Below are 57,671 nucleotides of genomic sequence, written 5' to 3' on the forward strand. Positions count from 1 at the left end.
CTGCCTATCTTTTTTTACCACAAGTTGGCTCAATCCTTACTAGCTATGGGTTTTGGGTGGGTTGTCACCCCCCCAGCAGTAACAGGCAAGATGGCTGTTCCACAAAGAGTAAACCGGGATTTATTATAAATATCAGAATAACCAGCAATCAAAATAACCAGCGGGCGGCGAATCGTCATGCAAAATTTGAGCTTTGTCTAAATTAGGTATAGCTTCCGCCAATTCTCTACCTAATTTTACTTCCTGTGATCTGTCTGTTAATGGAAATGAAAATTGATAGCTATCTTGCAAATATTTTGCCTTAGCAAAAATCTCATCTTTCTCCAAAATCTGGCTGTTGCTACCAATCAAAATGCTATTACTTTCCTGGCAAACACACACGTACACCTGAGAAAACACACTTTGAAAAGTCGTGATTTTTTCGGCATAAAACTGATCTCTGTGCAGCAGATTGGCTAGCAAAACTCCCTCGCTTGACAAGTGTTTTTCGCAGATTTGATAAAATTCTTTGGTGGAGAGGCGGTGCGGAAAGTAGCCGTTGCCAAAAGCTACATCGATCATGATGATATCGTACTGAGTATCTGATTTTTGCCGCTCTAAATACTCTCTGCCGTCTTGAATTGTTACAGTTAGCCGATCGTCAAACTGCACTCCAAAACATTTTGTAGCTGCTTCGATCGCGATCGGATCGACATCCGTACATTCTATAACAGTTTCTGGCAAATAGTGGTGCAAAACTAAGGGAATTCTGCCGCCGCCAAATCCCGCTATGTAGATTCTTTGAGGTTGGCTTTGCCACACTAAACCCAACATCATCGCCTGAGTATATTCAGACACTAGATGTAAAGGATTGTTGAGATCGAAAATAGATTGCAGTAAATCTGTTTGCCGATTTACTTTTTCTACTAAAGATAGCTTAATGTGCGATCGCTCTTTTGTGACTCCCACATAGTGAACACCAGACTCTTTGCAAAAAATAACTTTGTCTGGCTGTTGCTGAAGCCAAGCCAGTCGCTGTCGAATAGCGGATAAATTAATAGATTGCCAAGTTTTGTGTTGCTCAATCATCTGATTTTAAATTTTATTTAAATTCGATATTCTCTAATAATATAGCCTCATCAACCCGGTTTCTACCAAAATGGCTGAGTCGCTCGATATCTGCGAAGAAACCGGGTTTATAGTGAAGGCTGAGGCAAGTCAATCGATTTTATATTTTAGATTTTAGAGGCGACCCCACGGATAAATGCGTGGGGTTGAGGATTTTCGATTTTGGGTTGATTCCACAGATAAATCACGTGGCAGGTACCATCAATAAATTCTTGGTCATGTTCTCATTTTCTAGCATGGCGAAGAACGAGAAGACAACAGAAATTCACCCGATTACACCCGCTTGTACGCCACCAACTCCAAACCCGAAATCGAAAGTTCCACTTTTTCCCAACTTTGCTTGTCGCCTTCCAACTTTTCAAAAGCTGCTGAGGTGAGCAAAATCTCTCCCCGTTCCGCCAAATCCTCTCCCAGCTTGGATGCCAGATTAAATTCCGATCCGTACATATCCTCTCCTTCCAGCATCAAAACATCGCCACAGCCAATACCAATGCAGAGGTAAATATCCATCTCCGGTGGCAGTGTCGTGTTGACAGCGGCCGTTTGTTTCAAAGAGTCGATCGCAGCTTCCACCGCCGATTTTACATCAGTAAAAACTGCAAAAATATTGTCTGCTTCCTCCTTAACTACAGTGCCGCCGTATTCTGAAATTATCGGTTTGACAATGCCGTGCATCCGGTGAATCATTGCCAAAAAATGAATAATTCCGTAGCGGACTGTCGTGCGAGAAAATCCCGACATATCCATTACTAAAATTGCGTAATTTTTGCGGAAAGTGGCATTAATTTTTTCATCAATTTCCGCCATTCTTTCGGGATGTTCGTTTCTTTCTTGCAGCAACTTTTCCAAGTTAGCGCGGTTATTTGTTTTCATTTTAGTTTAATTAAATTCCCAATCGCGACACTGTTCTTGAGGGCGGCCAGCAGGATGCACTGCACAATTGATGCCATCCTTACCGTAATAATAATCGCAGACTTTGCAAGGTTTAGTTTGCTCTAATTTTTTCATCAAAATTCCCCGAATTGTCTGGACTCGGTTGCGGTACTTGTTTGCATTCGAGTGACTCGGTTCAATTGCCAAAGCTTGCTCGAAAGCTGCTAAGCTGGAATCGTACAATTTAATAATTTGGGAGCTGTATTTTGTCCAAGCATCGGCATGGCTTTGATACAGTTCGACTGTACTTAAGTTTAAAATTCCGTATTCTGTCCAAGCGTCGGCTGAAGCTCGATCGAACTTAATATTGGCATTGAGCAAAACTTTTTTGATCGTTGCCAAAAGTTCCCTCGGCTGCCAAGGTTTGCTAACATAAGCCTCGGCGCGATCGCCCTGGAACCTCGCAAATAAAGCTAACTGCTGTCCCCTGCCTGTTAAAAATACCACCGGTATGTTCCGAGTTTCGGGATTAGCTTTAATTAAACGACAAACCCCGTAGCCGTCCAGACGGGGCATTATGACATCTAATAATACTAAATCAGGACAATTTTTCTCAATTTTATCCAGCGCTTCTACACCGTCAGATGCCTGAATTACATTTAATCCGCTGCACCTCAACTGATGTGAAATGCACTCCCGCTGGCTGCGGGAATCTTCCACCACTAAAACTGTACTCATCACTCCCCACCTGGTTTCTGAGGTAAACTTGTTCGCTGCTTCGAGTAACCCTTGCTGAAATCAGTTTACCCGCCTTGGATGAATTTGTTATCACTGGCGACCTAAATTTACTCAAATTGCAACAAATCTTAAACTGGGGAGCGAACGTGATACTTATCAGAAAATGCTGGTTGCTAATACCCGGACAATTGTTGAAAGTTTAAACGGTAAATATTCGGCTTTTAAACCTTAATAACGGCAAATCGTACTGATAGCGAACGAACACCTTGTTGAATTGCAACAGATAATCGGCTAATGTATACATTAAAGTTCTTAAGCACGACAAATGAATCGATTGCTCCTCACTTTACTTGTAAGTCCGACGCTGTTTGGATCTCTGATGTCTTTGAGCGCGATCGCAAATCCCGCTCAAATTGGCGAAACACCAGCCCAATCGGCTGATTCGCCCCAATGCGTGCGATCGCCCCACACTCAGCGCCTGACTTGCGTGCGGCTTTCTGGCAAATCTGCTGCTGCTAATTCTAAAGTAAGAATCAGTTGGCAGCGGCCTGCTGACGAACAAGTGGCGATGCTGGATTTTTCGGAAGAAGAAAGCGATGCCGCGGTGGCGCTGTTTGGCTGCGACTGTCAGATGTGTATCAACTCGCTGCGACAGTTGCGCGGTTTGCCACCTCTGGATTTAGCTTCTTGAGGGCGAGCCGACAGCATTGGGAGTCAGGCTCAAAAACCCGGTTTCCGATCGCTGTGCGCTTGGCAATGCCTTTAGCTTTCTCACTTTTAGAGAAATTGTAGTCAATTTGTTGCAGGATTTCTAGAGATTTTGTATCTCTCAAAATCGGGTCTCTACTTTTTAGCTAGAACTTGTTTAAGTTGAGCAGTTGCTTGCTCAATTTTTTCGATACTACCTGGGTTGACCAATCCATAATAGTCAAAAACGTAAACTCGATTATTTTTGGTGGCTGTTAGTTGATTCCAAAATGAATCAGATTTAAATTGGTCTAAAATTCCTTCTCCCCAATCGACAATAATGATTACTTCGGGATTAGCCTCTCAAACCTTTTCCGCTGAAAGCGTCACGTCGCCTTGTACGGGGCTATCTCCTTGCAATTGGGCTGCGACATTTTTCACGTTAAACTTACCCAGCAAATCTCCAGCCCCTTTGATTGGGTGATAAAATCGGTTGTCTGCTTACCAAAACTAAAGTAGCGGGGCTTTAAGTTGGGATGTCTGCTAAAAATGTTTAATAGCGTTTTAACAGAGGTTCAAGATTGGTATTGAGAGATTTAGCTAAAGTTGTTGTTAACTCTTCTAAAGATTTCCAGCTATCAAATTGAGTGAGTAAAGTTTTAATTCCTAGCTGCTGCAATTTTTGCATTGTTTCGTCATGAAACCCCGACGCACCTACCAAATCCGGTTTCAATGCGATGATTTTTTCCAAATTGGGAGGGGTGCGTTCGGCAGTGACTGCGGTAATCCCTACGTTCGACAGAAATTCCCGTTTTAGTTTGTCCCAAAAAGTAGACCAGTATCGAAGTTAAAATAGCACCTATCTAAGCCGCCAAAGGCACCCCAGTTTGAAATATTCCCAAAGTCAGCACGGTAATCGCAACTAACCCCGCACCCGCCGAAATTCCTAATACAAAAGGAGCGGCTAAACCGTTGCGGAGCAGCCCTTGCAGCCAAGCTGCCGACATTCCTAACGCCGCACCAACTGTCAGCGCTGCCGCCACTTTGTGCAAACGCACTTCCCAGAAAATAGTTTGATTTACAGCATCACCTCGGTGCAGAAATGCTTGCCACAATTGAGCTGAACTCATCGGCACCGCACCAAAAGAAAGTGAAAGGGCGATGGTTAACAGCAAACCCAATCCTAAGAATACAACTGCCTGAAAAACTCGATATTTTAGCCAGATTTTTTTCACAATATATTATACCGCTTTGCTTTTAGATAAATAACATTTTTGCAGAGTTATTCCTGCGCGATCGCCCAAACTCCTAAGAGACAATCCGGCTAGTTACTTACCATATATTCTCCTGTTTGTGGATAGATCGCGCTCGTTAACTACAGTAACCTATTCAGATTAACGCTCGATCGGAGATATGGCACCGATCTGTAATTGTAAAGCTTGCGCGGCAACCGCATTTTCAGGTATTATGAGAATGATTATCATACTTAGTACGCGATCGGCTCGCTCGCCCGTATCTTAGCAGCAGAGGCGATCGCACCGGGCTGTCAGCAATGAGGTGCGATCGGCTTGGGAAATTAACAGCAATGCCTTTACAATTAACCAATGAATAACAATGACTAATCTCACCGTATAAACCCCAGATTTAATTGCCGATCTTCCCAAAAAAGGGATGCCAGTAACTATAATTACCGGATTTCTCGGCAGCGGCAAAACCACTTTGCTCAATCAAATACTCAAAAATCGCCAAGATTTAAAACTAGCAGTTTTAGTTAACGAATTTGGCGATATCAACATCGATTCGCAGCTTCTTGTTTCTACATAAGATGACATGGTAGAACTTAGCAACGGTTGCATCTGTTGCACTATTAACGAAGGCTTAGTCGATGCAGTATACCGAGTTTTAGAACGAGAAGAACGCATCGACTGCATGGTAATTGAAACCACCGGAGTGGCCGACCCGCTGCCGATTATCCTGACATTTGTCGGCACCGAATTGCGGGATTTAACCAATCTAGATTCTGTACTTACCGTAGTCGATAGCGAAACATTCACTCCCGATCATTTTGACAGCGAAGCAGCTTTTAAACAAGTGGCATTTGCAGATATTGTGCTGCCGAACAAAACCGATCTAGCTCCTCAAGAAAAAGTAGAAGAGTTATAATCTTACATTCGCACAGTTAAGGAAGGAGCGAGAATTTTACACTCTCGATACGGTGAAGTTCCTCTACCCTTAATTTTGGGTGTAGGTTTAACGCAAGCAGATATTTTCAACAGTCTTGAAATTGAGGAAAAACACGAACACGATCACGAACACGAACACCATCACGAACACCACAATCACGGACATCAATCTCATCACTTAGATAACGACGGATTTATTTCACTATCATTTGAGAGCGATCGACCTTTTGATGTTCACAAATTCCAAGAATTTATCACCGAAAAAATGCCCTTTGATGTATTTCGGGCAAAAGGAATTCTCTGGTTTAACGACAGTCCGATGAGACACATCTTTCAACTCAGTGGCCCCAGATACGAATTAGGTGCTTCCGAATGGTTTACCGCACCTAACAATCAACTCGTAGTCATCGGCCGCAACTTAGATACCGCTCAAATTCGAGAACACCTGAACAGTTGCTTAGTTTAAGATCGTGTCTGAAAAACCCATGAGGACACGGCAATGCCGTGTCCCTACTATCTCATGCATAAATCCTAATCTCAAATCTCAAATCTCAAATCTCAAATCTCAAATCGATCGCCCTTACCTGCTACAATTGAAGGTATAATATTAACGCAGTAAACCGCTACGAGTGAATCATGTCCACAAACACCGCACTACCCGCAGCCCTAGCTAAAATCGTCCAGCGCTTTCAGCGACACTCCGATCCGAAACAGCGCTACGAACAACTGCTGTGGTATGCCAAGCGACTCCCAGCATTTTCCGAAAGCGACAAACTGCCGGAAAACAAAGTTTCTGGCTGCGTGTCGCAAGTTTATATTACTGCAAATTTGGCAGACGGAAAAGTTCTGTATCAAGGCGATTCAGACGCTCAGTTAGTCAAAGGATTAGTTGGCTTGCTGGTGGAAGGTTTGAGCGGATTAACACCTGCTGAAATTGTCACCATTACCCCAGATTTTATTCAAGACACGGGATTGAATGTGAGTCTGACACCTTCCCGCGCGAACGGCTTTTACAACATTTTTCAAATGATGAAAAATAAGGCGCTTGCTTGTGAATTGAGCAAGCAAGCCGAAGCAAATTAAAAGAATAAAAAGTTATGACTCAAACTACCAATTTAACAAAATCAGGTTCGGGCAACTATCCCGCTGCCGTTCAAGAATATATCTGGAATTGGCAAGAAACGCAAATCAAAGTTATTTACGAAACCAGAGGACAGGGAAATCCTGTATTGCTGCTGCCTGCTTTCAGTACAGTTTCGACGCGAGAAGAAATGCGTCCTTTAGCAGAATTGTTAGCTTCTGAATTTCAAGTTGTGAGCTTAGATTGGCCGGGTTTTGGCGCATCGGATCGACCGCGAACTGACTATCAACCGCAACTATACCATCAATTTATCAAGGATTTTGTTGAGGCAATTTTTAATAGTCCGGTTGCTGTAGTTGCGGCAGGTCATGCTGCGGGTTATGTTATGCAGTTAGCGCAATCAAAGCCCAATGTATGGTCAAAGATTGTGTTAGCTGCGCCGACTTGGCGCGGGCCTTTGCCGACGATGAGCAAACAGCAAAGCGGATGGCATGGAATTGTGAGAGAATTAGTACGATCGCCCTTACTGGGACAATTCCTATACAAACTCAACACTGCGCCGTCATTCCTCAGCTTGATGTACCGCCGCCACGTCTATGTTGATGCAGCTAAAGTCACGCCCGATTTCATCCAAAGTAAATGGCAAGTGACGCAAAAACCCGGTGCTAGATACGGTTCCGCTGCCTTTGTGACTGGTGGTTTAGATCCGGCAAAAGTGCGATCGGAATTTACAGATAATTTTCAACAATTAGCAGTGCCAGTGATGGTTGTAATTGCTGAGAATGCGCCGCCCAAATCAAAGGCTGAAATGGAAGCATTAACGGAATTACCGGGTGTTGAGTCGCGAGTTATTCCTGGTTCCTTGGGAATGCACGAAGAGAATGCAGCAGCTTTAGCAAATGCGGTTAAATCTTTTATTTGAGAGAATTAAGAGGGAATGAACCGTAGAGAACGCAGAGAACGCAGAGGCGAGAAGAGAAGAGGGGATGAATGCAAGCTGTTTTTTTTACGTTAGTTTGGATGGTTTGCTATTGGTTTTGTCTGCCAGTTTATGCTGTCGGAGATTCGCCGATGGTCCATTTGCCAAAGAGTACGATCGAAGGTGCGATCGACTTTCACATTCATTCTTCTCCTGATGTGATTCCTCGCAGATTAGACGATTTTGAAGTAGCGCAATTAGCTGCTAGGGCGAAGATGAAAGCTGTGGTATTGAAAAATCATTATGCCAGCACAGCAGCGCGGGCAGTTCTGGTTAATAAAATAGTACCAGAAATCCAAGTTTTCGGAGGAGTTGTTCTGAATTATGCTGTCGGCGGCATTAATCCCCAAGCTGTCGAAGCAATGCACCGCATCGGCGGCAAATACGGTAAAGTAGTGTGGCTGCCAACGGTTGATGCTGAGCATCACTTGCAGGTTTTTCAAAAGTCGGGAAGGGGGATTAAAGTTGCGGAAAAGGGCAAAGTTTTACCGCAAACAGCAGCGGTGTTGAAGATGGTAGCTAAAGAGAATTTGGTATTGGAAACTGGTCATATTTCCTCAGAAGAAGTGATGGCAGTTGTAGCTGAAGCCAACCTGCTCAGCATTAAAAACATCCTGATTACCCACGCAATGGCGGATGTACCCGGTTTATCCCTAGAAAATATGCAAACAGCCGCCCAGATGGGAGCTTTTCTAGAACTCGCATTTGTCAACGATTTGATGGGAGAAAATGCCGCTGATGAGGGACACAAAAACTGGCATCAAGTTCCTATTAGTAAGATGGCAGCAGCGATTAAACTAATAGGAGCAGAGCATTTTGTTATGAGTACAGATTTGGGAAGAAAACCCGATCCTTTACCTGCAGAAGGTTACAAATTATTTGTGAAAAAATTGATAAATCAAGGAATTTCTCCGCACGAAATTGATTTAATGATGAAACACAATCCAGCTCGATTGTTAGGCATTTAGAATTGGTAATTGGGTATTGGCAATCGCGGATTGGGAATTCTCTTCCCTCTTTTCTCTTCCTTCTTCCCTCTTCCCTCTTCCTTCTTCCTTCTGCCTTCTTCCTGACATCCGTTACATCCGTTACATCCGTTACATCCGTCGAGCGAATCCGTTGCCGAACTTCCCTCTTCCTGACATCCGTTACATCCGTCGAGCGAATCCGTTGCCGAACTTCCTTCTTCCTGACATCCGTTACATCCGTCGAGCGAATCCGTTGCCGAACTTCCTTCTTCTATTCTTGATTGCCTTTGCCGCGCAGGTATCCGTTATCTGCAATGCGCCAAGCACCCCCAGCATTGCCCGTTAAATCGCTATCTTCCACGGTAGCAATGCCATCTCTGTAAATGCCGATCGCCTCACCTTCATTACCATTAATCCGACACCGACGCACGATCAATTTTCCTCCCAATCCGACACCTATTCCCAAACTGCCGTTGTCAAAAATACTGCAATCTTCCACCGTTGCTTTCCCATTATCCGATATAAAAATTCCGTTCCATACCCCATCATGAATTTGACTACGGCGCAGGATAGAATTTGCATCAGGGCCGCAAATTCCCACCACAGAATAGTCCACAGAAGTGATATCGCTGTCTTCTACTATTAACTCGCCTTTGCGAATATCTACAGTGTAATATTTCCCAGTGGCGCTAAGGGTTAAACCCCGCACTAAAGCAGTATCAGTTGCCATTTTAATGCAGTTTGAGTTGATACTTTCAACCACAATGCGGTCGACATCTCCGCTGCCGATAATTTCTACCGATTTGTCGAGAATTAGACTTTCGCGATAAACGCCTGGATGCACGTCAATCCGCGTGCCCGGTGCTGCATTTTTCAGCGCTTCGCTAATAGTAGTATAATCGCCTTGACCCTGCTGAGAAACAACAAATTTTTGACTCTTCAAAACTTTGGGATCAGAAGTAGATGCTTTAATTTGCCCTGACTTCGACTCAAAATTCTCAGACTGTCTATCGCCCGCTTCGGAAAGTTGCGATGTTACCAGCAAGCGTTCTTGATAAACTGTCTCTAGCTGATGTTCTAACTCGGATACTTGAGATTGAAGTTGAGCTTGATTCTGATTTGCTGTCTCGATGTGACTTTGAGTTTCCGAGAGTTGAGAATAAAGGTGCGATCGTTCTCTGTTAGCAGTTTCTAGCTGAGATGCCAATTCAGAGCGACTTTTACGCACACTTTCTAACTCACTTTCTAAGTCGGAGATTTGAGATTGAAGTTGAGTTTGATTTTGATTAGCTGTTTCGATTTGACTGTGCAATTGCGAGATTTGAGAAGTGAGCTGAGATTCCAATTCAGAGCGACTTTGACGTACACTTTCTAACTGGCGTTCTAACTCGGAGATTTGAGACTGAAGTTGAGTTTGATTCTGGTTTGCTGTCTCGGTTTGACTTTGTAATTCCGAGATTTGAGAATAAAGGTGCGATCGTTCTGTGTTAGCAGTTTCTAGCTGAACTTCTAATTCAGAGCGAGTTTTATACACAATATTTAGGTGATTTTCTAACTCGGATACTTGAGATTGAAGTTGAGCTTGATTCTGATTTGCCGTCTCGATTTGACTTTGCAATTGCGAGATTTGAGAAGTGAGCTGAGATTCCAATTCAGAGCGACTTTGACGCAGACTTTCTAACTGGCGTTCTAACTCGGAGATTTGAGATTGAAGTTGAGTTTGATTCTGGTTAGCTGTGTCGGTTTGAGTTTGGAATTCCGAAATTTGAGAATAAAGTTGCGATCGTTCGGTGTTAGCAGTCTCTAGCTGAACTTCTAATTCAGAACGAGTTTGACGCACACTTTCTAACTGATTTTCTAAGTCGGATACTTGAGATTGAAGTTGAGCTTGATTCTGATTAGCCGTCTCGATTTGACTTTGGGATTCCGAGATTTGATAAGTGAGCTGAGATTCCAATTCAGAGCGACTTTGACGCACAGTTTCTAGCTGGTGTTCTAACTCGGAGATTTGAGATTGAAGTTGATTTTTATTCTGGTTTGCTGTCTCGTTTTGACTTTGCAATTGGGAGATTTGAGAAGTGAGTTGAGATTCCAATTCAGAGCGATTTTGACGCACACTTTCTAAGTGGTGTTCTAGCTCGGAGATTTGAGATTGAAGTTGATTTTGATTCTGGTTAGCTGTCTCGGCTTGAGTTTGAATTTCCGAGAGTTGAGAAGAAAGTTGGGATCGTTCTGTGTTAGCAGTTTCTAGCTGAGATTCTAATTCAGAGCGAGTTTGACGCACACTTTCTAACTGGCGTTCTAACTGGGAGATTTGAGATTGAAGTTGAGTTTGATTCTGATGGGCTGTCTCGATTTGACTTTGGGATTCCGAGAGTTGAGAATAAAGGTGCGAGCGTTCTGTGTTAGCAGTTTCTAATTGAGCTTGCAGTTCTGATAACTGAGACTGGAGTTGCGAGCTATCTTCCTCCTTGCGATGTATCTGAGACTCCAATTCTGACAACTCAGACAGCAGTCTCTCTCGCTCTAAAACAACCATTTCGGATTGAAGTTGTAGTTCATGAACTTGAGAGTTTAACTGCATTTTATCCAGATTAGCAGCTTCTAACTGTCTTTGCAGTTCTAATAATTCAAATGGAGGTTGCTGTGCTTGTTGGCGAGCGGTTTGCAATTGAGAGTTGAGTATTTCGCGCTCTTGCTCTGCACTCTCCAATTGAGCTTGTAGCTCTGACAATTCCGAAGTAAATTGCGATCGCTCTGCTTCGAGTAATTGCAGTTGAGTTTGCAAACCCGACTGTTGAGACTGAAGTTGGTGCCGCTCTTCAATCGAGCGCTCGAACTTAATTTGAATTTCCGACAACTGGTACTGTACCTGCAATCGGCTTTGGCTAGCCGTTTCCAACTGACTCTCAAATTCCGACAGCAGAGCGTGAAATTGAGAACGTTCTGCATCAACCGCCTCTAACTCTGCTTGCATTTCCAGCAATTGAGCGTTAAGCTGCGATCGCTCCTGCTCCGCAACTTCTAACTGATCTTTAAGTTCTGCCACTTCTGCTAACTGCGACTCAGCTTGTTGAGCATTTTCTAGCTGAAACTGCAAATCAGCAATCAGAGCATCAATTTGCGATCGATCCTGGGCAAGTCCTGCCAAAAATTCTTCCATTTCCGACACTTGATTTTTTAACAATTCTTGCTCGCCAGTCACAGTTTCTAACCGACTTTGCAACTGGGACAATTCAGAATTTAGCTGATTTTCATTCTGTAGCTTTTGTCGCAATTCCGAAGTTCGGGCATCCAACTGAGCAGCCAAATTCGATATAGCCTCCTGCGAACCCTGCATCCGCACCAAATTGCGTGAATTTCGCTTATTCAAAATTAGCCAGCAGACTAATGCCCCGCCTCCAAATCCTATTAATAAAAGTAATGCTTCCATTTGTTTTATCTAATTAATATAAATTGAGTGATTTTGATTCTGACGAAAAAAATGGACATCCACAACTCGCTATCTTATATCGTTTCCGGTTGCATCGGAATAAGAAAATCGAGTCTACAGTTAACAATCAACCATTCAGTTTTGCGACCCGCCCGTCAACAGTCAACAGTCATGAGGAGTGCAACCGGAATTGATATTACTCAAAGCTATCACAACTTGCCAGCCTGTGTTCACTTGGCTCAACAATTTATATTTCTTTACAAATCTGTTTTGTTTACAGGTAAGGTGCAGCGCACCCTGCAAGTCCGATTAATGAAGCAAATCCACAATATGAGGAATAATTTCGATATGCTGAGTCAACAAATAATCCAACCTATCCGCCAGTAAACTAAAAATTAAATCGTTATAACTCATTCCGTATTCCGCCAAACCTAAAGCTACCAAACTCGTCACATTTTCCCCTGGATGTTTCAGATCCGGTTTGGGATTTGCTTCCAAAACATAAAGTGAGCCATCAGCATCACTTCGGACATCAATCCTCACCAAACTGTTCAAACTAAACTCCCAATAAATTTTTCGAGCTAACTCAATTAAATCTTTTTTTAGTTCAGGTTCCTCACCGCCCATCAACCGTCCTCGGTCGGCCGTAATCGCCTTTTTATCCATAGAAGTAAAGATGCGTTCTTCCGGCTCCAGCACCCGCTCGACAGTCGAAAAAGCAAAGGGTTTGGTATTTTTATCAAATATGCCTTTAGCATAAGTAACATAGCCACAAACCGCTACACAAAATTCTCTTCCCGGCAAATATTTTTCAATTAAAGCAGTATTGTGAGTATCTCGGTGAACGTCCGAAACCGCCTGAGACAAACCCTCAATATTGTCTACAAAATGAACGTGCAGTGAAGCGCGACCGGATACTGGTTTAACAACAAACGGCCCTTGATAGTCACCAAAAGCAATCGCAAAACGCTGATGTAAATTAGGCTGCAAAATCCCTTGAGAAGGATGCCAAGTCATAAACGGAGCGGTTTGAATTCCGACTGATTGCAGTTCCCGTTTAAAAGCGTGTTTGTTATCTAAAGTTGAACTGTTTAAAGGATTGTGACCCACATAAGGCATTCCCAACATTTCCAACAATGCGGGAGTGTGACAAACAGGATTGTAGCCCTGGACTCCGCCAGTATTCAGCCACACTAAATGGATATTTTTTTGTTTTAGTTGTTCCGGCAAGTTCATGTCATCTGGCATGACAAAGACGTGATTAAAGCCAATTTCTGCTAAGGCTGTAGCAATCTCGCGGGCGACGATTTCGTAACTCTTCCAAGCGCGGGGATTGTGAGTTTTGTAAATCACTGAGCCGGGGCGATCGCAGTCGCCGCCGAACACCACAGCAATCCGCAATTTAGCAAACAGCACCTCCAAATATTGAGGCAGCAAACTAAAATCATAATGCCAGCTATTCAGGCTGATTGATGTTGGAGTCATTGTAAGTATTTTTTCCTTTTTGTTTCATTTTTTAGCCACCGAACTGCTAGATTTTCCCAAGTAGATTCCCGCCAAAACCACAGAAAAAGCAAACCAATTAAACAAGCTCAAACTTTCCGAAAACAGCACCCAAGCCATAATAGCCGTAATTACCGGTTCTAGGAGCAGGAAAAAAGCTACAAATTCCGACGAAAAACGACCTAGACTGTGGATAAGCAGTCCTTGACCAAAAGCTTGGCAAACCACGGCCAAAGCAATTACCGTCAGCCATCCCTCCCAAGAATAAGGGAAAACTCGATCGCCCGCAAGGAGAACCAGTGGCAAAACCAAGATACTGCCCATAAAACAGCGCCACATCAATATAGTTGTAGCCGGAAACTTGGTTCGCAAATGTTCGGAAATTAGGAGATTTCCTGCATAAAACATCGCCGATAAAAGAGCAGCAACGTCGCCGACAAGATTGTCTCCCGCAGTTTGCAAATCGTCGATTCCGATCGCAATTGCGCCAGACAAAGCCACCGCCAGTCCCACCAAAAACCTGTTGTCAAAGCGTCGCCCCAACAGCAGCCATCCCCCCAAAGTAGTAAATAAAGGAGTTAAGTTTCGCAGTACAGTAGAATTAGCGACATTAGTCTGACTCAGTGACCAGGCCCAGAAACCCACAGAAGCAGAAGAAACCACGCCTACGGCTATTAACAGCATCACATCCTGCAGAGTGTAGTTCGATCGCTCTTCAACTTGTCCCCTAGACATTCGGCGACGCGCAGCATCAGCACCATTCCACACTCCAAATACTACAGTTGCTATCCACAAACGGTTAAAAACAGTAGCATTCGGGCTGATTTCCCGTTCGCTCAACCTAATAAAAATCGCCGCCAGCGACACCGCTAGCAGCGCCGCCGACAGCGATGCGATCGCCCAAATTTTGCCTTGATTGTCAGCTAATTCACCTTTTTTTAAACTGTCTGGCTTTCCCGAAACAAGAGTTTTGTCTTCAGTTGTTAAGGCAGAGTTTAACTCGGTTTTATCCAAAATATTGCGCTGAAGTTCAATATTTGGCTCTGGCAATCCCAGTTTTTTTGACATTATTAAAAGTTCCAATGAAGGCATAAGGCAGTTGTGTAGGGTGCGTGACAAAAGAAAATTTGGGCGACGAATGGAGTGACTCAAAAGTCACGCACTCTACTTACTAGGGCTGCAAAAACTATTTTTTATAGTTAACAGCAGCTTAGGTTGAAGGTTTAACAGAAAGCCTTGTCAAAGCCTCCTTTAGCGCCGGCGGCAATTGCCGGATAATCTTGTTCTTGTCGCGATCGACACCAACTAAAGTTACCTGTGCTGTCACATATAACTCCTGAGTATCAGCCGATCGAATTTCGTAATCCCAAAGCAGCCGCACACCCTCGGTAGCAGCCATCCGCGTTCTGACTGCCACAGATTGACCCATTTGTACAGCCCGGTGGTAGCGCAGCGAAAGTTCCACCACGGGCAATTCCAAACCCTGCGCCACCCAATCCGCATACTCGATGCCAAGAGAGCGCAAACTTTCCACCCTCGCTTCCTCCATCCAAGCAATATAAGTCCCGTGCCAAACCACACCGCTGTAGTCAGTATGGTGAGGGTAAACTCGCACCAAATATTCAAACCAGCCATCAGAGTCTATCCCACGCCGATTTTGAATAGCACCAGCCGGTGCGAGCTCTGGTTGAGTTCGATCGTTCTCTAACACTTTACAAATCGTTCCAAAACGCTACATTTCTACAAATCATAAGACAAACTTCAGGTCTATGCTTAACATTAACGAACTAGAGTACCAACGGCCTAGTTTAACGTCGCACAAGAAAACTCAACTGTTTTTACCGCCAAAACCATGATAGAAAAAATTTTAGTAGCCGTCGCCGGTCGCGGCTTGTGCGAAGAGATGTTTAATATGTTGATGGACATCCCTTCTTTGCAACAAACCTCTGTCACCGTCTTGCACGTCGTGCCGCCCCAAGTAACCTCCGAGGGCATGGCCGAGAAACTGGAAGAAGGAGGCAAGATTTTAGCACAAGCAGTCCAGTCTTTGAAAATAGATCCCAGCAAAGTCAACCCCCGGCTCAAACAGGGAGACCCGAAAACCACAGTTTGCCAAGTCGCAGAAGAAGAACAATCCGACTTAGTAATTATGGGTTCCCGCGGACTCGGACGGCTGCAATCGATTTTGGAAAACTCAGTCAGCCAGTACGTTTTCCAGCTAACATCCCGACCGATGTTGTTAGTAAAAGACGACATCTACGTCAAAAAAATCAAGCGCGTCATGGTGGCGGTAGACAAATCAGAAGCTGCCAAACAGTCATTAGAGCTTGCGCTATCTTTGGTCAAAGAAGTCAGTGGCGGAGAGATAATTTTAGTACACGTCACCAAAGATTTGACGGGAAAATCCAGCACAGATTTAACAACAAGTGCTGAAAAAGACGCTGTATTGGCCCCAGCAGTAGCACTAACCAAACAAATGGGAGTTAGCTACCGCTGCGTGAGTGCTACAGGCAAGCCTGGGGAAGAAATTTGTCGGATTGCAGACGAGTTGAATGCCGACTTGTTGGTAATCGGTTCCCCGGATCGGCGACCCAGCGTTGCCAAAAACTTTGTGGATATCGATCGACTCCTGGGAAATTCGCTATCAGACTACGTGCGAGTTTATGCCAACTGTCCCGTCTTGCTAGCCCGCACAGTCGGCTAGAATCTCATCGTTAAGAGTTAGCAGCTAACACTCAACAGTTAACAAAAAAAGCGCCTCAGCAAAAAGCTGTTGGCGCTTTTTTTTGCAAGCAGCAAAGCCAGATAGAAATAGCAGCAGTTGCTAATCTTTTCTACCTTGACGGCTAGCAGTTTGAATGTACAGAATGATTAGAAAAACACTGGGAACCAATACAAACAGAATGGTTGCCACAAACCCTAAATCGTTAACTTCCATGAAGACGCTCGCCTCTATCGGAAAATAGAAAAACACACACAACTAGGATATCACTCAAAGGCAAAAGGCAAACTCGAAGACAGAAGAAGAGCTTACCGACAAGCGTCGAAACCCTCTTTCTGCTTGGATGCCTCGCTGCCCCATCTCTTATTTGTCCTAGAAACCAAGTTTCTTTTCCTAGGCGAGCAAAAAGAGTGATTATACAGTGAAATAGGAAAAAAAACACAATTTTTGCATTCTGCATTTTCTTTCTGTTAATCAACCTTCTGCCTTCTGAGAGTCACGGTTTAGTCTTCACGCTCACCTGGCCATTGACCATAGCTTGACAAGCCAACCGATAGTTTTCGGGCTTCTTCTTGAGCTTGCGATTCTCAAAGTCAGTGCGGGGCGACAGATTTTCACTACCCTCGACAATTTCCACAATGCAGGTGCCACATTGACCGATGCCCCCGCAATTCATCATCTTTCCCGAAAATGTGTACAAATCGATGCGGTTTTCTAGAGCTTTGAGCCTCAAATTGGCTCCGTCTGCTGCGATGACTTCCTGATTTTCCTTCACAAACTTGATATTGGCCATTGCCGATCCCTTAACGCAGTTGACATGGAACTCTATTACAAAATATTAACTAATGTGTCGGACGTTTAATACTGGATGTCCAATTGATCTGGTAATTAAAGCTCCCCCCAACCCAATCTCAAGGAGCATCCGAGAGGTTATTAGTGGGCAGATTGCTTACAGCCCGCTGAAGAGACGAAAGTCCCAGGTTGTAGGTGACAATTGCCGACAATCGGTTTCTCTCAGCCCTAGTCAAATCAGTTTCCGCCTGAATCACATCGGTCTGAGTACCCACACCAGCTTGAAACCGCAGTCTCGCCAGACGCAGAGCTTCCCTTGACTGCAAAACCCCCGCCTCAGAAGTTTCGATATTCTCAAAACTCGACTCTAAGCCAAAATAAGCTTGTTCCACTTCCCGGCGCACCTGATTGCGGAGTTGGTCAAATCGACTTTCGGCGATCTCAATATCAGCATCCCGCTGTTTTACCCTCGCGTTCGCCGCGCCCCCATCGAAGATACTCCAAGTCAGACTCGCCCGGATCGAATAACCATCGGCCCAGCCGCGAGCGGTATACGGATCGGGGTTATCAGGGTCTTGTCCCAGCACGTTGTAACTACCCCCAACACTCAGTTGAGGCAAACGCCCCGCCTGAATCGATCGCCTCTGCTGCTTGCTGATATCCCTCTGCACCAACTGCTGTTCCAACTCGGGGCGATTCTTAAAAGCCTGCACGATACTCTCTTCCAAAGACAGCCTCCAAGAGCCCGCTTGCTCTACCGGATCAGCCGCCGTCAAGTTCGCCGACTGGCTGATATTCAAAATCTCAGCCAGTCGCCGCTGGGCAACCCGCTGATCGCGACGGGCTACAGACAGTTGTTGCACTTCGTTAGCCAAATTTGCCTGAGCCTGCAACACAGCAAACCGGGTTCCTACCCCTGCCCGTTCCAGGGCTTCGGCATCCCGCAAACTTTGCTGGGCATTTCTGACCGAAGCTTGGCGGATGGCAACTTGTCCGTCCGCGTTTTGCAAGGTGTAGTAAGCCTCAGCAGTGTCGAAGCGGAGTTCCTCGGCTTGGCGTTCCACATCGAGTTCCCGAAGGCGCAACTGTTCCTCTGCCGCGCGGATGTTAGCCCGTCGCCTTCCGAACAAATCTATGTCATAGCTCAACTGCAAAGTGCTGTTGAGACTGTTGTTGCCGAAATTTGTGCCGGCTTGCTCGGCGGGCTGCCCGGTTCGGTTAGCCAGAGCGTTGAGGCGGCGCTGCCCAGCCCGGATTCCAAGTTCTCCGCCGGCAGTCACAGAACGGCTGGCGTCCATTTGAAAATTCAGGTCTGGATAAAGAGCAGCTTGCTGTTCGCGCAAAGCTGCTCTGCTTTGTTCCACTTGCTGTCCGGCGATTTGCAAAACTTGGCTGTTGCGGCGCGCGAGGTCGATCGCCTGCTGCAAGGTAATTGACTCAGTTTGCTCGATCCTGACATCCTCCGGGTTTGTCGGAAACAGCAGCGGATTCGGGTTGGGTTCCAGGGAAGTCGGAGGCTTGGTGTCTAAAATGCCCCTCGGAGGGACAGGGGGGAAACTTTCGTTCGGAGTGCCCCGGAGAATGGGTACCGGGGAACTGGGCACAGGAACATTGTTGGGAGGGTTCGGGGAAGGCTGCTGAGCGTCTTTCGGTTCCAAACCTCTTAGTGGTGTGGAACCGCCCTGAGACAGAGTTGATGGGGAAGCCGGAGCAGCCTGTTGAGGCTTTGATGCTTGCTCGGGCTGGGTTCGAGTTGATGCGATCTTGACTCCCCCTTGCTGCTGAGACTCGGAGGTTTGAGGATTAAGGGCGATCGACTGTTCGGCCTGTGATGCTGATTCTGCCGCTGTGTTCGAGGCCGATCGAATATTGGGCCCTAATTCGAGCTGATTGAAGCGGGCCAAACTGTCCTGAGATTGAGCCGGAGGCTGTGCTGAAGCACTCTGTGCGGCGTTGCCCAAAGTAATTGCAGCGCCCACTCCGACTACCACGATTTGATGAAAAACACGCATAATTTTTTAATTAGTCTGCAATTCTAGAGACAATTTTAGAGCAAGATTTGGCTTCAAGTTTCTAGTTTGTAGCCTGAACTCTCGAGTTACAAGTCAGAATTACCCTACTCATCTTAGCTTTTGAATGTTCGATTCTAAATTTAGAATTCAACCTCAGCAGTTGCCAGACCGATCGCCGCCGAGATTAGTTCCTCTACTCCGTTCACCGGCAAAATCCGGGTTTTCAGCGAGCTGGCGAGCTGTTCGAGGGTCATGTCGTCTAGAAAACGCGGTTCCCCTTGTTTTAGCATCACCGACGGCAGCAGGATACCATCTCCCAAGTCTCGCCCCTGCAAAGCTTCGAGTAAATCTTGCCCGGTGAGCAAACCCGTAACAGTGATAGTTTGTCCCCAGTAGTGGCTGCACAGTGCTGCCATGTTGACGGACAAACCGGGAATTTGGTTTAGTTGTTGTACGATCGGCTCAAAAGCTTTTTCGACAGCATTCCCCACCACCCAAACTAACTTGCGCGCAGGCTCGACTGGCATCGGTTGCAGCTTCTCGAAAGCCGTTTCAAACTGCTGGATAAACTGCCGAATTGAACCCACACCGTTACCGATTTGTGGATAATCTTCGTAATCTGCAGCCAACGGCAAATCTAAACCAGCTATTAAAAACCACTCGTCAGCCAGCCAAATGCACCGCGATTTTGAATTCTGCTTTTTAGCTTTTCGGCCGCCTTTTCCTGTACTCAAAAGCCCTTGAATTTTCTGCACTTGCTCGATTACTTCTCGCGCTTTTTCCGCAGTTACTGCGATCAGTTCATCTTCGGCAGGGCGAAAGCGAGTTAAACCCACCGGCACTACAGCCACCGATGCTACAGCGGGAATACTTCCAGTATGAAAATTTGCCAAATCTAACAAAGTGCGTTCTAAATGTTCGCCGTCATTAATACCGGGACAAACAACTACTTGAGCGTGAATTTGCAAGCGGCGTTCTTGAAACCATTTGATTTGCTCTAAAATCTGGCCAGCCCGGAGATTTTTTAACAGTCTAATTCGCACTTCCGGTTCGGTAGCGTGCACGGAAACATAAAGAGGAGAAAGCCGCATTTGTTCGATTCTGTCCCACTCTTTTTGAGTCAGATTTGTGAGAGTGAGATAGCTACCATAAAGAAAGCTGAGGCGGTAGTCATCATCTTTGAGATACAAAGTTTCGCGCTTTCCTGGAGGCTGCTGGTCGATAAAGCAAAAAGGGCAGCGGTTGTTGCACTGAATTAGTCCATCAAAAAGAGCAGTTTCAAATTCCACTCCCAAATCTTCGTCATACTCTTTTTCTATTTCTAACTTGTGAGTTTTGCCTTTGGCATCTAAAACTTCTAGTTCGAGAAATTCATCGGCGCACAGGAATTGATAGTCGATTAAGTCGCGGGGTTTTTGGCCGTTGACGGCGACGATTGAGTCTCCGGGTTCAAATCCCATTTCCGCGCAGATGCTGTCGGGGATAACTTTGGTAATTATGGCAGGTTTGATTGATGATTCGATCATAATTTATTGATTGATTTTTGGCTTTAATTAAGTGTTTTTGACAAACTTTTTGTGAATTCTAATGTATAAATAAATTTTTATACTATCTCCCATGCACCTGTCTCACTTATACAGGTTTAGTTGAGTTTAAAATCATGAAGGGGAGTAAGAAGGGGCTTACATACATCAGCGACTTGCGGTATTCTAGATTAGATAGTGTATTGTACCGCATCTGCGACACAATTATAAGTTACCTACAAAAAATCAATGGTAGAGCTATGAATGATTATATCTACCTTTACTGTGAGCGCCTCATTCCTGGTTTATGGAGCGAGCCACTGAATGCTATTTCCAATGTGTCTTTCATTATTGCAGCATGGGCTATTTGGCAATTAGCTCGGCGACACCACAAAATATCACCTGGTATTTGGATACTGATTGCTTTAACCACCAGTATTGGTATCGGAAGTTTCCTGTTTCATACATTTGCAACGCGATGGGCAAATTTACTAGATGTGATTCCTATTCTGGTCTTTCAGCTTTGTTTTATATGGCTGTACAGTCGTCGGGTAGTTAGGATGAATCAAGGATATGCAGGAGTATTACTTGCAGCATTCTTTTTTGTTAGCGACTTTAGCAAGCAATTTACAAATATTCTCAATGGTTCTCTTTCGTATGCTCCTGCATTTTTGGTTTTGCTCGGACTAGGACTGTATCACTATCGACAGCAAAAGCGTGAACCCTTCATTCTATTAGCAGCAACAGGTGTATTCCTATTAGCCCTTGCATTCCGTACCCTCGATCGGGCAATTTGCCCTTTCTTTTCAACTGGTACTCATTTCCTCTGGCATCTTTGTAATGGTGTTTTGCTGTACCTGTCAGCAAGAAGCCTGCTCTTAAATTGGTCAGAGCGAGTAAAAAATTAAAACTCAAAGTAATATATCGCGCATACTCACTCTCAGTTTCCCACGATCGCATACCACAAACTTACCATCAGGCACAAACTCGCTAAATGCTGTGGAATTAAAGATTTAATCGAGCGCTTGGCAATTTTTTGAGTCACCAATATTGTGACTAATAATGATACAATCAAAGTGAAACCTTGCAAGAAACTAATCACTGCTGGATCGCCAACAAAACTGGGTAAATCGTCTCTAATTTGTCCGAAAGTGGCAAAAGTTACGGGAATCACACGCCCGCCTTCCTGCAAACCCAATCGCCAATAATGAGCCAAACTACCGCCCCAGACTAAGGGTAAATAACCGTAGGCGAGAGAGACAAATGAGAGGGGTTTGTAGGTTGTAAATGGCATGGTTTCGGCTTGTCCCAATCGATAAATTGCCTGCATGATTGCGTAGGCAATTAGGGGAATCATCGGCGGGATAATTAACACCGCGAGCGAAAGTCCTAAATGAGGTAAAAATTCCTCTAAATTGATGCCCAGCCCCAACAAACTATTTATTTCCGGCAAGCGATGCAGATAAATACCGCCTAATAATAGAAATAACAGGGCAACTTCATAACTGTGAGGAACGTGGGTAGTCCATAATTCGATGCCGGGAGGGCGCAGATTTAATTCTACTGATCGATGCGGACAAGCTTTCAAGCAAGTCATGCACAACACGCAATCTTTATTATCGGTTAATTGGGCGGGATGGGAATAAATCGGACAGCCATTAGTAGTTAATCCTTCCCCCAAGCCGGGGCCGCCTTTGTAACATTGGTAGGTGCTGCATTCCGCCGCGCAGGTTCCTTGTTGGGCGCGAAGTTCGATAATTGAGAGTTTAGCAAATAATCCATTCATTCCCCCGATCGGGCATAAATAACGACACCAAAATCGCCGCTCGAAGATTAGGGAAAAAATTACCGCTCCGGCGGTGATGAGCAACAACAAACAACTGGATAAATAGGCGGTATTTTCTAAATTCCACAACTCTTCCCATAGAAATATCAGAGTAAATAGTCCAAATAGAAGCCAGCCACCCCATTTTTCGGCTTGTTGGCGCGGCCATTTATTGAGAGTTCGAGGGAAAATTTTTAGCGATAGTTTTTGGACGATTTCCCCATAAATCATAAAAGGGCAAAAAGCACACCACAATCGCCCGATGATGGGGAATAATAATAAAATTAACGGCCACCACCACGCCCAAAAGATATTTAGGGCAAAATTATGTTGTCGATCTTGGGGAGCAACAAACAGGATAATTACCACCAATGCAAACACCCAGGTGGTAAACCAATAATTCACGCGATCGGGATACCAATCGCTCCGTAAAAATTGCCGAAATTTTGGATAAATATTTAATAAATTCAGCCGAAACTTTTGTTTTTTCGCCGCCTGGGCCCAAAACACTTCTTCCGTTAATACCTGACTCCCCTGTGCTTGAACTAAGGCGCGATCGACCATTCCCTGCAATTCCTGCAAATTACCTGGAAAATCGTAGGCTTGTAAGCGGCGAATTGCTTCCGGTGTAACTTGGGGCTTGACTAATTTCTTTTTGCGACCAATGATATTGAGATAATAGTTGACTTGTGCCTCTAAATCTGTTTTTCGCACCCGCAAGGATGGGACTTTAATCTTGTGTTGTGTCAGCTTATCTAGCTTGGGCTGCACAATTTCTGAGATTAAAATTATCCGGGCATTACTAGAACGCGGTGGTCGCGGTATTTGTCCTTCCTTGACAACTGGCGTATAGGTTCCCTCGGTTAATAATTGCTGAATTTCGGGGCATAATTGAGCGGGTAATTCTTGCGCGTCATTTAAAATTAACGTCCCTTCTCCCAACCATTCCAACAGCCCCGGTTTGCCGCCCAACCGCCCGAATAATTCCGCTCCATTGCTCTGAAGTAAAGCACTTTTAATCTGAATAATTGGCTCGTTGCGGCGATGGGAACCGAAATGAATTAAAGCAGCTAAATTATCCTTTTCTAAACCAGGTTCGCCAGAGATTAATACCGATCGGCTGTCACTCGATGCCGTGCGAATTTGTTGGCGCAATTTCACTGCATAACGACTATTGCCAATGACTCCCCGTCTCGCCCTAGGTACTAGATAGCTGCGGAGGGCATTTTGACGCTCGCGTTCGTAGGCGATTTCTGCTTCTAACTGTTCTAATTTCGCTGCCAAGCGTTGAGCGTAGGCTTCGGTAATGCGTGGATATCTTTTTAGCAAACCACGCCAGCGATCGGCACTAATTACCCAAAATTGACACTCTGTCCGAGCAATAATTCGACTATCCGCAGGTTGCGATCGCTGGAGGGCCGATAAATTGACGATCGCCCCCGGCAACAAACTACTCGCCCACATTAATCCCGGTTGTTTGCGGCGATAGCGATCGGCTTGTCCTCGTTCTAGGATATAGAGATTAGTGACTGGTGTATCTTCGATTACCACTCGAAATCCAAGGGGAAAAGTTGACATCTCCATTTCACCGGCGATCGCCTGTAAAATCTCGCGGGATAATATGCCTAATTCGGTGCTCGATTCGAGCCAGTTAACTAATGTTTCGGTAGACATCGCTTAGCGTCGGCGAAAGCCGAATCGTGGTAGTTGGTGTAGAATCTATTATATTCAAAAACTAGACAACCATTCCTCAGCCATTTTATTTGCATAAGCCTATTTTAGTGTTACCCTTAAATTTTAACCCGCTCGATCGCCCATTGTAAAAGTTAATTAAACTATATCGATACCGCTCACATTAATACGAAAATTCACCATCTCCTCACTAGCATTAAAATGTAAGGCAATTTGAGCAACGGTCATCTTTTTCTGAACAGCCCACAATAAGCCACGTCTGGGAATTTGCAAACATCCTCCTAAATATACTGCTTCGTCTTCGTCTTGTGGTCGGCGTTGGGGAAGTCCTGTTTTAGGATCGAAACCAACCGTCTTATGTTTAAGAATGACATGGGCGAATTCGTGCATCAAGTTAGATTCTTGTCTGGTAGGTGCATGACGAGAATTATGCAAGATCCAAAGTTGATTTTTTTCATGGATAATTACTGCAGCAGACCAATTGCCACTATCGCATAAGATTTTTACTTGTTCGGGTTCGGTATTAGGTAGTGTTTCAGCAGTGAAAATTTTTGCTTGAAAATATGTTGCTAAGACTTCTGCTGGTAATGGTTGGTAGGCTTTAAAACCTAACTGATGGCGTTGGTCTGTTGCGATCGCTTCTAATCTCTGCCTGTTCTCTGTTGACAAGCTAGTTATTAATCCCACTATAAATTATTTCCCCTCATTTTGATGTTGAGATAAGTCTTTATATGCCGCTTTAACTAAAGATGCTAAAGCACTCGCGATCGCAGGATCGAGATTTTTGTCAGCCCGTAACTGAATAGCAATAGCTTCAGGAGTATTGACAGCTTCTTCATCTTCGGTATTTTTAATTAGTTCTGCTGGCGGTACTCCCAACCAATCGCATAAAGCTAAAAAAGTTTCCATGTCTGGAGTCTTGCCGTTTTCGACTCGCGAGATAGTAGAAGGGCTAACGTTGCCTATTTCCTTGGCTACTTCCCGCAATCCGCGATTGAGACGCTTGTTGCGGACTAGGCTAGCCAATTTTTCTATGTCTAAATAATTTGCCATTGTTGTTTCACCAAAGATATTTTCGTTTCTCTCTTGACACGGCAGGTGAGAGTCGTGTATGCTTGGTGAAACGATTGTATCGCTTGTAAGAAGCGGTGGCTGTTAAGTAATGTGTACTTAGCGGTGCAGAAATTAAAAAGCGGCGATCGAAAATCGGGTTAGCCCAAAATCTTGCACCCTCAAAGGCCGTATTTGCGTTGGCAAAAAATGGCTAGAGGATTTTATTCAGCCACAAAGTAGCTTTATGCACCACCAAGGTAATGTGTACGCGCAATTTATTTTTTAGCGATATCAATAGTAAGAGGAGGCACATCCCACCTTATCAATTTTGTTCACTTTACAAAGGATTGCTTTGATGGTTACTAGCAAGAAAACAGAAGTCTTTGACTATCTAGTAATTGGGTCAAAAGAATATCTCGATCAAGACAAAAAATATCCTTGTCCAGATTTGCTGCGCCACGCAATGAATGCTTTAGCTCTGGAAATGAAGAAAAGTATTCCTTTTCCCAAAACCATGAATGGTTTTTTGAAGTTATTGGAACACCCCGTAAAAGATTGGTGTCCGAGTCATTTCATTCCCGAAAAATTCGATCGCGATTTTGGTTTGATGGATGAAGGGAGTCTCAGCGAAGAGGCTAATGATTATGTGGCTGAAGTATTATTGGGGAAAGGAGGAATCCCTGAATACGCCAGCGCCAGTGTGAAACAACTAGCGCTCGATAATTCAAAATTCACAACAACTTTAGATAAACTGCGAGATGTTTATAACGACATCGATTCGGAAATAGCGCAGCAGGAATATTTGCCATTGCGTCGTTTTCTGATTGAAAATCCCTACACTACTCCCAGTCAGATTCGTAAGATTTTTATGCGTACCAAGCATATTTCTACCGAAGAAGTTGGAGAGTTATACGAAGAATGTCAGGAGAATCAAACATATTGGTATTGCGATCGCTGTGGTGTGTTAACTGAAAAACACGGAAAATTGAAAGGCATAAAACCTCGTTTGTGCGGAAATCATCATAAAGACCAGTCTTACGTCCATCAGGTGGAGTGGGAAACAGGTTTACTTCGGATTAAAGATGGCATTCATCAACGAGTTTGTTTTCCTGGGATTCCCGAACTTAATTTGTATTCGGCTTTAGCAGAATTAACAGAAAAACATCCAGACTGTTTGCAGCAAGTCAAATTATATCCTGGTTTGGATCGTTACGATTTACAATTGCGTTTCAGTGATGGTACAGTATGGGCGATCGATATTAAAGATGTGCGCGATCCTTATAAACTCGCGAAAAATATCAAGCCTTTATATAGCGAGGGAAGTTTGCGTTATGATGAGAGTTTTTATGTAATTAGCGATCGCTGCATAGCAAACTATCCAGATTACTTAGAAATTCTCCGACAAGCAGCGAAACAGCTACCAAATGCGACTCATCTTGTAAGTGAAAAAAGTTTTAAAATCCGCGTAAATGACAAAATTGCCGAATTACAAAAAGGAGGAACTATTTAAATGCCTAGCAACACTTTATTTGAACCGCCTGCTGGTTTTACAAAGCGCATCGCAGATTTACAAGAACTGGGTGTCAGAGAATCAAGATTGCTCTTGCAAGTCGAACTAGGCTTCGCTTTGATGGAAAAACTCGGTTTAGATGACGAACCAGTTACCGCAGTCTGGGCAATTTTAAGCGGGATGTTTATCAAATATCCTGAGTTACAAAATTTAAGGGCAGAAGATAGAAGGGCGATCGCAAATGTCAGACAAATTGTACCTTTTTCGGCTCGTTTTAACTGGCTGAATGCTTTGCGAGATTATAAAAGAAGGATTCCAGAAGATTGGCGCAATTATGACTTCGACCTTCAAGATTTAGATAATCAAACGATCTGTGGTGCTAAAAATCTGCAACAACAAGCAAATCAATGTATTTGCGAAAGTTGTTTGACTGCCACATTAAACTATCGCAGAAGAGAACGCGATCGAGTACAAGCTGGTACATATTATCAATTTGAGTCCGAGACAAAAGAAGAAACTGTAAGGCTGCAGGTTAAGTTTACTCAAGCACAAGTTGGAACTACTTATCCTTTACCCTGGTTTAATGGAGTACGAGAGCGATCCCCTGTTGCTGTTAATCTTGCCGATTTAGAAGCTGAAGCTATCTTTTTAGATAATAGAGAAGAAGCGTTAGCACAACAGTATTCTTGGCAAAATACCGCTAAAGGAAATTGGGTAAAACGTTTCAACAAACTTAACTATCACAAAGTTTTAGCTGGAAATATTGTCGAACAAGAACCCGCACATACTTTAAACATAGACGGGTTTACTCACGTTCCGGGGATGGTAGCTGCAGGAAAATCTACTTTATCCTTGCTGTTATCTAGTGATGTAATTAGGAACCATCCAAAGCGTCGAATTACTATAGTTGTCGGCGATACTCAATCAGCTATTAAAATAGCGAATCAAATTAATTGGTGGTTTTGTGACGATCCAGAAACAGACGATCCTGTAGCTGTGCCAATTTTAGGTCCCACTCAGCGAGATAAACATTTACAAGGCTTTTCTGATTCTGATGATTATCTAGCACATTTTGAAAGAGGACAACCCCACTGGGGCGAACGTTGGTTGAGTGTTATCTGTCCTTTACAGGCAGGAATTTCTCAAATCGATCGCAATAATATTTTAAACGGCAAACCGCTCAAACCGGGATCAGAACCCTGTCACAGTCTCAGAAAAGCACCCGAGGACAAGACAAAAACAGCCACTGGCAAAGCTTATTTTTGTCCTTTATTCGATCGCTGTCCGTCACAACAAGTATATCGAGATATGCCAAAAGCGCGAGTCTGGATTACTACTCCTGGCGCAATGGCATATGGAGGAATGCCTTATCACTATGAATTACGTCCGATTAAAATGGGTGAATTAGTTTACGAACAGTCGGATATTTTAGTGTTTGATGAAGTAGATACTATTATTGAGTGGTTTGATAAAGTTTATGCGGAACAAGTAACTCTGACATATCGGAGTAGAAACGGTGTTTTTGACGAGATTGGGGTGAAAACGGAACTATCAAATCGAGCGAATGTAGTGCGATCGCCTGTGAAATTGAGATGGAGTGCGGTACAAAGAAATGCTCAAACAGCAATCAACACTACATTAACACTTTTAAGTGATGAACTAGGGCAAGAAGTTCTGCAAAAATGGGTTCAACAGGGGTATTTTACGCCTCATGTTCTTTTTTACAAGCTAGCGCGTCGTTTGGCGGGCTTAGAAGAGTTTGATTCTTATCCGAGATCGGAAGAACAACTAAGAATTAACGATCGAGATATACAATCTATCATGGATTATTTTGATGATTTTCTTAAAGACGATCCCGTAATAACGCGCAATAGTTCAAATCTCGCTACAACAAGATTATTAGAGATTGTACAGCGAATTAATAACACAGGAGAAAGTGCCATTGATGAAGATATTTTTGATGATTGTCGCAACTGGATTATCTCTTGTTTTCCTGACACCCAAAGCCAATTAAACCGATTAATGACAGAATTAAACAATCTCAGAAATCAGCCAAATGCCAAAGATTTATATCCATATCTAACAGAAGAGGAAGATATAGATACTCTGGAGACTTTGGCTACTCGCTTGCAGTTTTCTCTCACTATCACCTTATTAGATCGCCATACCAAGATAGTATTTTATGAATGGCAAAATCGACCTGATAATATTCGCGAAACCTCTCCCCACCGGCGAATGCCAAGTGCAATGACGAATATTCTGCCCTTACCAGTAACAGGGAGACAATTTGGTACTTACTATTCTCGCAAAAATAGCAATACTTTGAGCTTATTTGCTTATACCAATATTGGGCGAGATTACGTACTCAACTATCACCGCTTGTTAACCGATTTTGACGGGCAACGAGGCCCAAATGTTTTAGCACTTTCAGGAACATCCTATTTACCAGAATCAACTACCTTTCATGTGGGCGATTCTCAAGGGATATTGATGCCCGAAGCAAGCGCACAAGAGGCTATTAAGCAAAGTGAGTTTAAGTTTATTCCGCAGTTTGACCATCGAAATAAACCGATTCGGGTTTCTGGTAGTTTGAGTAATAAAAAGCAACCCAATGCTAAATTTACCCAAATTGCTAAATCTCTAGTTACAGATAGCGGTAGCAATCATTTGATAGAAGAATTGCAAAAACTGCAAGAATTAGGCGAAACTAATCCCGAACTGTGGCACGATCGCGATCGCATTTTAGTATTGGTCAATTCTTACGAACAGGCTAAATGGGTAGCTGATGAGATGCGCAGCTATTGTCCCAGCATGCGCCTGCAAATCAACCATCTAGTGAATGATGAATTAGAACCGACAAAAGATGGTAAATCGCAACCAGGAGAGTTAAAAAGACCCGATATCGAAATATTCGGACACAATCGAGGTAAAATACTCGTTGCTCCTACAACTTCTATCGGACGTGGGTTTAATATCTTGAATCGTAACGGTAAAGCAGCTTTTGGTGCAGTTTACTTTCTGACTCGTCCTTATCCCCATCCTAATGATACCCAGGCGATCGCTCAAGAGATGAATCGACGCGCTTATCAGTGGTTGGAGAAGGAAGACTTTATTGCTTGGCAACAGGGAGACGGCATTGCCCATCGTGCGGAATTATTGCGAAAAACAGCAAATACTTATTGGCGCTCGATCGAACAACGCTCTTATTATAAAACTCTGCGAGATAATGAGGATTTATGTTCTTTTCCGCGCTACGATATAGCCGCAACTACATTAGGTAGGATTATTCAAGCAGTAGGGCGTTTGATTCGCGGTGGTGTTCCTTTTCATGGTTATTTTGTCGATTCTGCTTGGGCGGACAACAGTGCTAAAAAGCTTGCTGCTATTAGAGCAGGAGAAGATGCTGATGCTATCGATAATGATACGGAAGAAAACAGCTTGTTGGTAGCAATAATTCGCAGAGTTTGGTACTATGTAGACCAAGATAGTTCTGTGGGAAATGCTTTATATAAGCCTTTAGCTGATGCTTTTGAAAATATTGAAGATGTTTACTTCTAAAATATTTTGTAAAGTGATGCGTGTTTCTTATTATAACATTAAAAACCTTTCATTTGGAGTACAGATTATGCCTGCAAAAACCAACCCTTCCTTTGCTCTACCTGCCCGTATGGATTTAGCGATCGATTCGCTATCCGATGTAAAAATTGCGGTGTTAATGTTTCCTTTTGCTAAGGAAGTCAAAGACTTTTGCCAAGATATTGAAAAAGTCTTGCGTAATAAAAATAAAATTTATGCACCGTACCGTCAATTAAATAATGCTATACTAGCTTGTAGCTCCACATTGACGCATGGCTTTGAATATTTAGAAACTGTAAATTACATTTCTCAGTATCGTGCTTTAGCTGTTGGTACAGGAGGAGAATTAAATATACCAACACGCGAACAAATACACGAACTGATTTATATCTGGGCGCAAACTTGGACAAAACAGTATTTAGAAAAAACAGGCAGTCAAGGCAATCGAGAGGAAATTAAATCTGCATGCGATCGCTTTCTAAAAGCCATAGATGGAATCCCTGAAAGTTGGCATTGGGAATCGATCGCACTTGAAACTTTAATTAAACATATTAACAGTCAAAATAGCTTGAGTTATCAAGCCATACCAAGTTTATTGGTAACTTTGTTGCACGAGCAAACCTGCACTATTTCTTCAGGAGATAAAGAACAAACTCTCAAATGGCGTAAAGTACAAGGAGGCAGTTCGACAAGAACAGGGTTACATCTAGTTAGTCAATTTGTTAAAGCAACTTATTTCGAGCAAGATTACAAAAAAAGTGATGAGGAAAATGCTAAAGAAAGAGAAGGTTATTTTGCTTATCGTTTAGATTTTCACGTGCAAACTCAAGCAGGAAAATTTCACTCAGAAGGTCATTTAAAGCCTTGGGTATTTATACACCTTAGCTGTCAAAGATACGCTCACGAACCTTTGGTAGATGCCAATCACGGGCGGAATATTTCAATCTTAATGGGCATGAATCAAGCTCGTTTAGATAATTATCCGATCGACTCAACCTTAGTTAGATTAACTATTGAAAATCAAGACAAAAAAAATTGGCAAGAACAATTACCAGATTTATTGACTGCATTTAAAGCGCGATCGCTTGCTGAGCCTCAAGAGATTTTAAACAAACCAATTGAATTTGGAAATTTAGATAATAAAGATGCTTGGAATAAAGATGAATATTATATCGTTCATGCTGAAGGCTATGAATACAAACACGAAGCGCAAAAAGGCAGAGGACACGGGCATTATATCAAAACAGGCTTTAGTTTAAAAGAACGTGCCGATATCACTAATAAAGTATTGCAATTACTAAACGGCGTATTAATTCCCGATCGCCCAATGGCATTCGATCGACCCGTACCTGCTGGTAAAAAACTGCCTTTAGCAATGAGCGATTACGAATTGCATCGCAAATCTTTAATTTCCTCTGCGCTCAAAAATTTAACAGAAGAAGCCAAGCAGCAATATCTCAAAGATAAGCAAAATGTTATGGCAGGTGCTATTAAACGAACAATGAATAGCAAACAGACATATTTATTTATAGTTTACTACGAAGAACACACTAAAACATTGGTTCGCCAGCAGTTACGTCAAGCTTTATTCTTGCAAGATGGTGATGATTTTCCAGCGCACATCAACGTTAAAAATGTTTTTTTTTATTAATGACCCAAGTCTCTTAGAAAAACTCCAGGTGTCTGGATTACCTTCTGATAACACTAATTTTGACGAGCAAATTAAGAAACAACATCAGTTAAAACGTCAAGCTTGGCAAAAATTCCTTCAAGAAAATGTCATTGCTTTAGTAGAGGCTAAAAGTAATTCCGAACTTTTTGCCATTATTGAGATTGGAACGAGTAAGGTAAAAGGAATACATCCTCAACAAAATATTCGCGGGGCAGTCAGAGAAGCTTGCGTGTTGGAGAATATTAATTCTCAAATGCTGCAAACAGTTAAACCAAATAAGCCAAAAGACCAAGAAAACCCACAAGACGATATAACTTATAGCAAATTGAATCAGGGAAGAGTATTAAACGCCGTATTAGATTTAACTTTGCGCCAAACAGGAACATTATACGGTTTACCGTCAGAAGTTTATCAAGTTGCAGCAATACCAGAAGATATTGCTCAACAATTAGATGTAATTGCTTTTTGTCGGATTCAAAAAAATAACTTTATCGGTAAAAATACGTTTCAATATGCAATAGCTGTACGGTTGGCTGCTACAGGTACAGTAGATGTTTTACTTCCTAACGATCGACAATGGATTCCTTATTCACAAGCGGGAATAGCAATTGGAAAATTATTTCATCAAGCACGAAAGAAAGATCGGGATAGTCTCAACCAAATTCAAATGAAAGGCGGACAATTAGTGAAATTTGTTGCTGACGTTTTAAGCCAACATCTGGAAAACCCCACTATTGCTTTAATTGAAGCTGATGTTTGGCGCAATGAACGCGATCGAGATGGAAATAACAATCAAGCTTGGTTTCAATTAAAGAATGAGTATTTATTTGAACAACGAGATATTCTCAACTTTAATCATGTACTAGGACACAATTGTCAATACCAAAGAGATGACGAAAATTTTGAAAAATTACTAGGTGTTGTTCGCATTCGCAGTAACCATGAAACTCCACAATATATAGCTAAGAGAACAACCTGGGACGAAGATTCTCCAACTTCAGATTTTACAAAGCTTAGTGGATTTCTAGATAAAACAATACCGAAATTATTACACTATTTTTCTATAGGTAAAATTCCCTTGACTCAGAAAGACCAAAATACTTCTCAAGCTAGAGAATTGTATAAAAGCGATCGCGATCGGGATGTGTATGCTGCCAATCTTCCCTACAAACATCAACAAATGCTCGAAATGCTGCCATTTTTTGTGCGTCGAGATTTTCAAACAGAAGACAATCTTACAGCACTTTGTCGAGTCCCGCATTTTCTAAGAATTTCGCCCGCATTTACAAGAGGAAATATTAGTCATCCATACCCAATGCACTTGGGAATAACATTGATTGAAGATTTTTTCTGTATTTTAGATCTGGAGTTATAGGAAAAGTTGATTATATCAGTTCACAATCTTTAATCTTGGTCTCATTTTCAATAGACTCAAAAAATTGCGAAATCTGTTCAGTAGATATGATGTGATAAACACTTTTACTACTTCGCGCCCGATCGATATATTCGCGATATCTTGGAGTCAAATATTTGTCACACAACCAAAGCACGCGGTACCTGCTAATCGAACTCTTTAATATTGGACTATTTTCAGGCCAGCCTTCGGGCGGTTTAAAGTGACCTGAGATCAGTCGTTTAGTCACCCACCAGAAATGCACGTATAGCGGTAGATCTACATAAACCAGAGTATCCGTCTCATCAAGTCGCAGCCATACGGTTTCCATGCAACCAAACCCGTCAATAATCCATTTGTCAGTCTGCAAAATTTCCTGATGGGCGCGCTTGTAGTCTTCCTGTGAAACCCCAACGCCGCCCGATCAATATTTAATCTTGTCCAAGACGTAAAGCGGCAGCCCAGTGATGTCCAATAATCTCTTGCTGAGAGTTGATTTACCGCCTCCAGCGCTGCCAAATACTGCTACTTTTTTCACAGCCACTCTCCTTTTAGCGTTACCAAAATTAATAGGATACAAGCCCCATCCTTAGCTTGACGGCTTTTCTATACTACAATAATTACGTAAAGTTTTTCCACGTCAATGATACTTTTAGAGTTTAAGGCTAAGGCAAAAACAACTCAATACGCTGCTGCAGATGAAGCGATTAAAACCGCTCAGTTTGTCCGCAAAAAATGTGTCCATTTTTGGATGGGCAACCGAGGTGTTGAACAAAAAGATATGTATCGTCACAATACAGCGTTGAGAGCCGAATATCCCTTTTTCAAAGCCTTAAACTCTCATGCTTGTCAAGTTGCAGATCTTACGGCATATATAGGGCAAAAAAGTGTGAGTAAGGTGCGAGGGCGAGCGATTGCTTTCTTACCCATTACCGATTACCCATTAACGGACATACCTCACTGCCCTTGAGAAGGGCTATAATTAGGTTCAAGTCAGTCCTGTTTTAGATATTTCTCAGTCCCCCACCGGCGATCGCCGTTAAAATGGCTACGCCAAAAGCTAGCCGATACAACACAAATATCCACGTTTTTTGAGTTTGCAGGAACTTCATTAGCCACGCGATCGACAAATAAGAAAACACAAATGATGAAATCGTTCCCACTATCAAAGCTGCAACTCCTGCATCGCCGATTCCTTGCCCCAAATTACCCTTTAATTCCACTAATCCAGCCAGAGTAATTGCCGGAATTCCCAATAAAAAAGAAAACCGCGCGGCGGCAGGCCTTTCCAATCCCATAAACAATCCTGCTGTTAGGGTGGAACCCGATCGCGAACACCCCGGAATCAATGCGATTGCTTGAGCTAATCCCATCAAAATACCGTCTAAGACAGTTAACTTTTCATAATTGCGATTGCGCTTGCCAATTTTTTCTGCTATTGCTAAAAGTAGCGACATGACGATCGAAGCAATAGCAATGCTGGCCAAACTTCTGAGTGGCGAGTTGTCAAAATCTGGAACCAATGCCTTGATTAGCAGCCCAAAAAATACTATAGGTATTGTTCCCAAAACCAGTCCCACAGCCATTTGAAACTCATGCGATTTGTAGTTGCGCTGCACCAAGGCTTCTACTGCACCAACAGTTATATTTGTCAAGTCTTTCCAGAAGTACCAAAGCACGGCAATAATGCTGCCCAACTGAATAACAGCAGTATAAGCAACTCCGGGATCGCCCCATCCCAGGGCGATCGGCACTACCTTTAAATGAGCGCTGCTGCTGATGGGCAAAAACTCTGTTAATCCTTGTACAATTCCTAAAACAAGCGCCTGCACTATATTAATTTGAGCAGACCCGGAAACATCAGCAGCGGGCGTTTGGGCGAGGAGTGCATCAAGCAAAGCTATCATTAGTTGTAAATTCCCAGTTGTCAGTTTCTAGTAATCAGTTGAATTTAATATCTTGCACCCTTCTGGGAAGCTAGAAGCCCACCCCACCACAAATAAATTTTATTGTGGCGCGGACAGTTCCAGTCCGCCCCTGAAAAGTCGATCGCACATAGTGATCTTCGGTCTGTAGAATCGCCTTGTCGATCGCCACTATCAGCAATTTACGATCGTCGAGCCGAAACTACTTTAACCTACTCAAGAACATTTGCCTACATTTTGCTGATAAACTTAGGAAAGTTTTTGCATCTGATTTCGCTTTTGTTACAGCAACTGCCCACAACCTATGATATTTTCTGAGAACAAAAATTCAATTGTTACTGCTGCTTCTGGCATCCACTGGCTGAGGCGAATCTTGTCAGCCAGTCTTTTAACAGTGGCGATCTCACTTAGCTTGATACTGCTAACCGGCACGCCACCAGCCTTAGCAACTCTCACCGACGATCGCTTCGATGGTACAATCTTTGCCCTCTACGCCGGCAACGGTTCCCTAGTTCCTCCTAAAGTCAAGCTTGTAGATTCTTTCAAACGTCATAAACCCGTACTGTTAGTTTTTTATACTGATGACAGCAGCGACTCGAAGCAATATGCGATCGTCGTCTCTCAACTCCAGGAATTTTACGGCCGCGAAGCCGATTTTATGCCCATAAGCATTGACTCTTTGCCTCCGCAACCGTCACCAGAACTTACCGAACCGAGCCATTATTACGAAGGTTTCGTACCTCAAACTCTCATCCTAGACCAATCGGGAAAAGTCGTTTTTAATGAGAAAGGACAAATACCATTTGAACAGGTAGATGATGCTTTTCGGAAAGTATTTGACTTGCTGCCCAGAGAAAAATCAATCCCCCTCAAACGCCGTGTTGTGAACGAACTAAACGTCGAATTATCGAAGTAAAATATTGCAATAAGAGGACACGGCAGTGCCGTGCCCATACCCGGATTAATTGTATGGAAACTGCACTACCGTGTCCTGATCCTGGGTAAAATTAATTCCAATAGTATCGGATTTGATATAACAGCTATTCAATCAATTCAATATCAAAAATGCAGTCAGTAATCAAAGTTTTATTAATGGTAGTTTTGACTGTGTTGTTAGTTTTAGAAACAGCAGAAATCGGGCGATCGATAATTAGCGCTTTTCCTGACAGCAGTTCCCGCAAACCTTTAGCTTTAAATCAATATACAGGTGTCGCCTATCTCGATTCGGCTTCCTGTACTGGTTCGCTGCTAACGGGAGGGTTGTACCTTCTCACGGCGGCCCACTGTCTGAATGAAGGCGGAGTTAAAGTTCCTGCTGAAACGGCAATTAAAGCAATTTTTAAATTGCCTAGGGGTGAAGTTAGCATCCCCGTTAGCAAATATTATATCCATCCGGGCTGGACTGGTTACGAATCGGAAGTTGGCAACGATATTGCTATTTTAAAGCTAAAAAGGATCGCGCCGCCAAGGATCGAACAGTACGAGATAAATAGAAACAAAAATGAAGTCGGGAAAGTATTGACAAAAGTTGGATACGGGTATATAGGTTTAGGTGCAAAGGGACAAGATGAAAATTCTAATTCTGAGGCGAAAAGATATAGCGGACAGAATCGGTATGATGCTTTAATTGATGTTTTGAAAGATGCTACAGAATCAGATATGTCGGAATTGGTTTTGGGAAGTCAATTAATCTTTGATTTTGATGCGGGAACTAGCGAACACGATGCTTTGGGGAGGCATTTTCCGAGATTGCGCGATCGAGGTTTGGGGAAAAATGAGATAGCTACGGCTAGCGGAGATTCCGGCGGGCCTTCGTTTGTCGAGGGCAAGATTGCGGGGATTAGTTCTTGGGGTTATAGCGATCGGGGATTTTTCAAAACAAACATCGCCGATATTGATAAAATTGAGGGCAATGGCAGTTTCGGGGAAATTTCCGGCGACACGCGGGTATCGTTTTATGCTAATTGGATTGACAAGATGACCCAAAATCCATCCTAGGAATTTTTAAAATTTCTACTAAATAAAAAGCTTAGCGCCTTAACGCCATGCTGCCAACAATTAATAAGTTTTATCAATTATATCACGATCGTTTCAATCCCTCAAGTGTCAGGCAAAATAGATCAGAACCGTTTAACTTCAAATCATGACCAAAACCTTAATTCCCGTAATTCTCGCCGGCGGTAAAGGCGAACGTTTCTGGCCGCTGAGTCGCAAACAGCGGCCCAAGCAGTTTTTGAGTCTCGACGGTAGCGGCAAGAGTTTGCTGCAAGCAACTGCCGATCGACTATTAACATTAGGTAACGGTTGGGACGATTTGTGGGTGGTAACGTCGGAAATGTTGGCTGCGGGGGTTCGCGAACAGTTGCCGCTGTTACCACCGGAAAATTTGCTGGCGGAACCGGAGGGGCGGGATACTGCGCCAGCGGTGGCCTGGACTGCTATAGAAACTGGCAAGCGTTACGGTGAGGATGCGGTAGTTGGTTTTTTCCCCGCGGATCACTGGATTGGGGAACCACAGGAGTTTATCAAGACTTTAGAGGCGGCGGCCCAGTTGGCGAAAAATCAGGATGCGATCGCCACTTTGGGAGTCAAGCCGAGTTATGCTTCGACTGGTTACGGCTACATCGAACAAGGCGAGGAAATTGGGAGTTTTGGTGGTTTTCCAGCCTATCGGGTGGCGAGATTTACCGAAAAGCCCGATCGCACAACTGCTGAAGAATTTGTAGCCAGCGGCAAGTTTAGTTGGAACGGCGGAATTTTTGTCTTTCGAGTTGGAACTGTCTTGACAGAATTGCGAAATCATGTACCGGAAATGATGGCAGCTTTGGAAGCAAAAGGCGCGCAGGCTTACTCGGAATTACCCAAAATTAGCATCGATTACGCCCTGATGGAGAAGACGCAAAAAGCCTGTGTTCTGCCCGTAGGCTTTAGCTGGGACGATTTGGGAGATTGGAATGCGATCGGTCGTTTGCTGCAAGGAGATAAACCCAATGTCGAGTTAGCAAAACACGTCGGAATTGATACCAAGGGCGGCATTTTTTATGCAGCAGATGAGAATGAGGTGATTGTCACCATTGGTTTAGAAGATGTCGTAGTTGTCAGAGATGGCAATGTGACTTTGATTGTGAAAAAGGACAGGACGCAGGAGATTAAACAGGTTATTAAGGTGTTGGGAGAAGATGAGAAATTGAAAGATTTGCTGTGAAGGTGAGATGAGGCCGCACGACACGGATTCTGATGGCGGATACACCAAATATTCATCACTGTTGATCCAGGCATTCCTTTTTGAATCTGTGTTGTGCCTTACTATTTACTTTATTTACAGAATTTCTTCTAAATTCAACACAAAACCAGGCAGTACATCTTCCCCTGATAGAGTCGCAGGATTTTCGATAATTTCAACATCTTGACTGGGGCGATAAATTTCTACCCGCCGATTTTGCCTGTCAATTAACCAACCCAATTTAGCACCGTTATCTATATATTATTGCATTTTCTCTTGAAGTTTTTTCAAGGAATCAGTCCGAGAACGCAACTCAACAACAAAATCGGGACACAAAGGAGCAAAACTGTCTTTTTGTTCGGGTGTTAAAGCATCCCAGCGTTCTTTTTTGACCCAAGAGGCATCAGGAGATCGATCGGCACCATTGGGGAGCCTAAAGCCTCCAGAAGAGTCGAAGGCAACTCCTAGATTATTTTGCCGGCTCCAGGCTCGAAGTTGATACGATAGATCCAGATTGCGCTTGCTAGTTTCACTGCCTGTCGGTGGCATAATAATTAATTCCCCTGATGCTGTACGTTCAAATTGATAATCGCGGTTGTGCTGACAAAGCTGAAAAAATTGCTCGTCAGTTAAGTTGATGGATAATTCGATCGAGTTGGTAGGGAATTGGATGGCAATCATGTCTCTTATACGTTATTAAACACATTGAGAATCGGGTTTGTAATAACTTACTCATTCAAGTCTCTGACACATCTTTTCAAGTCAATAAATTTAATTATAAAAATATCATGTCTGCTTTGACTGTATCTTACTATGAAGAACAATGCCACGGCCAAAGACCGATCGCCCCCACACCCCAAAATTCGTGAAGCAAAGCTATCCCGTAGGGAATCGCACCCTTTCGCCCAAGTTATTCCCCAAGACACTGGTCAGCCCGGTCAACAGCGCTATCCTAGTAGTTATATAGCCCTTAAACCCGATCGACCCGGAGGCCCCTTGTTTAGCCTAGTTCAAAACACTTCTCGCAAAGGAGAAATTCTAGAGGTCGTCTTCCGCAACGGTTGGGACTACATGAAAAGCCTCCTAACCGGCCGCAAAACCGACGCACCCAGTCTCCCAACTCCAGCAGTTCTCCGCAATATCCTCGTCGAATTAGGCCCAGTATTTGTCAAATTGGGTCAATTGCTGAGCACCCGTCCCGACCTTTTACCGGCCACCTACATCGAAATCCTCTCGACGCTACAAGCGGAAGTGCCGCCCGTACCGTGGTCGCAAGTAGAAGCAATCGTCCGCCAGGAACTCACACAATCTCTCGAAAATACCTTCGCTAAATTTAACACTCAAGCCGTCGCTGCAGGTTCGATCGCCCAAACCCACAAAGCTACTTTAAAAGACGGCCGCGAAGTCGCCCTCAAAGTTCAGCGCCCCGGTATTGAGATTGTCATCGAACAAGACATCGCCGTACTCCGAGGTTTGGCAGAACTTGTCATGCTCACAGACTTCGGTCAACAATACGATATTGTCGCCTTAGCTGAAGAATTTGCGATCGCCCTGCGTGCAGAACTAGACTTCATTCAAGAAGCCAGCTATACAGACGAACTACGTCGCAATTTATCTAAAAGTAAATGGTTTGACCCCACACAAGTTGTCCTACCAGAAATTAACTGGGAGTTAACTACAAAAAAACTCTTAGTAATGGAGTGGCTGAACGGAGTCCCGATTTTGTTAGGCGATTTGCAAGGAATTCGCCACCAAGGAGATATAAATGCCGAACGCGAAGAAATTACAACGCTGCTTTGCCGCGTTTTCTTCCAGCAGTTGTACATCGACGGATTCTTTCACGCAGACCCGCATCCCGGCAATTTATTTTATCTCAAAGATGGCCGGATAGCTTTGCTAGACTGCGGCATGGTCGGCAGATTAGACCCGCGAACTCAGCAAAATTTGACAGAAATGTTGCTGGCAATTGTCGATTTAGATGCTCAGCGCTGCGCTCAATTAACATTGGAAATGGCAGAATTTGCTCAGCCGAAAAGTTTAGCTGTTCTCGAGAACGATTTGGCTCGAATGCTACGCAAGTATTACAATGTGAGCTTGTCGCAAATGAACTTGTCGGAAATTTTTTATGAGGTGCTGGAAATCACCCGCAAAAATAAAATTCGACTGCCCAGCAATCTCGGTTTGTATGCAAAAACTCTAGCTAATTTGGAGGGACTGGCGCGCTCTTTTAATCCCCGATTTAATATTGTAGAGCAGGTCAAACCGCTGATGACCGATATGTTTCGGCGTCAGTTATTAGGAGACGATCCGATCCAAGCTCTGCTGAGAACTGCCCTGGATCTCAAAAGCTTATCTTTGCAATCTCCGCGACAGGTGGAAGTGCTTTTAGACCGAGTTACTTCGGAAACTTTGAAGTGGAACTTGACCCTAAAAGAACTCGACCCGCTGCGTCGCACTCTGGGGGATTCTGCGAACCGACTTTCTTTTAGTATTGTCGTGGGTTCGCTGATTGTAGGGGCGGCAATTATTTCTTCTAACGCACAAACTCCTCAGCTATCTTTTCTGAGCACTGGTTTGTTTGGGGCGGCGAGTTTTTTGGGTTTGTGGTTAGTTATTAGTATTATGCGATCCGGCCGTTTGCGGAGTTAATTGTCAAGGAGAAATAGGGAAAATCATGAGAGATCTAGCCTTTCTCAATTTTCGTGAGGTACACAGGCGACCAATTCCCGCTCGGATTGCCATTCGCAGAGATATCTTGAAATTATCTGCGTTAATCTGTGTTTATCTGCCTTAATCTGCGGTTTTCCTATCTACCGCACTGTTGCCGAGAAAGGCTATAGCATCCTCAACTATTAAGCAACATCTCTGACTTAAGATAGGCGATCGCCCCCAGCAGCCAAGTCTAAGCTAGAAATTGTTCCATAAACCTAATTGAGGAAAAAAAGATGAGTAGCGGTCACGCCAGCCATAAAGGCTCTTCCACAAAACCCAATACCAACACTAACGGTCAAATTACATCCCCTGAAGACCAACCCGCTGACCCGCTAAATCAAGAAACATCCGGTTATCCGTTCCATAACGAAGCAATGGAAAATCCTGTTGCCACCGCGCGGCCCAAGGAAGAGGCTGATTCTCGCCAAGAACAGCAATAGTTATGTCGATTAAATTGGCATCGATATGCTATCTGCGACGCGGTTGATTAGAGGTTTGATAAAAATTAGGTTTGTACTAATTACATCTTGCACTTCCAGAGTCCGCCAGCGATTTCAATCTCTGCCGGACTCTTTAGGCAGGTTCAGTAGTACCTAAAAACTTCAAGACTAAAAACTCAAGTCCTTACGAAAAACCTATTTAACATAAAATTAAAGTTAGGGATTATTGCTAAATGAGCGAGATTAACAAAGTAGTGGAACAGGAAAAATTGCCGGAATTGGGATTAGTCTGTATTACAACATCCGATGCAGTGCGCTTTCGCACTGTCACCAGGAAGCGACTTTTACAGCTTTCGGAAACTGAACAAGAAAAAGTATTACGCGAGCTTTATACAGACAACTTAAAACGCCTTGACAAAGCGATCGACTTCTGTTCAGCTAATCAGATTAAGCTGTACCGGATGACTTCTGCACTGTTCCCTTTTGCAGATACAGATTTGGGGGAAGCAGTGCTACACTCTATGACTGAGGAATTGCGGACTACGGGCGATCGCGCAATTTCCCTCAACATCCGCTTGGTACTCCACCCCGATCAATTTGTCGTCCTCAGTTCCGACAAGCTTTCTGTGGTTGAAAACAGCATTAAAATTCTCGCGACTCATGCTTTAATTTTAGATATGTTGGGACAGCCCCGATCGCCCCTGGCACTGATGAACATTCACGGCGGCAAGAGCGATCGCACTTCGCAACTCAAATCAGTAATCCGCGATTTACCCGAATCAATTCGATCGCGCTTAACCTTTGAAAATGACGAATACGCTTACAGTTCCTCGGAAATTTTAGAAGTTTGTCTCGATACCGGCGTACCAATGGTTTTTGACGCCCACCACCACGTCATTCACGAACATTTAGAAACTTACGACGATCCCAGCGTTGCCGAAATGCTTGCAGCAGCCCGCACAACTTGGTCTGTTCCTGAATGGCAATTAGTACACATATCGAATGGCAGAGAATTTTTTGCCGATCCCCGCCACAGCGATTTAATTACAGAAATGCCTAATTGTTATTATCAGGCTCCTTGGATTGAAGTAGAAGCTAAATTTAAAGAATTAGCTATTGAAAAGTTGCGCGCCGAATGGTTGTCTGCGAATGTTCCACAATTTAGCAATGTGTCGTAGGGGGGGGTTTTACAAACCATCTTTGCCTAACACCAATAATCTCGAAAACCCGCCCCGCCCAACGTTAAATCGCAATCTACGTTTTTGTTAAAACCAATTATAAATTATGTGTGGACGATACACTTTAACTACTTCAGGTCAAATCATCGCCGAATTCTTCAAACTGTCGGAAGTTCCCGACATCAAACCGCGATACAATATCGCCCCAACTCAATCAGTTGCCACAGTAACAGTTGAAAAAGAAAAAATGCAGCGACAGTTTCAATTTATGCGCTGGGGTTTGATTCCAAGTTGGGCAAAAGACATGAAAATGGGCAGCAAGATGATCAATGCGCGATCGGAAACTGTAGCCGAAAAACCTGCTTTTCGCAGCGCCATCAAGCACAGGCGATGTTTGATAGTCGCTGACGGTTTCTACGAATGGCAACAGCAGGGAAAGAACAAACAGCCTTACTATTTTCAAACGGCAGACGGCGAACCTTTTGCTTTTGCAGGTTTGTGGGAAAATTGGGAATCTCCAGAAAAAGAAAACATTGTATCTTGCAGTATAATTACTACCGCTGCTAACGAAACAGTCCAGCCGCTGCACGATCGAATGCCTGTGATTCTTCCCGACAGCGATTGGGAACAGTGGCTAGATCCTGCTGTTAAAAATGCTCAGGAAGTTTTGCCTTTGTTAAAGCCCTATGCTTCCGAAGCCATGAAAGCAAAGGCGGTAAGTGCGATCGTCAACAGTCCAACTAGAGACAGTCCCGAATGTATTAGCGATCGGCAATAAATCATTGCAGCGGAGAAAACCGAGATAGTTTGAGTTATGATATAAAATGATGTTTGAGTTGTAGCTGTGGTTTTATAAGGATCAGTTTAACTCAGTTGTTATGTACTCAAACATTTTTTAAATCTTAACATCAGTTAGAAGACCAAAAATATGATCGGATACGTTACACTCGGTACCAACGATATTGAAACGGCAGCCAACTTTTATGATGCTTTGCTTGCTGAAATTGGCGCTAGACGATTCATGGAATTCGACGGATTTATCGCATGGAGCGTTTCTCCAGAGGGACCAGCACTTGCTATTACAAAACCCTTTGATGGTAACAGAGCAACTGTTGGCAATGGAGTAATGATAGCTCTTCAAGTTGACAGTCCCGAAAAAGTCAACTTAGTTTATAACAAAGCGATCGAACTTGGGGCTAAGGATGAAGGAGCGGCGGGGCCAAGAGGCGTGTTGCCGGGGTTTTATGCGGGATATTTTCGCGATCTTGATGGGAATAAGCTGAACGTGTTTTGTATGACTGAGCCAAACACTTAAGATTTTTATTTTTCGTGAGGCTATCAGAAAAAAAGCTCTTTCCGATAGTTAGCTATTAGTTATCAATCCATAAATAAGAGTTGATAACTAATAACTAATAACTAAGGACTAAATTAACTGTCGTAAATCCGCGCTTCAGCAGCCTCTGGATTTTCCTCGCAATACTCGTCAAAAGCCGTTTTTTCAAGCTTCATCGATCGCTGGTGAGAAGCCTCAGCCTGCATTTCCTCTACAATATCCCACGCTACCGCACACTCTCTAGAAGTAGCGCCTTTCTCGGCACAGATAGTTCTGGCATCCGCGATCGCCTGTTCGATTTGTTCGTCAAATAAAATACTCTTCGGCTTCTCAAGAAAATCGCTTTTTGTCAATATATCCGTGACAGAAATAATGCCCACTAGCTCGTCCTTAATCACCGGCGCCCGGCGGATGCGGGTATTGGCGAACAACCTAGCCACATATTCCACGCCCAAGTCAGGATTCACCGTGATGCACGGTTTGGTCATAATCTCGAAGACGCGGACTTTTTTCGGGTCTACTCCGTAGGCTGCTACTTTATAGACAATATCCGTTTCTGTGACAATGCCGTAGGCATCTTGTTCGTGGCGGCGTTCTACAATCAACGCGCGCAAACACAAATCGTTCATCATCGCCACCGCTTCAGCTACAGTTGCCGAACCGCGAATGGTAACAACATCTGTGGTCATAATGTCTTGGGCTTTCATCATCATTTTTTATTGCTTCCCGCTGATAAAGTTTACTACGTCCCGATTTGGGGCTGTCCATTTGATTTGTGATCCTCATTAGGACTTACCCTCAGAAACCCGGTTTCTACCAAAATGTTGGGTTTATTTATATCTTGCACCATTGTCAATTAGCCTTTTATGACCAGGCTTTTCGGCCTGTTCCACAATAAAATTTATCTTGGGTGGAACGGGCCCCAGAGCCCGTTAAGCGAGAATGGTGGAAGATGTGAGGTTTAGTAACGATAAATCCGGTCTAGCAACCAGGTCTCTGAGAAATCGTGGGATCGCAAACTAATCATAAAACCTTTAACGGCATTCGGGATGACAAGTTGCCTGACACAGCCCCTCGCTCCGAACCTCTGGAGTCCGCGATTTAGCGCTCAGAGGGCAGGGCTGTTCCATTCTCTTGTAGGGGCCGTGCCCCCGTGCCGGCCCTCTTGGTCGGATCTTTGAGCTGGTTGGGATCAGATTTTCCAGCCCCAGTCTCAAAGAAGCAAAAGTTAACACAAACTAAGCCACTGCTTGCGCTCGCACAGATCCCCGCCTCTGATAAACTTGATTGCTGGGAGTGCAAAAGAGCACAAGGCACGCATCAGCAGTTGAGAGGATCTAGTTCGTGGACAATGTAATCGGTTTAGAGATTATCGAAGTAGTTGAGCAGGCAGCCATCGCCTCCGCTCGCTTGATGGGCAAAGGCGAGAAAGACGAAGCCGACAGAGTGGCTGTAGAAGCCATGCGGGAGCGCATGAACAAAATTCATATGCGCGGCCGCATCGTGATCGGCGAAGGCGAGCGCGATGACGCACCAATGCTTTACATCGGTGAACAAGTAGGTATTTGTACCCGCGAAGATGCCAAAGATGTCTGCAACATAGATGAATTGATCGAAATTGACATCGCTGTTGACCCCTGCGAAGGTACTAACCTGGTCGCTTACGGTCAAAACGGTTCGATGGCAGTTTTGGCAATCTCTGAAAAAGGTGGTTTGTTTGCGGCACCGGATTTCTACATGAACAAATTGGCTGCTCCTGCGGCTGCTAAGAATCATGTAGATATTCGCAAAACGCCGACTCAAAACCTCAAAATTATCTCTGATTGTCTCGGCCGCAGTATTGAAGATTTGGTGGTGGTGGTCATGGATCGCCCCCGACACAAAGATTTAATTAATGAAATTCGGCAAGCGGGTGCAAGAGTTCGGCTGATCAGCGACGGCGACGTTTCGGCAGCGATTTCTTGCGCGTTTTCTGGTTCCAACATCCACGCACTTATGGGTATTGGCGCAGCACCGGAAGGTGTGATTTCCGCAGCAGCAATGCGCTGCTTGGGCGGTCACTTCCAAGGGCAGTTAATTTACGATCCGGCTGTTGTAAAAACTGGTTTGATCGGTGAAAGCAAAGAGAGCAATATCGCTCGACTTAAAGACATGGGCATCACAGACCCAGACAAGATTTACAATGCTGAAGAGTTGGCATCTGGAGAAACAGTTCTGTTTGCAGCTTGCGGGATTACTCCCGGAACGCTGATGGATGGAGTTCGCTTCTTTGGCGGTGGCGCTCGCACTGAAAGTTTGGTAATTTCTTCTCAGTCGAAAACTGCTCGGTTTGTGGATACAATCCATATGTTTGACCAGCCGAAATCTTTGCAATTGAATTAGTGATTAGTTAGTGGTTAACAGTTAAATGTTAACAATTAACAGTTAACGGTTAACAGTCACCGATGATTAGCAATTAGCGATAAACTAAGAACTAATAACAGGTGACTGTTAACAACTAAGAAAGAAATAGTGACAAATCACAGATATGAATATTGCAGTCGTAGGTCTCAGCCACAAAACAGCGCCGGTAGAAGTTCGCGAAAAACTAAGCATTCCAGAACAGAAAGTTGAAGCGGCGATCGCCCAATTGCGCGGCTACCCGCACATTCAAGAGGTTGCCATCCTCAGCACTTGCAACCGCTTAGAGATTTATATTGTTACCAGCGAGTCGGAGCCTGGTGTGCGAGAGGTTATTCAGTTCCTTTCAGAATGCAGTAAAGTTCCTTTGCAGTCTTTGCGCCCTCACCTGTTTATTTTGCTGCACGAAGATGCGGTGATGCACTTGATGCGAGTGGCTTCTGGCCTCGACAGTTTGGTGCTCGGAGAAGGACAAATTTTGGCTCAGGTAAAACAAACTCACAAACTCGCCCAGCAGTACAAAGGTGTAGGCAGAATTTTAGAGCGCTTGTTCAAGCAAGCTCTCACAGCAGGGAAGCGAGTTCGCACGGAAACTAGCATCGGTACCGGTGCAGTTTCTATCAGTTCGGCGGCGGCAGAATTGGCTCAAATGAAAGGTCAGCATTTAGCAAGCAGCAAAATTGCGATTATCGGTGCTGGTAAAATGTCGCGGCTTTTGGTGCAGCATTTGCTATCAAAAGGAGCTAGCCATATTTCGATTGTTAACCGCTCTGTGCGGGGCGCCCTGGAGTTGGCAGGTCAGTTTAAAGATGCTGAATTGCACCTGTATCAGCTCTCGGAAATGATGCAGATAATTGCCAGTTCTGACTTAGTTTTTACTAGTACCGCAGCTACCGAGCCACTGTTAAATAAAGCTAAATTGGAAGCGGTTTTAGACCCGAATCGCCCTTTGATGTTGGTGGATATTTCTGTGCCACGCAACATTGACTCGGATGCGAACGAACTCGCTAATGTGCGATCGTTTAATGTGGACGACTTGAAAGCAGTGGTAGCTCAAAATCACGAAAGCCGCCGCAAAATGGCAATGGAAGCTCAGGGCTTGCTGGAACAGGAAGTAGAGGCTTTTGATCTCTGGTGGCGCAGTCTGGAAACGGTTCCTACTATTAGCTGTTTGCGGGATAAGATAGAATTGATTCGGGAACAAGAGTTAGAAAAAGCTTTATCGCGTCTGGGTTCGGAATTTTCGGAGAAACATCAAGACGTGATTGAATCTTTAACAAGGGGGATTGTGAATAAGATTTTGCACGATCCGATGGTACAATTGCGAGCTCAGCAGGATATTGAGGCGCGGCGACAAGCGATGCAAACTTTGCAAACACTGTTTAATTTGGATGTGGATGTCAATCAGCAGTACAGCTAGTTTGTCATTAGTCATTGGTCATTAGTCATTAGTCAGTTGACAGGAAAGCAGTTAGCCGTTGACTGGAAAGCAGGAGTCATATTATGCCCGGTCAATTACCATGAATAAAAATGCCTCCAACCCTTGCGGCCAAAGCATCATTCGGGAGGGTAAATTGCTCGAACCTGATATCAGTTATCATTCAACCAATAACTAATGACTAATAACTAATGACTAATAGGCGAATTTGTCAAATAATCCTACTGATTGCGGTGCTATGGCTGGTTTTTGAATTAGCCTCCCGCATTGCGGCAGAAATTCTCTGGTTTCAGGAAGTTGGATATCTTCAGGTTTTTCTGTTAAAGCTGAAAACTCAAGGGTTGCTGGGGACGATCGCAATTGCTGTTTCTTCTGTCTTTTTGCTGGGAAATTTGGCTTTAGCCCGCCGCCTGCAAAATCCTGCAGAAGAAATGAAATTGCCGGTTGTGGGGGCGCTATTCGCTTCACTGGGGGCGAACAACACGGGGAAGAATACCCGGAAGAATTACGAAATACCTGTTGCTAAATCCCCAATTAGCTTTTCCTGGCTGCTGTTGGCAGTATTCGGATTGAGTTCGATCACAACTTTTATAATAATTCACTGCGGGCTGTTAGCTGCAAACAGCCTCACCTATTTCGGTATAGCGGGCAATTTACCTCCACCGCCCGTGCAGTTGGGAATTGAGTCAATCCAGCAAATAGCGGTGCAGCTATTTTCTCGCTGGTGGCAGTTAGGCTTGCTGCTGGGGACAATGTTAGCTGTGGTAATTAAGCCTGATTTTTGGCTGCGGGCGATCGCCCTTTTTCTCAGTTTGGCTATCGGGCTGATTGCCGCCAGTCGCTGGACAAATGTTTTGCAATATTTTTACCCTATTAATTTTAACACAACCGACCCTCTTTTTAATCAAAATATTAGCTTTTATGTATTTATTTTGCCAATCTTAGATTTGCTAGGATTCGGGCTGACAGTCGTATTTTTGTACAGTTTAGTATCTTGTGCTTTAACATATTTGCTATCGGGAAATAGCCTGAGTCAAGGGAGATTTTTGGGGTTTTCTCGATCGCAGCAGCGGCACTTGTACGGGTTGGGTGCAGCTTCCATGCTAGCTATTGCAGTGCGCTACTGGTTGGGGCGCTATGAATTGCTGTATGCGCGGGGAGACGTTACTTACGGGGCAAATTATGCTGACGTGATGGTGCGGCTGCCCTCCTATGGATTTTTGAGTATTTTGGCGGGGGCGATCGCATTTTTGATGCTGTGGCAGGTTTACCAATTCAAAATTAAGAATGAACTCATAAAAAAAATTCTTTTAGCATGGGTGGCTTTAACTCTTGTGGGAGGTTGGCTGCTGCCACAAATTGTGCAGCAACTCATAGTTCAACCTAACGAACTAGCACGAGAACAGCCGTACATTCAGCGCAGCATTGCCTTTACTAAAGAAGCCTTTGACCTCAGCACAATCGAGATAAAAACATTCGATCCCGCCGGACAACTTACTTATGCCGACTTAGAAAAAAATCAACTTACTATTAGCAACATCCGCCTGTGGGACAAGCGACCGCTGCTGCAAACCACCCGACAGTTACAGCAAATCCGACCATATTATACATTTCCTGATGCCGATATAGATCGCTACACAATCAAAAATGAAAAAGCGCAAAAGGGAGATTCGGACAGCCAACAAGTGTTTCTGGCAGCGCGGGAATTAGATTACACAGCAGTTGCCCCCGATGCTCAAACTTGGGTGAACGAACACCTAGTTTACACTCACGGTTACGGCTTTACTCTTTCTCCCGTAAACAGAGTCGGTGTCGGCGGTTTACCCGATTATTTTGTCAAAGATATTGGAGTAGCAGCCCAGAAAGGAGAGACTGCTTTGGAAGTAACTAGCGATCGAATTCGAGCTAGTATTCCGATCGGCTACCCGCGCATTTACTACGGCGAAATCACCGATACAGACGCGATGGCGCCCACAAAAGTCAAAGAATTCGACTACCCCAGCGGCGAAGACAATGTTTACAATACTTACAACGGTAGGGGCGGAATTGCGATCGGTTCTCTGTGGCGGCGCTGGCTGTTTGCTAATTATCTCAAAAATTGGCAAATGGCACTAACGCGCAATTTTACCCCAGAAACTAAATTACTGTACCGCCGAAATATTAATAAAAGAGTCCGGGCGATTGCTCCTTTTTTGCGGTACGATTCTGACCCGTATTTAGTAGTAGCCAACGCCAATCTTAGCCATGATGATATAGAAAAAGAAAAAGATAAAACTAGCAACAAGATTAAACCTTCACCCTCGGCTACTGATAAATCTCCCAACTATCTTTACTGGATTATCGATGCCTATACAGCGAGCGATCGCTATCCATATTCTGACCCCGGAAATCATGAGTTTAACTACATCCGCAACTCCGTTAAAGTAGTGATTGATGCCTACAATGGGTCTGTTGACTTCTACGTTGCCTATCCCTCCGATCCGATTATTAACAGTTGGATGGCTATCTTTCCAGGACTCTTCAAACCCCTAGACAAAATGCCTCCGGCTCTCCGCAAACATATCAGATATCCAGTAGATTTGTTAAGCATTCAATCAGAACGCTTGCTAACTTATCATATGGAAGACCCGCAAGTATTTTACAATCGGGAGGATTTGTGGCGAGTTCCCAATGAAATTTATGGCAGCGAACAGCAGCCCGTAGCACCGTATTATTTGATTATGAAGCTGCCAACGGAAACAGTAGAAGAATTTATTTTGCTGCTTCCATTTACACCAGTAAGTCGTAACAATTTAATTGCTTGGATTGCAGGGCGATCCGATGGTAGCGAATACGGAAAATTGCTCTTGTATCTGTTTCCCAAACAGCGATTAGTTTACGGCCCGGAACAAATTGAAGCTTTAATTAACCAAGATCCAGTTATTTCTGAACAAATATCTCTCTGGAATCGCCAGGGATCCAAAGCACTTCAAGGAAACTTATTAGTAATTCCCATAGAACAATCTTTACTGTATGTGGAACCTCTTTACTTAGAAGCCGAACGCAATAGTTTGCCAACTTTAGTCAGAGTTATTGCTGTCTACGAAAACCGCATTGTCATGGCAGAAAATCTTGAATTGGCACTCAAGGCACTTTTTCAGCAACAATCTACTAATAAACCGATCATTATTCGACCTGTGGAAGGAACAGCACCAGCTTTAAATAGTCAATGATATCAATTCCGATTGCACTCATCATGATTGTTGAGTGTTGGCTGTTGACTTTTGGCTGTTGACTGTTGACTGTTGACTGTTGACGGGCGGGTCGAAAAACTGAATGGTTGAGTGTTAAGTGTTGACTCGATTTTATTATTTCTATGCAACCCGAAACGATATAAATTACTGCGATTTATGTTCGCTAGCAGCCTTGATATCCTGCCACCAAACATCGACATAGGGCCACATCAATCTCTCGTCTGCTCCAGAATCTAGTTTCACTGTCACCTCATAACGGTTAATATGCGTGAGCTCGCCTGTTTTGCCATTCAAGTGCAATTGTTGGGGATTGTCGGTGATAATTTCTACCCTTTGATTCAACAGTGGCAGCATCTGGGTAGAAGAACCCTGAAACGGATTTTTGCCTTTGATCACATAGCCACCAATCAAAAACAAGTACATTGAAGCTAAAAAAAATACTGTACATAAACCCACAATTACCAGTGTCTTTTGTTGTGAAAAACTGGTATAAACGCTCGTATATCCTACTATCATAGTTCCAAAAAACAACAAATTTGGCAGGTACAGCCCATCTTCCAGAAACACGCTACCAAAAAAAATGAGGGCTATCTGAAAACCAAATAATGCAGCCACCCAACTCCAGCCAGTTAGCAAAGATCCAGATAGTAGCCAATTCATGGCTAGAGTAAGGGCGATCGCCATTGCTATTGCCCCAAGTGGTGCTGCATAATCGTACTGTCTGAAGGGAAGAAGAACAAAAAATACTAAAGCATAAGCAAAACCCGCAAAAGCCAGTGCTAATCCACTAATTATTTCGTTCCTGTTCAGCATGGCAATCGATTTTTACATCCCTAAAGTTAAGCGTTCATCTTCCGTTGTGATAATAGCCCTTGAAAATTCCCAGCGGACTAAGGTCAGAAATTCTAACCGTAGGGGACGCCACAAGAACCTTACCGCTATATTTAGGGGAGGGAACCGATTTGTCAACCAAGCGTGCTATTGCAGTTTCCCAAGGTGCAAGATTAACGATGACCGCAAGCACAACTTAGCCGGATCTGAAGGTGAAATTTTCAGAAAACCAGATTATTTAGGGTCGATCGACTTAACAAATTGTTGCACAGGCTGTGGTAGAGCCGGCACAAAAGTCTTTCTAAAACCCCTAACATCGAACACTCGCCACAAAATACCTACCGCTACCGTCAAGAAAAATAACGCTCCCAAAAAATTGAACACAGTAGACAGAAAACCGCTGTCCCTTTTTTTCGGAGGTGTAATATGTTTCATGCGATATACAGCCGGCTCGTAATCTCTCGCCTCCTCGCGATTACGCCGCGGTGTTTTGGGCCGCGAACTCGCACTGCGGCTTTCAGTCAAACCCGTTTTATTAGTTTTAGTAAAACTGCTGGGCGACTTTAGCTCAGAAGCGCCGCGGGTTCCCGTTAACTTACTAGCAGAAGCCCCCGTGTGGCCAACAGCAGCATCCTGAATTCTGCTGTTAGGGCGCTGAGTCGATTTGCGTTCGGCGAGGGTACGCATCAAACTTTGCAATTGCTGAGTCGCCGCCGGCGGGCGTTCCCCTTTCCTCGCCCAATTTAACAGCATCGCCCCGGTAATCCCGCAGAGATTCGTAGCGCCTACAGAAGCCAGCCGCTTCAGCAGAGGCTGGCTGTTGGACACAAAAATCACCAATGCGTCCGGGTGTTCTTGAGCCAAACCGTAAACGCACTGAGCCGTCGCCACCACCAGCATTGCTGGCTTGCTTTGATTTTTGATCGAAGGTTCGAGAGCGCGGTGTGTTTCCTGAGCGTCAGTTGCAATCCAGCCGCTGTCGGCAAAAAATCGCATAAACTCTCTAGCTACTTGCTCTTGAGCTTTTTCCACCGCTTGCCCTGTCAGACGATCTATTTCGTCGTACACTACTTCCGGGATATAGCAAGTTCCCACCTTCGCATATTCTTGCCAAACTTGGGTTCGGCCAGTCATTAAAACATCTGCATCAAAAGTTACCAATACAGGAGGAAGTTGATTAGCCATGACTGTATCCTATAGGCTCAGATAACTTATTTAAACTTAATCGATCGAGTTTAAACAAATTTTGGGTTGTAAAAAAATCAACTTTTGGTAGTAGATAAATTGCCCTGGGCGCGGGCATTAATGGGAAATTAGTAGTTAGAAACCTGATCACCCTTCAGTTACCAGTTTGATCGCTCAATTCCTATATTCCACTAATTTACCGCAACCCAAGAGCCTATTACCAAAGATGCCCGGCTACTGCTAATTCCCTATTCCCAGACGGCCAGCCAAAGCCGGAGTCAACGGCAACAGCACAGCAATCATCAAGAACAAAGCTAGCAAACCAAAAGCCGCGCGAGCGTCGTCAGGCTCAGTCAGCTCGTTGAGGCTCGGCCGCTCCAGATTCCGCTGTAAAATCAGAATCACGATCGCCCAATACAGAGCCAAAGGATTAACTAAAGAAACGATAGCCAGCACCACAAAAGTCGCCAAAGTAGTGCGACTGGCTATTTTCCGACCGTAGATGGCTTGCACGATTCTACCGCCGTCCAACTGTCCCGCCGGCATCAAATTAATCGCTGTTATTACCAAGCCCAACCAACCGATAACTACCAGCGGGTGAACGTCAACAATCTGCTGCTGCAACGCCGAACCCAAAACCACTTTTGCCAAAGTTCCCACCAAAACCGAGCCCTTGAAAAATTCTGCGGGAATTTGAAACAAACTGCCGGGGTGAGAAAGCAGCAAACCCGTTACCAGCATTAGCAGAGAAACTATTCCCCCAGCCGCTGACCCGGCAAAAGCGATGTCAAACAAAACTTTACGGTTGGGCAGCAGCGACTCAAAACGGTCGATCGCTCCAAAACAACCTATCTGCAAAGTTGGTATAAAAAACGGCCAACTCAAGCCAACCTTGTACCGATTTGCCAGCACTCGGCGAGCAATTTCCCCAGATCCTAAAACCGCCCAAATTCCCGCTGCAATTGGCAGAACTTCTAGATATCTAGCGGGCGAGTTAAAGAAATCGAAACTTAGCAGCAAACCGCCTGTCTCTAAGCTAGTAGCAATTGTTGCCAGCAGCAGGACGACTGCTAGGATTTTTTGAGACACGGTTGTGGGCTGGGGGTCGTTGGTGCTGGGCAAGATAATAACTACGGGCTTGTCGTCCTGATTTTCTACTAAAAATAGGCGGTAGCGATCGTTTAATTTTTCTTCCAAACTTGCCGTCAAACGTGAGTGTACTTGTTCTGGGTCTCCTCGGAGATTGCCTTTGAGAATTACCCCATCTTGATAGGGAATCGTTTCTGTGGCAAAGAAAGTATCAATTCCAAAGATGCCTTTAATTGCCTTGAGGTCTTCCACCGGAACGGGAATTATTTCTGATTCATTATTCGCAGGCGACGAGGTGACGATCTTAATGGTTTCTGGGCCTGGTGGTCGCTGCGACTCAGGGGCAGAGAAAGCATCGCTTTGGGACTTTACCTCAGCAGCATCCGGCCGCGGCAGCACTGTATCGGATGCAGCCTTACGCAATTGCCGGCCCAGATAAATGTACAATCCCGTGGATGCCACTAGCAGCAACAATACCGCAACTAGATTGAGGTAAATTCCGGCAGCGAACAAACCAAAGAACAGCAGCCAGGGACTCATCAGCGCAACAGACTGCAACCAAGCCAAAATTCCCAGTTTGCCAAAAGGTCTGGCGCGATAAAATCCCCAACCCAGAATTCCCAGAGCAACCAATACGAGCGCAATTGTTGCCGTATTTTCCGATGCAACTATAGGCATTCCGGTTGTTTGCGCCAATAGGGGCTTTAATCGGTCGATCGCGCTGCGGTCGAGTAATAGCATTAAATTTTGGGGAACATTAAATAGAGTTGTTGGGAACATATCCAAACCTGTCGGAAACTAGCCTGATTACTAAGGATAACCTCTGAGGGCTACTCAGCCCACAACCTGCTGCTGGTGCTGTTTGAACATCGCAGGATCTAGTTTATTGACACAATAGACTTTTTATGATACCACATCGGCTGTGTCAAACCTATACTCAGAAAGGTAGCAGTGTCGATCGCCCAGAAGCAGGAAGATTCGCCCAGTTTGGCAGGTGGGGCTGTTGCTTCGGATTTGTTTTGGATTTCGGACATCCAAAACAAATCCGAAGAAAATAATATCTCAGCCTCTCTTTTCTTGGCAGGAGAAAACTGCTGAAACCCTAGCGATGGCAACGATGAATCGCTCAGGTAGGAATAGAAAGCGGCCAACAAGCAACTTGCAGAATGGGACAAGGAACTGAAGCAGTTACACGAGCGCAACGGCGATTTGGGACTGAAGGTTCAGATGCTGGAGCGAGAACTCAAGGAAGTGCAGCGCGATCGGGAGGAAAATAAAAACTCCGCTCCGACCGTCGCAATTTTTCCAGAAGCGGCCGACTTGCTCAACCAGTTAAAAGCGCGACGCAAAAAATCCAGAGCGGACTTGGCAGACGTGGATCCGTTCTTGGAAATATTGGGTTCGGAGAGTTAACCCGTGTCTACCGACAGGATGCCGGGATACCACCTGACCCAGATAAGCGGTGTTTCGCATTTGTTGTGCGAAACAAAAGCACAACAAAAGCACAACAAATAAGGTTTGAGCTACTCTCTCCTTTTCGGTAAAGAAGGGCTCAAAGCATTGATGGTATTAGGTTTTATTAACGGGTACGGCAGGACTTGAACCTGCGGCTCGCTGCTTAGAAGGCAGCTACTCTATCCAACTGAGTTACGCACCCAACTCAAAAATTGCTAACAACATTATTGTATAGGTGCAGTGTGCGATCGAGCAAGTAAATTATGTGATGACTTACGCAGAAACCGCTTTGAGGTGCAAAAATATGGCGTGCAGTGCGATGGTTCGGGAAAAAAACCAAGATGATGAGAGTGCCTTTGCCTTCAAGACTGTATCTGACAAAAGCTGGAGGAACTCACCTGCAAACAGCACAATTGTAAATTTACAATCAAAACTAGGTAGGACGTGAACTCGCGTAAAGTATTTAGGAGTCGAGTTGAAACCCAACTATTGGGTCGATCGGATATCTCTCCCAATTAAGACGGAACTCAGACAGCAAAAGAGTCTCAGGTGCTTTTTCCCAGATGTCTATTGGTTATGTTAACCTCCCCTAGTGGCAAAGCCTAAAACGCTGACCCCATTAGCGAAAAACCAGAGCTCGTCTCCTGATTTGAGGGATGAGTTGAGCCAGAATGACTAATTTGCTGATCTTGAGTTATGTTGGCTAACATTATGCTCGACTTGATATTTGATAAAAATGTGGTAGAACTAGGATTGAAAGACTCAGGTGAAAATCCCTGATGGTACGGAGCCTCTATATAAGCTTCCTCTACGGCATCAAAGCAAAACAGTCAATCGCCTGCTCGGCACGAGCGAGAAAATCAAGCGTTGCCAGTACAGCAGTCGTAAATTGTGCGCGGGGGATTTTCCTTCGTGCATTGATTTATACGCCAAGGCTGAGAGACAATCTCAGCTTAGATATTTGTTAGCATTTGTTAGCAAAAAAGTATCGGAACGCTTGAGAAGAGAACCATCTCTGGGTGATCGGGAGCAATCCTGCTAATTTAAGTGGACTCGCTGAATCAAGAATCCCCTCGCCTTTAGGCATCGGGAGTGTCAAAAGCACAGCACCTCGGCCATGACAGGAGTCAAATCGCAGTGTCATGTTTATTCTGAAACGGCAGGATGTTGAAATAACCAATTTTCAACACCCAAAACGGGATCAACAAATTCCCATTCTCAATTATCAGGGGCAGACTTTTCGCCTGATCAGCGCCTTCAACGGCAAGCAAGCAGAAGACGCCAGAGCCTTGTGGCGGGACTTAACCGACAACCGAGGCAAAGCCTGTGTTCTGCTAGAAGAGCCGGATAGATATAGCGTCTGGGGAAAAGTCCGTTTAGATCAGCTTGCCGGTGAAGAACCGGCAGGGAATGAAGCAGCCAAAGCACCACTGTTCGCGCAGGCTTGTCTGCTGCTACTCCAAGCTGTTTACTTCGATGTAGAAGACCTTTTAGGCGCAAGGCAAGCCACATCGTTTCAGAAAGATATCGCCAAGGTATTTCAGCAGGGAAACTTCCCCCAGGCAGACTCCCCTGATGCGATAAAAAACTGGCTAACCGTTAGTCCCTTGCAAACTCACAAGGTGCCTCCTTGGCAAGAGCAGCATCTCAAAACCTTATTGCAAGAACTCCACCGCTTGGGCAAATCATATTTTGGCAATACGGACTTCGCGGAGGGAGTGAGCGATGTGCTGCAAGATATGCCAGCACCGGATCGGACTCAGTTTCTAGATTGGCTGAAACAATCAGCCCTCAACAAGTTGTGGATCGCAGGATAGAAAATCTGTGACAATTTCTCAGACAATTGGGTCCAGATAATTCAGCTTAGATAATTGCACTGTAGGGGGTACGCGATATACAAGTTGGAT

The 57,671-nt window shown here is 44.3% G+C and carries 46 protein-coding genes, 1 tRNA gene and 2 pseudogenes; 26 read left to right on the top strand and 23 right to left on the bottom strand.

Features of this window, described 5'->3' with window-relative positions:
* Window positions 1-132: 132 nt before the first annotated feature.
* The 3 genes from QUA10_RS16320 to QUA10_RS16330 all read right to left on the bottom strand — a co-directional run bounded on the left by QUA10_RS16320 (window position 133) and on the right by QUA10_RS16330 (window position 2,718).
* A complete protein-coding gene (locus QUA10_RS16320) occupies window positions 133-1,068 on the bottom strand; it encodes a fused MFS/spermidine synthase (protein WP_333083488.1) in 936 nt (311 codons plus the stop codon).
* Between the two features lie 312 nt (window positions 1,069-1,380).
* On the bottom strand, window positions 1,381-1,980 hold the full coding sequence (locus tag QUA10_RS16325) for an adenylate/guanylate cyclase domain-containing protein (protein ID WP_333083489.1): 600 nt from the start codon (window positions 1,978-1,980) through the stop codon (window positions 1,381-1,383).
* 6 nt (window positions 1,981-1,986) lie between these two features.
* Window positions 1,987-2,718: a response regulator gene (locus QUA10_RS16330; protein WP_333083490.1), complete on the bottom strand. Its 732-nt coding sequence runs from the start codon at window positions 2,716-2,718 to the stop codon at window positions 1,987-1,989.
* Window positions 2,719-3,043: 325 nt separating this feature from the next.
* Here QUA10_RS16330 and QUA10_RS16335 point away from each other — a divergent pair, with 325 nt between their 5' ends.
* Entirely contained in the window at window positions 3,044-3,409 is a 366-nt protein-coding gene (locus QUA10_RS16335; RefSeq protein ID WP_333083491.1) for a hypothetical protein, read from the top strand.
* 549 nt (window positions 3,410-3,958) lie between these two features.
* Here QUA10_RS16335 and QUA10_RS16340 read toward each other — a convergent pair.
* Window positions 3,959-4,156 carry an ABC transporter substrate-binding protein gene (locus tag QUA10_RS16340; RefSeq protein WP_333083492.1) on the bottom strand — a complete coding sequence of 66 codons (198 nt, stop codon included), beginning with the start codon at window positions 4,154-4,156 and terminating at the stop codon, window positions 3,959-3,961.
* 112 nt (window positions 4,157-4,268) lie between these two features.
* The gene (locus tag QUA10_RS16345) at window positions 4,269-4,640 is read right to left on the bottom strand and encodes an iron chelate uptake ABC transporter family permease subunit (RefSeq protein WP_333083493.1); all 372 of its coding nucleotides are present in this window, start codon (window positions 4,638-4,640) and stop codon (window positions 4,269-4,271) included.
* A gap of 436 nt (window positions 4,641-5,076) precedes the next feature.
* Between QUA10_RS16345 and QUA10_RS16350 the strand changes: the two are divergent.
* The 4 genes and pseudogenes from QUA10_RS16350 to QUA10_RS16365 all read left to right on the top strand — a co-directional run bounded on the left by QUA10_RS16350 (window position 5,077) and on the right by QUA10_RS16365 (window position 8,616).
* Window positions 5,077-6,054: pseudogene (locus QUA10_RS16350) on the top strand (CobW family GTP-binding protein).
* A 170-nt stretch (window positions 6,055-6,224) separates the two neighbouring features.
* On the top strand, window positions 6,225-6,671 hold the full coding sequence (locus tag QUA10_RS16355; RefSeq protein ID WP_333083494.1) for a SufE family protein: 447 nt from the start codon (window positions 6,225-6,227) through the stop codon (window positions 6,669-6,671).
* 14 nt (window positions 6,672-6,685) lie between these two features.
* Window positions 6,686-7,591 (top strand): alpha/beta fold hydrolase, encoded by a 906-nt coding sequence (locus QUA10_RS16360; RefSeq protein WP_333083495.1) that lies wholly within the window; start codon window positions 6,686-6,688, stop codon window positions 7,589-7,591.
* Between the two features lie 68 nt (window positions 7,592-7,659).
* Complete coding sequence (locus QUA10_RS16365; RefSeq protein WP_333083496.1) at window positions 7,660-8,616, top strand: DUF6282 family protein; 957 nt, start codon at window positions 7,660-7,662, stop codon at window positions 8,614-8,616.
* Between the two features lie 271 nt (window positions 8,617-8,887).
* On the opposite strand, the gene QUA10_RS16370 is transcribed toward QUA10_RS16365, so the two are convergent.
* The 4 genes from QUA10_RS16370 to QUA10_RS16385 all read right to left on the bottom strand — a co-directional run bounded on the left by QUA10_RS16370 (window position 8,888) and on the right by QUA10_RS16385 (window position 15,263).
* A complete protein-coding gene (locus QUA10_RS16370; RefSeq protein ID WP_333083498.1) occupies window positions 8,888-12,049 on the bottom strand; it encodes a right-handed parallel beta-helix repeat-containing protein in 3,162 nt (1,053 codons plus the stop codon).
* A gap of 309 nt (window positions 12,050-12,358) precedes the next feature.
* Entirely contained in the window at window positions 12,359-13,534 is a 1,176-nt protein-coding gene (locus QUA10_RS16375) for an ATP-grasp domain-containing protein (RefSeq protein WP_333083500.1), read from the bottom strand.
* Window positions 13,535-13,558: 24 nt separating this feature from the next.
* Entirely contained in the window at window positions 13,559-14,620 is a 1,062-nt protein-coding gene (locus QUA10_RS16380; protein WP_333083501.1) for a DMT family transporter, read from the bottom strand.
* A 142-nt stretch (window positions 14,621-14,762) separates the two neighbouring features.
* Window positions 14,763-15,263, bottom strand: a complete 501-nt coding sequence (locus QUA10_RS16385; RefSeq protein ID WP_333083502.1) for a thioesterase family protein — start codon at window positions 15,261-15,263, stop codon at window positions 14,763-14,765.
* Between the two features lie 141 nt (window positions 15,264-15,404).
* Between QUA10_RS16385 and QUA10_RS16390 the strand changes: the two genes are divergently transcribed.
* Entirely contained in the window at window positions 15,405-16,256 is an 852-nt protein-coding gene (locus QUA10_RS16390; RefSeq protein WP_333083504.1) for a universal stress protein, read from the top strand.
* Between the two features lie 120 nt (window positions 16,257-16,376).
* Here QUA10_RS16390 and psbM read toward each other — a convergent pair whose 3' ends face one another.
* From psbM to QUA10_RS16410, 4 genes are all read right to left on the bottom strand, one after another.
* The gene (gene psbM / locus QUA10_RS16395) at window positions 16,377-16,490 is read right to left on the bottom strand and encodes a photosystem II reaction center protein PsbM (RefSeq protein ID WP_015177760.1); all 114 of its coding nucleotides are present in this window, start codon (window positions 16,488-16,490) and stop codon (window positions 16,377-16,379) included.
* Window positions 16,491-16,770: 280 nt separating this feature from the next.
* Entirely contained in the window at window positions 16,771-17,067 is a 297-nt protein-coding gene (locus tag QUA10_RS16400) for a 2Fe-2S iron-sulfur cluster-binding protein (RefSeq protein WP_333083505.1), read from the bottom strand.
* A 118-nt stretch (window positions 17,068-17,185) separates the two neighbouring features.
* Window positions 17,186-19,078, bottom strand: coding sequence for a TolC family protein (locus tag QUA10_RS16405; RefSeq protein ID WP_333083507.1), 1,893 nt, complete (start codon window positions 19,076-19,078; stop codon window positions 17,186-17,188).
* A gap of 140 nt (window positions 19,079-19,218) precedes the next feature.
* Window positions 19,219-20,604 (bottom strand): TIGR03279 family radical SAM protein, encoded by a 1,386-nt coding sequence (locus tag QUA10_RS16410; protein ID WP_333083508.1) that lies wholly within the window; start codon window positions 20,602-20,604, stop codon window positions 19,219-19,221.
* 257 nt (window positions 20,605-20,861) lie between these two features.
* Here QUA10_RS16410 and QUA10_RS16415 point away from each other — a divergent pair, with 257 nt between their 5' ends.
* Window positions 20,862-21,509 (top strand): ceramidase domain-containing protein, encoded by a 648-nt coding sequence (locus QUA10_RS16415; protein ID WP_333083509.1) that lies wholly within the window; start codon window positions 20,862-20,864, stop codon window positions 21,507-21,509.
* A gap of 32 nt (window positions 21,510-21,541) precedes the next feature.
* On the opposite strand, the gene QUA10_RS16420 is transcribed toward QUA10_RS16415, so the two are convergent.
* The 3 genes from QUA10_RS16420 to QUA10_RS16430 all read right to left on the bottom strand — a co-directional run bounded on the left by QUA10_RS16420 (window position 21,542) and on the right by QUA10_RS16430 (window position 25,171).
* Window positions 21,542-24,100 carry a sigma 54-interacting transcriptional regulator gene (locus QUA10_RS16420; protein WP_333083510.1) on the bottom strand — a complete coding sequence of 853 codons (2,559 nt, stop codon included), beginning with the start codon at window positions 24,098-24,100 and terminating at the stop codon, window positions 21,542-21,544.
* Between the two features lie 156 nt (window positions 24,101-24,256).
* Entirely contained in the window at window positions 24,257-24,787 is a 531-nt protein-coding gene (locus QUA10_RS16425; RefSeq protein ID WP_333086309.1) for an ImmA/IrrE family metallo-endopeptidase, read from the bottom strand.
* A 24-nt stretch (window positions 24,788-24,811) separates the two neighbouring features.
* Window positions 24,812-25,171, bottom strand: a complete 360-nt coding sequence (locus QUA10_RS16430) for a helix-turn-helix domain-containing protein (RefSeq protein WP_333083512.1) — start codon at window positions 25,169-25,171, stop codon at window positions 24,812-24,814.
* A gap of 355 nt (window positions 25,172-25,526) precedes the next feature.
* On the opposite strand from QUA10_RS16430, the gene QUA10_RS16435 reads away from it, so the two are divergent.
* From QUA10_RS16435 to QUA10_RS16455, 5 genes are all read left to right on the top strand, one after another.
* Complete coding sequence (locus QUA10_RS16435) at window positions 25,527-26,681, top strand: restriction endonuclease-related protein (RefSeq protein ID WP_333083513.1); 1,155 nt, start codon at window positions 25,527-25,529, stop codon at window positions 26,679-26,681.
* On the top strand, window positions 26,682-30,239 hold the full coding sequence (locus QUA10_RS16440; RefSeq protein ID WP_333083515.1) for a pPIWI_RE_Z domain-containing protein: 3,558 nt from the start codon (window positions 26,682-26,684) through the stop codon (window positions 30,237-30,239).
* Window positions 30,240-30,306: 67 nt separating this feature from the next.
* Window positions 30,307-31,908 carry a pPIWI_RE module domain-containing protein gene (locus tag QUA10_RS16445; RefSeq protein WP_333086310.1) on the top strand — a complete coding sequence of 534 codons (1,602 nt, stop codon included), beginning with the start codon at window positions 30,307-30,309 and terminating at the stop codon, window positions 31,906-31,908.
* Between the two features lie 28 nt (window positions 31,909-31,936).
* Complete coding sequence (locus QUA10_RS16450; RefSeq protein ID WP_333083517.1) at window positions 31,937-33,304, top strand: RNaseH domain-containing protein; 1,368 nt, start codon at window positions 31,937-31,939, stop codon at window positions 33,302-33,304.
* A 661-nt stretch (window positions 33,305-33,965) separates the two neighbouring features.
* Window positions 33,966-34,292, top strand: coding sequence for a hypothetical protein (locus QUA10_RS16455; protein WP_333083518.1), 327 nt, complete (start codon window positions 33,966-33,968; stop codon window positions 34,290-34,292).
* A 34-nt stretch (window positions 34,293-34,326) separates the two neighbouring features.
* Here QUA10_RS16455 and QUA10_RS16460 read toward each other — a convergent pair whose 3' ends face one another.
* A complete protein-coding gene (locus tag QUA10_RS16460; RefSeq protein ID WP_333083519.1) occupies window positions 34,327-35,229 on the bottom strand; it encodes an undecaprenyl-diphosphate phosphatase in 903 nt (300 codons plus the stop codon).
* A gap of 322 nt (window positions 35,230-35,551) precedes the next feature.
* Here QUA10_RS16460 and QUA10_RS16465 point away from each other — a divergent pair, with 322 nt between their 5' ends.
* From QUA10_RS16465 to QUA10_RS16475, 3 genes are all read left to right on the top strand, one after another.
* Window positions 35,552-36,163, top strand: a complete 612-nt coding sequence (locus tag QUA10_RS16465; protein WP_333083520.1) for a thylakoid membrane photosystem I accumulation factor — start codon at window positions 35,552-35,554, stop codon at window positions 36,161-36,163.
* A 149-nt stretch (window positions 36,164-36,312) separates the two neighbouring features.
* Window positions 36,313-37,245 (top strand): trypsin-like serine protease, encoded by a 933-nt coding sequence (locus QUA10_RS16470; protein ID WP_333083521.1) that lies wholly within the window; start codon window positions 36,313-36,315, stop codon window positions 37,243-37,245.
* Window positions 37,246-37,390: 145 nt separating this feature from the next.
* Window positions 37,391-38,452, top strand: coding sequence for a mannose-1-phosphate guanylyltransferase (locus tag QUA10_RS16475; protein ID WP_333083522.1), 1,062 nt, complete (start codon window positions 37,391-37,393; stop codon window positions 38,450-38,452).
* A gap of 114 nt (window positions 38,453-38,566) precedes the next feature.
* Here the strand turns inward: QUA10_RS16475 and QUA10_RS16480 are convergent.
* Window positions 38,567-39,151 (bottom strand): annotated as a pseudogene (locus QUA10_RS16480) (Uma2 family endonuclease).
* A 315-nt stretch (window positions 39,152-39,466) separates the two neighbouring features.
* On the opposite strand from QUA10_RS16480, the gene QUA10_RS16485 reads away from it, so the two are divergent.
* The 5 genes from QUA10_RS16485 (at window position 39,467) to QUA10_RS16505 (ending at window position 44,115) form a co-directional block, all read left to right on the top strand.
* On the top strand, window positions 39,467-41,119 hold the full coding sequence (locus QUA10_RS16485) for an AarF/ABC1/UbiB kinase family protein (RefSeq protein WP_333083537.1): 1,653 nt from the start codon (window positions 39,467-39,469) through the stop codon (window positions 41,117-41,119).
* A gap of 296 nt (window positions 41,120-41,415) precedes the next feature.
* Window positions 41,416-41,622, top strand: a complete 207-nt coding sequence (locus QUA10_RS16490; RefSeq protein WP_333083523.1) for a hypothetical protein — start codon at window positions 41,416-41,418, stop codon at window positions 41,620-41,622.
* A gap of 233 nt (window positions 41,623-41,855) precedes the next feature.
* A complete protein-coding gene (uvsE, locus tag QUA10_RS16495; protein WP_333083524.1) occupies window positions 41,856-42,800 on the top strand; it encodes a UV DNA damage repair endonuclease UvsE in 945 nt (314 codons plus the stop codon).
* A gap of 106 nt (window positions 42,801-42,906) precedes the next feature.
* Window positions 42,907-43,578, top strand: a complete 672-nt coding sequence (locus tag QUA10_RS16500; RefSeq protein ID WP_333083525.1) for an SOS response-associated peptidase — start codon at window positions 42,907-42,909, stop codon at window positions 43,576-43,578.
* A gap of 150 nt (window positions 43,579-43,728) precedes the next feature.
* Window positions 43,729-44,115, top strand: a complete 387-nt coding sequence (locus tag QUA10_RS16505) for a VOC family protein (RefSeq protein WP_333083526.1) — start codon at window positions 43,729-43,731, stop codon at window positions 44,113-44,115.
* 113 nt (window positions 44,116-44,228) lie between these two features.
* On the opposite strand, the gene QUA10_RS16510 is transcribed toward QUA10_RS16505, so the two are convergent.
* Window positions 44,229-44,846, bottom strand: coding sequence for a CP12 domain-containing protein (locus QUA10_RS16510; RefSeq protein WP_333083527.1), 618 nt, complete (start codon window positions 44,844-44,846; stop codon window positions 44,229-44,231).
* A gap of 631 nt (window positions 44,847-45,477) precedes the next feature.
* On the opposite strand from QUA10_RS16510, the gene glpX reads away from it, so the two are divergent.
* The 3 genes from glpX to QUA10_RS16525 all read left to right on the top strand — a co-directional run bounded on the left by glpX (window position 45,478) and on the right by QUA10_RS16525 (window position 51,183).
* Entirely contained in the window at window positions 45,478-46,515 is a 1,038-nt protein-coding gene (gene glpX / locus QUA10_RS16515) for a class II fructose-bisphosphatase (RefSeq protein WP_333038520.1), read from the top strand.
* Between the two features lie 145 nt (window positions 46,516-46,660).
* The gene (locus tag QUA10_RS16520; RefSeq protein WP_333083528.1) at window positions 46,661-47,953 is read left to right on the top strand and encodes a glutamyl-tRNA reductase; all 1,293 of its coding nucleotides are present in this window, start codon (window positions 46,661-46,663) and stop codon (window positions 47,951-47,953) included.
* 209 nt (window positions 47,954-48,162) lie between these two features.
* Window positions 48,163-51,183, top strand: coding sequence for a UPF0182 family protein (locus QUA10_RS16525; RefSeq protein ID WP_333083529.1), 3,021 nt, complete (start codon window positions 48,163-48,165; stop codon window positions 51,181-51,183).
* 165 nt (window positions 51,184-51,348) lie between these two features.
* Here QUA10_RS16525 and QUA10_RS16530 read toward each other — a convergent pair whose 3' ends face one another.
* The 3 genes from QUA10_RS16530 to QUA10_RS16540 all read right to left on the bottom strand — a co-directional run bounded on the left by QUA10_RS16530 (window position 51,349) and on the right by QUA10_RS16540 (window position 54,987).
* Complete coding sequence (locus QUA10_RS16530; protein WP_333083530.1) at window positions 51,349-52,017, bottom strand: hypothetical protein; 669 nt, start codon at window positions 52,015-52,017, stop codon at window positions 51,349-51,351.
* A 252-nt stretch (window positions 52,018-52,269) separates the two neighbouring features.
* Window positions 52,270-53,220: a hypothetical protein gene (locus QUA10_RS16535; protein ID WP_333083531.1), complete on the bottom strand. Its 951-nt coding sequence runs from the start codon at window positions 53,218-53,220 to the stop codon at window positions 52,270-52,272.
* Window positions 53,221-53,460: 240 nt separating this feature from the next.
* The gene (locus tag QUA10_RS16540; RefSeq protein ID WP_445304826.1) at window positions 53,461-54,987 is read right to left on the bottom strand and encodes a site-2 protease family protein; all 1,527 of its coding nucleotides are present in this window, start codon (window positions 54,985-54,987) and stop codon (window positions 53,461-53,463) included.
* Between the two features lie 273 nt (window positions 54,988-55,260).
* Here QUA10_RS16540 and QUA10_RS16545 point away from each other — a divergent pair, with 273 nt between their 5' ends.
* A complete protein-coding gene (locus tag QUA10_RS16545) occupies window positions 55,261-55,407 on the top strand; it encodes a hypothetical protein (protein ID WP_333086311.1) in 147 nt (48 codons plus the stop codon).
* 129 nt (window positions 55,408-55,536) lie between these two features.
* Window positions 55,537-55,722, top strand: coding sequence for a hypothetical protein (locus QUA10_RS16550; RefSeq protein ID WP_333083533.1), 186 nt, complete (start codon window positions 55,537-55,539; stop codon window positions 55,720-55,722).
* A 170-nt stretch (window positions 55,723-55,892) separates the two neighbouring features.
* Here the strand turns inward: QUA10_RS16550 and QUA10_RS16555 are convergent.
* A tRNA-Arg gene (locus QUA10_RS16555) sits at window positions 55,893-55,966 on the bottom strand.
* 940 nt (window positions 55,967-56,906) lie between these two features.
* Here QUA10_RS16555 and QUA10_RS16560 point away from each other — a divergent pair.
* Window positions 56,907-57,581: an Npun_F0813 family protein gene (locus QUA10_RS16560; protein ID WP_333083534.1), complete on the top strand. Its 675-nt coding sequence runs from the start codon at window positions 56,907-56,909 to the stop codon at window positions 57,579-57,581.
* Window positions 57,582-57,671 lie beyond the last annotated feature (90 nt).

Source organism: Microcoleus sp. Pol8_D6 (assembly GCF_036700965.1).
Classification (GTDB): domain Bacteria; phylum Cyanobacteriota; class Cyanobacteriia; order Cyanobacteriales; family Microcoleaceae; genus Microcoleus.

Excerpts from the sequence above, each read along its gene's own strand:
- QUA10_RS16475 (WP_333083522.1), top strand. The coding sequence starts at position 37,391 with ATGACCAAAACCTTAATTCCCGTAATTCTCGCCGGCGGTAAAGGCGAA.
- QUA10_RS16405 (WP_333083507.1), bottom strand. The coding sequence starts at position 19,078 with ATGCGTGTTTTTCATCAAATCGTGGTAGTCGGAGTGGGCGCTGCAATT.
- QUA10_RS16325 (WP_333083489.1), bottom strand. The coding sequence starts at position 1,980 with ATGAAAACAAATAACCGCGCTAACTTGGAAAAGTTGCTGCAAGAAAGA.
- QUA10_RS16410 (WP_333083508.1), bottom strand. The coding sequence starts at position 20,604 with ATGATCGAATCATCAATCAAACCTGCCATAATTACCAAAGTTATCCCC.
- QUA10_RS16530 (WP_333083530.1), bottom strand. The coding sequence starts at position 52,017 with ATGCTGAACAGGAACGAAATAATTAGTGGATTAGCACTGGCTTTTGCG.
- QUA10_RS16440 (WP_333083515.1), top strand. The coding sequence starts at position 26,682 with ATGCCTAGCAACACTTTATTTGAACCGCCTGCTGGTTTTACAAAGCGC.
- QUA10_RS16365 (WP_333083496.1), top strand. The coding sequence starts at position 7,660 with ATGCAAGCTGTTTTTTTTACGTTAGTTTGGATGGTTTGCTATTGGTTT.
- QUA10_RS16360 (WP_333083495.1), top strand. The coding sequence starts at position 6,686 with ATGACTCAAACTACCAATTTAACAAAATCAGGTTCGGGCAACTATCCC.
- QUA10_RS16330 (WP_333083490.1), bottom strand. The coding sequence starts at position 2,718 with ATGAGTACAGTTTTAGTGGTGGAAGATTCCCGCAGCCAGCGGGAGTGC.
- QUA10_RS16455 (WP_333083518.1), top strand. The coding sequence starts at position 33,966 with ATGATACTTTTAGAGTTTAAGGCTAAGGCAAAAACAACTCAATACGCT.
- QUA10_RS16355 (WP_333083494.1), top strand. The coding sequence starts at position 6,225 with ATGTCCACAAACACCGCACTACCCGCAGCCCTAGCTAAAATCGTCCAG.
- QUA10_RS16535 (WP_333083531.1), bottom strand. The coding sequence starts at position 53,220 with ATGGCTAATCAACTTCCTCCTGTATTGGTAACTTTTGATGCAGATGTT.
- QUA10_RS16510 (WP_333083527.1), bottom strand. The coding sequence starts at position 44,846 with ATGATGATGAAAGCCCAAGACATTATGACCACAGATGTTGTTACCATT.
- QUA10_RS16320 (WP_333083488.1), bottom strand. The coding sequence starts at position 1,068 with ATGATTGAGCAACACAAAACTTGGCAATCTATTAATTTATCCGCTATT.
- QUA10_RS16435 (WP_333083513.1), top strand. The coding sequence starts at position 25,527 with ATGGTTACTAGCAAGAAAACAGAAGTCTTTGACTATCTAGTAATTGGG.
- QUA10_RS16335 (WP_333083491.1), top strand. The coding sequence starts at position 3,044 with ATGAATCGATTGCTCCTCACTTTACTTGTAAGTCCGACGCTGTTTGGA.
- QUA10_RS16525 (WP_333083529.1), top strand. The coding sequence starts at position 48,163 with ATGACTAATAGGCGAATTTGTCAAATAATCCTACTGATTGCGGTGCTA.
- QUA10_RS16470 (WP_333083521.1), top strand. The coding sequence starts at position 36,313 with ATGCAGTCAGTAATCAAAGTTTTATTAATGGTAGTTTTGACTGTGTTG.
- QUA10_RS16445 (WP_333086310.1), top strand. The coding sequence starts at position 30,307 with ATGCCTGCAAAAACCAACCCTTCCTTTGCTCTACCTGCCCGTATGGAT.
- QUA10_RS16415 (WP_333083509.1), top strand. The coding sequence starts at position 20,862 with ATGAATGATTATATCTACCTTTACTGTGAGCGCCTCATTCCTGGTTTA.
- QUA10_RS16380 (WP_333083501.1), bottom strand. The coding sequence starts at position 14,620 with ATGTCAAAAAAACTGGGATTGCCAGAGCCAAATATTGAACTTCAGCGC.
- QUA10_RS16460 (WP_333083519.1), bottom strand. The coding sequence starts at position 35,229 with ATGATAGCTTTGCTTGATGCACTCCTCGCCCAAACGCCCGCTGCTGAT.
- QUA10_RS16375 (WP_333083500.1), bottom strand. The coding sequence starts at position 13,534 with ATGACTCCAACATCAATCAGCCTGAATAGCTGGCATTATGATTTTAGT.
- QUA10_RS16560 (WP_333083534.1), top strand. The coding sequence starts at position 56,907 with ATGTTTATTCTGAAACGGCAGGATGTTGAAATAACCAATTTTCAACAC.
- QUA10_RS16505 (WP_333083526.1), top strand. The coding sequence starts at position 43,729 with ATGATCGGATACGTTACACTCGGTACCAACGATATTGAAACGGCAGCC.
- QUA10_RS16500 (WP_333083525.1), top strand. The coding sequence starts at position 42,907 with ATGTGTGGACGATACACTTTAACTACTTCAGGTCAAATCATCGCCGAA.
- QUA10_RS16550 (WP_333083533.1), top strand. The coding sequence starts at position 55,537 with ATGCTGGAGCGAGAACTCAAGGAAGTGCAGCGCGATCGGGAGGAAAAT.
- QUA10_RS16400 (WP_333083505.1), bottom strand. The coding sequence starts at position 17,067 with ATGGCCAATATCAAGTTTGTGAAGGAAAATCAGGAAGTCATCGCAGCA.
- psbM (WP_015177760.1), bottom strand. The coding sequence starts at position 16,490 with ATGGAAGTTAACGATTTAGGGTTTGTGGCAACCATTCTGTTTGTATTG.
- uvsE (WP_333083524.1), top strand. The coding sequence starts at position 41,856 with ATGAGCGAGATTAACAAAGTAGTGGAACAGGAAAAATTGCCGGAATTG.
- QUA10_RS16390 (WP_333083504.1), top strand. The coding sequence starts at position 15,405 with ATGATAGAAAAAATTTTAGTAGCCGTCGCCGGTCGCGGCTTGTGCGAA.
- QUA10_RS16465 (WP_333083520.1), top strand. The coding sequence starts at position 35,552 with ATGATATTTTCTGAGAACAAAAATTCAATTGTTACTGCTGCTTCTGGC.
- QUA10_RS16490 (WP_333083523.1), top strand. The coding sequence starts at position 41,416 with ATGAGTAGCGGTCACGCCAGCCATAAAGGCTCTTCCACAAAACCCAAT.
- QUA10_RS16540 (WP_445304826.1), bottom strand. The coding sequence starts at position 54,987 with ATGCCTATAGTTGCATCGGAAAATACGGCAACAATTGCGCTCGTATTG.
- QUA10_RS16370 (WP_333083498.1), bottom strand. The coding sequence starts at position 12,049 with ATGGAAGCATTACTTTTATTAATAGGATTTGGAGGCGGGGCATTAGTC.
- QUA10_RS16430 (WP_333083512.1), bottom strand. The coding sequence starts at position 25,171 with ATGGCAAATTATTTAGACATAGAAAAATTGGCTAGCCTAGTCCGCAAC.
- QUA10_RS16420 (WP_333083510.1), bottom strand. The coding sequence starts at position 24,100 with ATGTCTACCGAAACATTAGTTAACTGGCTCGAATCGAGCACCGAATTA.
- QUA10_RS16520 (WP_333083528.1), top strand. The coding sequence starts at position 46,661 with ATGAATATTGCAGTCGTAGGTCTCAGCCACAAAACAGCGCCGGTAGAA.